This window comes from Chitinophaga polysaccharea (assembly GCF_007829335.1).
In the GTDB taxonomy this organism is placed as follows: Bacteria; Bacteroidota; Bacteroidia; order Chitinophagales; family Chitinophagaceae; genus Chitinophaga; species Chitinophaga polysaccharea_B.
Genome location: NZ_VIWO01000001.1, coordinates 403,701 through 461,371, shown reverse-complemented (window position 1 = coordinate 461,371; position 57,671 = coordinate 403,701). Strand labels below are relative to the sequence as shown.

The window sequence follows — 57,671 nt, the reverse complement described above, 5'->3', positions numbered from 1 at the left end:
CCCAAACGCGAGGGAGGATTTGTCCGAAAAACAATAATATGAGGCAGATAGCGGAAATACGTACCACCAGTGAAACTACCGGCAATGTTTGCAGGTCTTCCATTTGGGTTACGAGGTAGTTGGTGATCATAATAAAGGCGATCATCAGCAATACTCCGGCTATTTGCAGGGAGGCCAGGAGCGATTTGGGCTTTTCCAGCAGTTTGGTAATGAGCTTGCCGGAAGCGTTTTGCCGGGTTTTAAGTACGTTCAGGTCCTTATAATTCAAGGAAAAGAAAGCTACCTCTGCTCCGGATACGATAAAGGTAAGCAGCAGTAGAACAAATATAACAAGCAGGAACACCACCACGTTAGGGGTGCCAATAGGTGTGCTGGCTTGTAAAAGATAGGATACGTTGCTTGCCGAAAGGATGCCCAAAATGTTCAACTTTGATGTAAACAATCAAAAATAAGGGGAAAGTAATTCACGGAATTGCTTTCCCTGCACGCAAATATAAGTAATGTCCCTATATGGGATTACGTACATTAAAAACTTAATATTTTTTTGCAACTAAAACGGCAGATCATCTGCGGGTTCATTCAGGGAGGGGGGAATTTCCATTCCAGGGAAATTGTCGCCCGCACCGGAACCGCTGCTGCTATGGTGAGGTATGGGGTGATCTTGGTTGTTGAGGTCCATGCGTTTATCCAGCATAACCAGGTTATCTCCTACAACTTCGGTAGCAAATTTTTTATTGCCTTCTTTGTCTTCCCAGCTGCGGGTACGCAAACGACCTTCGATGTAAACCAGGCTGCCCTTGTGCAGGTATTTCTGCGCTAATTCGGCCAGTCCACGCCATAGCACTACCGTATGCCATTCTGTTTGTGATATGAGCTTGCCTGCTCTGTCTTTAAATGTTTCAGTAGTGGCCAGCGAAAATTTGGCTACTGCGATATTCCCTTCCAGAAACTGTACATCCGGATCTCTGCCCAAATTGCCTATCAGGATTACTTTATTAACACCTCTCATAGTTGTAGGTTTTTTTTTAGTCTATTGTTAAAGAGTTCTTCTTCGATAAATAAACAACCTTCTTAAAGTTAATATTTTTTTCCAATCGATACCTAAAAATTTCTTACTGGCAGCGGATGGAGCCGGATTTTATTATTATGGGCTATTGTAGAAGTGATTGAATGTTTAATGTATATTTTTTATCTCTATGCGTGTTGGTTAAAATAATTGGAGGTGGTGGCTTTCCAGGAAAGCAGTAATGGTTTTGGGAAACGCATATTTGTGCAGGCTGTTTCGTGGTACCAGCGTATAGTCCGGCAGATCGGGCCGTTGCTTTACCGACAGGCTGATGAACTGACTATGAATAGTTTGATGGGTGAGTTGTTGTTTAAGCGGGGCAGACACCCCTTCCAATTCGAAAGGTATGTTGCCTAATATGGTTTTAAAGGTGGGTGACGATTGAATGGTAGCAGCATCTGAAGGGCCAGGAGTTTCAATAAGGATGAACTCGTGCAAATTCTGCCAGATATCATTACCAGTTCTTTTCCGGATAAAAATATCATTCCCGTAATGAAGCAGGAGGTAATTAAAATATCTTTTTTTGATCTGTAATTTTTTTGTTTTTACCGGGAGAAGAGAAATTAATTGCTGATGGTGTGCTACGCATTTTTTGCGAAGGGGGCAATCATCGCAGCTGGGCTGCTGTGGCTTGCATACAACTGCTCCAAAGTCCATGATGCTCTGGTTGTATTCGGCGGAATGTGTTTTGGGGAGCAGTTCCTGTGCCAGGGTATCAAATTGTTTTTTGCCGGCGGTGCTGTCGATCGGTGTATCTATGCCGAAGTAGCGGGCCAGCACTCTGAACACATTACCATCCAGTACGGCGTAGGGGAGATGGAAGGCAAAGGAGGCGATGGCAGCGGCGGTATAGGGGCCAATGCCTTTGAGTGCTTTGATTTGATCGTATTGATCAGGGAATTTTCCTTCGTGGATGTTGGTAATTTGGCGGGCGGCCGCGAGCATATTTTTACAGCGGGCGTAGTAGCCGAGGCCCTGCCAGAGGCGGAATACTTCCTCATCGGGAGCGGCGGCCAGTTTTTTAACAGTGGGGTAGTGTTGAATAAACCGTTCATAGTACGGCCAGCCTTGTTCCACGCGGGTTTGCTGGAGAATAATTTCCGATAGCCAGATCTTATATGGATTTTTTTCACCTTTCCAGGGCATGCTGCGGGTATTGGTGTCCCGGTTCCATTCCAGTAATTTTTCGGTAAAAAAATGACGGTCTGATATCATTTATATATTATTTTAATAAAATTATTTAGTATATTGATATGGCAAATGCTGTACAAAACCCTATAAGGTACAACAGATACCCATTTCCGGGCCTGCAAATAAATATAAATTATCGCCAATACCATTTATAAGAAAAAATGATAAAATTTATTTGCTTAAAATTCAGCAATTAGAATTTTTAAATTAACTTTGAGAGTAAAGTAATCCTCTCGCTTTCATATGAGAAAAGCTGATTTAATAAACAACATTGCTGAAAAAACCGGCATCCCCAAAGTAGATGTGTTAGTCACTCTTGAGGCCATGTTCAAAGAGGTGAAAGAAGCACTTGCTAACGGAGAACATATTTATATCCGTGGCTTTGGTAGCTTTATCACAAAGAAAAGGGCCGCCAAGATTGGGCGTAACATCAAGAAGAACGTGGCTGTGGAGATCCCCGAGCATTTTATTCCGGCATTCAAACCTTCGAAAGAATTTGTTGCTGAGGTAAAGAAGCTCAAAAGTTCTTAGTTTTGCAGCCTAATATTTTAGGCGATGCAAAAATCACAAGTTCTTCTGGTGGGTGCTGCGGTAGCACTATTGGTGATATTATTCGCCTTTGGCCGTACTGTGCCCCGGTCAGAAAAGAAACCTATGTCATCTGCTGCCCCTATGCAGGGTGGTCAGGATGTGGAACCTATTGCCTTCTCTGAACTGCTGGCTATAGCAAAGGGGAAAATTCCTGCTGACAAACTTTTACAGGTTAATACGATTGAAACCAATGTTGTTCGTGGGGATGTAAAAACCCAGAAGATTGCTGCATACCAGCAATTGTACAGCACATGGGACAGTTTGAATCAGCTCCCCGTAGCCGCATATTATCTTGGCGAAGCCGCTAAGTTGGAAAATTCCGAAAAAAGCCTCACCTTTGCAGCCAATTTATTTTTAGCCCACTTGCAACACGCAGAAGATCCGCGTATTGCAAAATGGGAGGCCGGGCAGGCAATTGCTTTGTTTGATCAGGCCATACAGCTGAACCCAGCTAACGACACGCTGAAAATATCACAGGCCATGGTATATATGAATACCGGTGAACCTATGACAGGAGTAGCCAAGCTGAGGGAAGTCGTTGCTGCTCATCCTGATAACATAGATGCACAGGTTACATTAGCTAATCTGGCCATTACATCAGGTCAGTACGACAAAGCTATCGAAAGACTGGAAGGGGTACTGAAAGCGCATCCCGATAATGCAAAAGTGTTATTTGTATTGGCGGAATCGTATAGAAGTAAAGGAGATAAGCAAAAAGCCATTGAATTGTTTGAAAAAAGCAAGCAATTCATGAATGATCCGGAACTGAAGAAGGAAGTAGATAGCTACATTAAGAGCATTAAATAATATTATTTTTCAATCATTTAAAAACGTATCAGCGTATGCCTTGCGGTAAGAAAAGAAAAAGACATAAAATTGCCACTCACAAGCGTAAAAAAAGACTGAGAAAGAACCGGCATAAAAGTAAGAAGAAATAATTACTCCAGTTTCCCGCCATTTATACTAATCAGGTATTTTCCCGGCGCGGTGGTCGGATAAAAATTTTCATATATCCTGCATGATTCTAGCATTTACTTCTTAAATTGCTATAGTCATGCAGGTTGTTTCCATAGATCCCGCAATTGAACTCTCCGGACATTGCCTGCAGTGATCGCTGAACCCTTAAGCAATCCATCATCACGAACGTGAAGAAATACGCTAACTTTATGGTGAGCTATTGTTTTGGTATGCAGTAAGCTGTTCTTAATAGCCGTGTGCATAACATAAAGGTGAAGTTTTAAAGGTTAAAATTTTGGACGCTTGAATAAGGAACTTATTATAAATGCGGCTCCCACAGGGGTGGAAATTGCGTTACTGGAAGATAAGAAGCTAGTTGAATTACATCACGAAAGTGGCAATCCTAACTTCGCAGTAGGCGATTTGTACCTGGGTAAAGTAAAAAAGCTGATACCCGGCTTAAATGCTGCATTTGTCGACGTAGGCTTCGAAAAAGATGCCTTTTTACATTATACGGATCTAAGCCCCTATATCCGCTCTATTCTTAAATTTACCGCCATGGCCATCAGCGATAAAACGCCCGATGGTTTTGACTTCACTAAATTTAAAAATGAACCGGAAATAGTAAAGACCGGTAAGATTACGGACGTACTGGGCGGAAAACCCAATATCCTCGTACAAATTCTGAAAGAACCCATTTCTTCTAAAGGCCCACGTCTTAGCTGCGAAATCTCTTTACCCGGAAGATTTATCGTGTTAACACCCTTTAATGATATTGTTGCGGTTTCAAAGAAAATCCACTCTTCCGAAGAAAGAAAAAGGCTGCAGAAAATAGTGGAAGCGATCAAAACGCCCAACTTTGGCGTAATTGTCCGCACCGCCGCTGAAGGAAAGAAAACAGCAGAATTACACGAAGACCTGACTACCCTCGTTCAAACCTGGAAAAATATCCAGGCTAATCTCAATGGCGGCCAGGCTCCGCAGAAGATTCTCAGTGAACAAACCAAAACAACCAGTATTCTCCGCGATCTGCTCAACGAGAGCTTTAACCGTATCGTAGTCAACGATAAAAACATATATACAGACGCTAAAACATATATCCAGAAAATTGCTCCGGAAAAGTCTGATATCGTTAACTACTATAATAACGGATCGCCCATTTTCGACAATTTCGGCATTACCCGGCAGGTGAAAGCCTCCTTCGGTAAAACCGTTAACCTCGATAGCGGCGTATACCTCATTATTGAAGCCACTGAAGCCCTGCACGTAGTAGACGTAAACAGCGGCTATAAGAGCTCCAGTAATAACCAGGAACAAAATGCCCTCGCCTCCAACCTGGAAGCCGCCGCAGAAATTGCCCGGCAACTGAGACTGAGAGACCTCGGCGGTATCATTATCATTGATTTCATTGATATGAAACTGCCAGAAAACAAAAAAGCCATCTTTGAAGCCATGGAAAAATTCATGGCGCAAGACCGGGCTAAACATACCATCTTACCCATATCGAAATTTGGCCTCATGCAGATTACCCGCCAGCGGGTAAAACCTGAGATCACGATATCTGTTGCGGAAGATTGCCCTACCTGCCGGGGAACAGGTAAAATCGGTGCCTCCATGCTGATTCTTGAAGACATTGAAAAAAATCTGCAATACCTGCTGAATCACCAGCATAAAGGACTCACCATCCGCGTACATCCTATACTACATGCTTACCTGACTAAGGGATTCCTGGGATCCAAACAATGGAAATGGTACTTCCAGTATAAAAAATGGATCAAATTAAAAGCAGATGCTAACTACCATCTTACTGAATATCGCTTTTTCGACGCCAACGATGAAGAAATAAAATTGTAAGGAAAAGGAACCTATAAAGCTATTAAACGAATCACCCCCGCAACCGCGGGGGTGATTCGTTTAATAGCTTTATCATTTTGTATACTGCGCCTCTAAAACCATATATTTCATACATTTACCCTATTATCCCCATTGATATTATTGTCATGATTGTTTTAAAGTAAATAAAATATACATCCATTACGCATATGACTATACGTTTCTACGCCTCACTGGTTTTATTGTCCCTGATTATTTTCGCTGCCTGCCAGCAGCAGAACGGTACCCGCAAGAAAACAAAAACCAGGGATACCACCCACTATACCAGGCAGGACTATATTGATCAGACGATTGACAGCAACTATGTAAACCAGTTTCTGACAGCCAATACTTCCTATGATGCCTATGATGAATATATCCGTAATTTTTATCGCAAACGCGATTTTCATTATGCCTGGATCGATAAAAACGGTTTAACAGAGCAAGCGGGTAACTTCATCAATATGATGAAAAATGACGCTGCTTATGGAATTAAAGACAGTAGCCTGATGACGCCCGACCTGCAGCAGCTGACGGATACCATGCTGGTAAGCGATTCGGGGTTGAAGCCCGGCGATACGGCCATTCCGCGTATAGAAATGATGCTCACCGCACAATTTTTTGCCTATGGTAATAAGGTATGGGGTGGATTGACTGCCGATTCTACCAAGGACCTGGAATGGTTTATTCCACGTAAGAAGATTGATATGGAAAGCCTGCTGGACTCGATGGTGGCCAAGAAGAATAATGCCTTTGAAGACGATGAGCCGGTAAACAGCCAGTATATTCTACTGCGTCAACAGCTGAAAAAACTGGCTAAAATAGCTACAGGTAATAAATGGGATTCTATCCGGACAAGCGCTAAAAGCTTTAAAAAGGGTGATTCAGCAGCAGTAATTGCCCAGGTAAAATACAGGCTGGAAGCCTTTGGCGATTTGCCCGGAACGGATAGCAGCCAACGCTTTACTGCTGCGCTGGACACAGCAGTTCGGGGTTTCCAGGACCGGATGGGAATAAAAGTAGATGGCCTTATCAATAAGAATGTACTCGATGCGCTGAATGTGCCGGTAGAAGAGCGTATCCGGAAAATATTGCTGAACATGGAGCGTTTACGCTGGGTGCCTATAGAGCCAACTACAGACTATATCCTGGTAAACATTCCGCAGTTTAAAATGCATGCATATGAAAAAGGCAAATTGGCCTGGAGTGCAAATGTAGTTGTGGGTAAGCCGGGGGCCAATACTGTGATATTTACCAAAGAACTGCGTTATATCGTGTTTAGCCCCTACTGGAATGTACCTCCGGGTATCTTGTCCAAAGAAGTATTACCGGGTTTAAAACGTGGCGCTGGCAGCTACCTGGCCAGGCAGAATATGGAAATAGTGGGCGCCAGCGGCAAGGTGGTGGCTCCCGGATCCATCAATTTCAGCAAGTATTCCGGCGGAAATTTCCCTTATGTGGTACGTCAGAAGCCAGGTGGCAAAAACTCCCTGGGTAAGGTGAAATTCCTGTTTCCCAATGAGTATAATATTTACCTGCATGATACCCCTGCACGTTATTTGTTTGGAGAAAACAAGCGTTCTTTCAGCCACGGCTGCATCAGGGTTTCAGAGCCCAAACATCTGGCAGAATGGTTACTGCGCGATGATTCTTCCTGGACCTCCCAGAAGATAGACGACTTAATGAATGCCGGAAAAGAAAAATTTGTGACGGTGAAAGATAAGGTGCCGGTATTTATTGTTTACTTCACTGCCTTCGTAGATCACAATGGCCAGCTGAATTTCAGGGATGATGTATATGGCCACGACCAGAAGCTGGCGGCTACCTTATTTGGCAAATAGCGCTGAAAGCATAAAGTGAAAAACAAAAAGCTATTATAGGGGATGGGCTTTGCAGATATTAGAAATTTGCATTGATCATTCGCTATAATAGCTTTTTGCTTTTCGCTTTATTAGTCTACCGCTATTACAGATATTTCCACATTTACGCCTTTAGGCAGGGCTGCTACCTGAACGGTTTCCCGGGCTGGAAAGTCGCTGGTAAAATAGCTGCCATATGCTTCATTCACCTGTGGGAAAGTTTGCATATCTGTTAAGAAGATAGTGGTTTTAACTACGTTTTGAAAACTCATACCGGCGGCAGTAAGTACTGCTTCCAGGTTTTTCATCGCCTGATGCGTTTCATCTGAGATGCCTGAAGTAACCAGGTTACCTGAAGCTGGTTCCAGCGGAATTTGTCCGGATACATAGAGGGTATTTCCCACTTTTACAGACTGGTTATAAGGCCCGATAGGAGCGGGCGCATTGGGAGTATTAATAATTTGCTTTTCCATAGAAACGAAAGTAAATAATAAATAAGAACGTACAAATGTCTGTAGGGACAGATGTACGTTAATTAATGATTCTTTATTAGGTTTGCCGAAATTTAACGCATGAATATCCTGGTAATAGCAGATGCGCAACGGTTTGAAGAATTGCAGCAGAAGGGAATAGCCAAGCATCATGAAATACAGTGGAAAACGAGCCTGGAAGAGGTTTTATCGTTGAAAGTATTCGACCTGGTGCTGGATCTTACTTTCGATGACCGGCCTGAGCATGCCGCGGTATATGCAAAGAACCCGGCGGTGCCGGTACTGGCAGGAATGGTAAAAACCTCGCTGGCTGAAATTATGAACCAGTATGCGTTTGAGCAAGGTTTTAATATTATGGGCTGTAATTTTCTGCCTGGTTTTGTGGGCATGCCGGTAACAGAAGTGTCGGTAATGGACGAAGGGCAACAGGAAACAATAGATGATATTATGCACGAGTTGGGCTGGGAATACGCCCTGGTAGCGGACGCTATCGGAATGGTTACTCCCAGGGTAATATGTATGATGATTAATGAAGCCTACCTGGCGCTGGAAGAGGGTATTGCTTCCCGGGAAGATATCGATATCTCCATGCGCTTAGGCACCAATTATCCGTATGGGCCTTTTGAGTGGAGCGAGCGGATTGGGATCAGGCATGTATATGAAGTATTAAAAGCAGTGCACGATGTTACCGGCGATGACCGTTATGCCGTAGCGGGGGCGCTGCAAACAGCATACGAAGCGATTTAATTTTTTCCATGGCACTCATATTAAATATAGATACCGCTACTACTATTGGTTCGGTAAGCCTTTCCCGCGATGGGCAAGAGGTACAGACACTGGTAAACGAAAAGCAACAGGATCATGCTGCTGCAATGATCTTATTTGTACAACAGATATTAAAGGACCAGGGGATTAGTGCAAAGGATCTGGATGCTGTGGCGGTGAGCGCGGGTCCGGGTTCGTATACGGGTTTACGTGTGGGTGTGGCTACGGCCAAAGGATTATGCTATGCGTGGAATAAGCCGCTGCTGGCGGTTTCCACGCTACAGATGATGGCGCAGGGATTATTGGCAGAAGTAAAAGATACTGCTGCCTGGTATTGTCCGATGCTGGATGCCCGCAGACAGGAGGTATTCATGGCGATCTATGATGCCCAGCTACAGGAGGTGATGGCACCACAGGCGATGATCCTGGAGCCTCATTTATTAGAAGCATCATTGGCCGAAAAGAAGATTTATTTCTTTGGAGATGGTAGCCCCAAATGGGAATTGATGTTATCTTCTCCTAAAAATGCTATTTTTGCAAAATATGTGATAAATGCCGCGCATATGGCGTTGCTTTCAGCGCAGGCGTTCGAGAAAAAACAGTTCGTTGATCTGGCTTATTTCAGTCCTTTTTACCTGAAACCCTTCTTTTCTCCCCAGAAACCCTAACACATATGTTTGATTTGTCATAGAACAGTCAAATTACATCTAATTTGCAAGTATCCGGGGGTTATATATGATAAAATAAGGTATGGAAATTTTTTTTATTGTGATAGATATTATATTTTTGTATAAATCGATAACCGCAATTGTTGTCTAACTGTTTGCGAGTACTGTCCGTTGATCCCTTTCATTTCATCATTTTTTTAAAACTATTATGCGATGGAAAAAACATTATTAACTACCTCTTCTAATACTCTTATTATTTCTAGAGGTACCAATGAAAAAGACCAGATCAAATTGGATTACATTGCCGTTAAGAAAGCCGCTATGGTTTTGCGTGCTATCAACCATAAGCTGCGCCAGCAGATGATTAAACTGCTGGAAGACCACAAGAAAATGACTGTGACAGAGATCTATGTGAAATTGCGTCTGGAACAATCAGTAGCGTCACAGCACCTGGCCATTTTAAGGCGTGCAGGCATTGTAATTACAGAAAGAGATGGTAAGTTTATTCACTACACCATCAACAAGCAACGTATTGCTGAAGTGGCGAAGTTCGTGGAAGAACTTGTTGGTTAAAAGTATTGGTCCGTATCACATACGGAAAACATTATATAAAAAAGTAGCCTTTATGGCTACTTTTTTATTTTGGTATAGATTTTATCCATAAGCGGAGCGCCGGAGAAGTTGTAAATTTGTCAAAATCAAAAACCATGTTCGTAAAACAATTGTACACCAACTGTTTGTCAGAAGCTGCTTACTTCATTGCATCTGAAGGAGTAGCGGTTGTGATAGACCCGTTACGAGATATCGAGGTTTATCTTGATCTGGCAAAAGAACACAACGCAACCATTCAATACATTTTTGAAACGCATTTTCATGCGGACTTTGTTTCAGGACACCTGGAACTCGCTGCCGCCACGGGCGCAAAAATCGTTTATGGTCCTGGCGCAGTAACCAACTTCGAAACATATGTCGCCAACGACAACGAAGTTTTCAACATTGGAGCAGTAACAATGAAAGTACTGCATACACCCGGTCACACCCTGGAATCTTCCTGCTACCTGCTGTCTGATGAAAAGCAACAGCCTTATGCGGTATTCACCGGAGATACCTTATTCGTAGGGGATGTAGGTCGCCCGGATCTGTTTAGCGGTAATTTAACCAAAGAAGAGCTGGCCGATTACCTGTTTGATTCTCTCAACAATAAAATCAAAACTTTGCCGGATAACGTGATCGTATACCCGGCGCATGGCCCCGGATCTGCCTGCGGTAAAAACCTGGGACCAAACACTTTCAGCACCATTGGTGATGAAAAAGCGACCAACTATGCATTACTGGCAACAGACAAGCAGGAATTTATTGACCAGGTGACCAGTGGTTTAAGTACGCCTCCTTCTTATTTCCCGATTAACGCGAAGATCAACAAAGAGGGTTATGATGCGCTGAAAGCCGTGATGGAAAAGGCGATGCAGCCACTTGATCCCACTGCATTTAAAGCGAAAGCAAAAGCTGGCGCCCTGATCCTGGATACCCGCCCGGCTAAGGAATTTGGTGATGGATTTGTACCTGGCGCCATCAGCATTGGCTTGGAAGGCCGTTTCGCTGAATGGGCTGGTAGCCTGTTACCATTTGACCAGGATATTATCCTGGTAGCGCCTATCGGCCAGGAAGAAGAAACTGTGGTAAGAATGGCGAGAGTAGGCTTCGACAATGTAGTAGGTTACCTGGAAGGTGGTTATCCTGCCTGGGCTGCCTCCGGAGAAGCTATCGACATGATCATCACTGTAGAAGCAGATGAACTGGCCATGGATATTCCGCACGATCCCAACCTGGTGATCATAGACGTACGCAAACCCATTGAATTTGCAGATGGTCATATCAAAAATGCTATCAATATTTCCCTGGGCGACATGGTTGATCCTGGCAAGATTGCTGATTTTGAAGATAGCCATAACCTGTACGTGCATTGCCAGGGTGGTTACCGCAGTATCATTGCCTGCTCTATCATGAAAAGAGAAGGTATCCACAACCTGCGTAACGTAGAAGGCGGTTTCGCTAAAATGAAAGACCAGAAAGGATTACAGGTAGTGCAGGAAAAAACAGTACTCAACTAATCGTTATATATCATTAAATGCCGGAGCGGTGGCCACCAGGTTGCCGCTCCTCTTTTTTGGCTATTCCCCGTGTATTTGTTAACTTCTGGAATAAAATGTTGGGGAATGATTAACAAAAGCCTGATAGCCTCTTTATGTTTGGGCGTATGTTTGTTCGCCTGTCAGCCATCCGATTCGGCCCTTAAAAAAGAAGTAAACGAAAAACTGAGCCTGGTGCCGGGGATCACCGCGGATGTAAAAAACGGGATAGTTATCCTGAGTGGGGAAGTGAGCGACGAAGTTGCCAAATCCGCTGCGGAAGATGCGCTCCGGGGCGTAAAAGGTATTAAGTCGGTACAGGACAACATCACCGTGAAAGCACCACTGCCCGCAGCACCGCCGCCGCAAACAGCTGTTATCGTTGACCCGGATCAGTTGCTGAAAAAGAAATTAGATTCCGTGTACGTCGCCAATGGATTTACCGATATCACCGTCACTGTTTCGGCGGGAGAAATAACGTTGGACGGTACTGCGAAAAGAAAGCAACTACGCAAAATAGTGCAGCTGGCAAAGCAGGCTGCCAATAAGAAAGTTGTTAACCATGTGAAAGGGAAATAAGCGACCTTTTTAGTTACCATTCTTCGGCCCGGGGTAGGTATGTTTCCAGCGCCGGTGGCTCCATACCCATACTTCAGGCTGTTCATGAATATTCTTCTCCAGGTAGCGGACAAACGCTTCGGTAATTTTTCCTTCTGGTTCCTGTTGTGGATTTTCGAAAGCCAGTGTTAACGTAGCATTGTAATAACCTCTTTTTACTTTACGGATATCTACAAATACCACAGGGATATTGCTTCTTTTGGCGCCCATTTCTGGTCCTTTATAGAAAGGCGTCATCTTGTTGAGGAAAGGATACCAATAGCAGCTGCGGGGATTACCTGGATTCTGATCGGCCACGAGGGCAATCAGGTATTGCTTGTTGAGCCAGGCTTTCATGCTGTTGCCCATATCATTGGCAGGAATGAGAATGGTGCCGAATTTTTCCCGGAAATGGCGGAACATGCGGTCTGCCGGTTTGCTGGTTAAGGGCATATATACTACCAGGAAAGGAAAGTTAACGCCCTGCATGCAAAGCAGGTTGGCCCATTCCCAGTTGAAGTTATGTCCCAGGTGCAGCTGACAGCTTTTACCTTCTGCATATAATTTATGCAGCACGCTAAGATCACAGCGGAAGCGCTTTTGCAGCTGTGTTTTGCTCATGGTCAGCAGCTTGATGGTTTCCACCATCATGTCGGTAAGATTATGATAATACTTTTTGGCGATCGCAGTAATTTCTTCTTTCGACTTATCCGGGAATGCCTGGGCTAGATTTGCCATCACTACTTTTTTGCGATAGCCGATGATATGATACACTAACACATACAGCGCATCACTGATAAAGTATAGTACCGGAAGTGGTAATATGGAAAGACTATAGCAAAAAGCCAGTAGCAGATAATACATATGCCTGATTGTTGTAAATCCGACGCAAAGGTAATGAAATACAGCTGTTTAGCTTACAGCACGATGTTTTGAACCAGCTCGCATTTAAACGGATAATCGGTATTGTAGTGAAGTCCCCTGCTTTCTTTACGGAAGGCAGCGCCTTTTACGATCAGGTAGCCCACAGTAATCAGGTTCCGCAATTCGCATAGTTGCGGGGATAAGGTGGTTTTTTCGTAGAGGTCTTCCGTTTCCTCGTGCAGGATATCGAGGCGGCGGGAGGCTCTTTGCAAGCGCACATCTGTTCTTACAATCCCTACGTAATCGCTCATGATCTGCTTGAGCTCTTTCAGGCTTTGCGTGATGAGGATCATTTCTTTGGGCGCCGTTGTGCCGGTAGCTACCCAGTCGGGGACATTCTCTTTAAAATCAATCAAGTCTATCTTGCTGGTAGCATCCATAAAGCAACGATGCGCAAATACCATGGCTTCGAGCAGGGAGTTGGAAGCGAGGCGGTTGGCGCCATGAAGGCCGGTGCTGGCGCATTCGCCACAGGCGTACAGGTTACGGATAGAGGTAAGTCCCCATTCGTTGGTTTTGATACCTCCGCAACTATAGTGTGCAGCGGGTGCTACCGGGATCATTTGGGTACTGATGTCAATACCTGCTGCTTTACAGGTTTCGTAGATATTGGGGAAATGGTGAATGAATTTCTCCATATCCATATGCCGGCAGTCGAGGTACACATGTTCCGTACCGGTAATTTTCATTTCGCTATCGATAGCCCTGGCCACAATATCGCGGGGAGCGAGCGACAGACGGGGATCATATTTATGCATGAAATCTTCCCCGTGAATATTCCTTAAAATGCCACCATCGCCCCGTACTGCTTCTGTGATCAGGAAGGAGGGGCTTACGCCTGGCTCGTAAAGGGCGGTAGGGTGAAACTGGATAAACTCCATGTTTTCGATACGGCCCTTAGCGCGGTATACCATGGCCACGCCATCGCCAGTGGCGATATTGGGGTTGGTAGTGGTGCGATAGACCTGCCCGTTACCACCTGTAGCGAGTAACGTTACCTTAGACAGTATTTTTTCTATTTGATTGGTAGCAAGATTGAGTACGTATACGCCATAGCATTCAATATCAGGCGTAGATTTGGTGACCAGATAGCCCAGGTGATGTTGGGTGATGAGGTCTACTACAAAGCAATGGGTGACCAGTTCAATGTTGGGCCGGGCATGAATGGCTTCGAGCAGGGCACGCTCTATTTCTTTGCCGGTAACATCTTTGTGGTGGATAACCCTGAAAACAGAGTGCCCGCCTTCACGGCCCAGGGAAAAATCGCCTGCTGCGTTTTTGTCGAAGTTGGCGCCCCATTCAATAATTTCATTGACCCTTTCCGGGCCTTCAGTCACAACTATTTTTACTGTCTGTTCGTTACAGAGCCCGTCACCGGCAATGAGTGTGTCCTCAATATGTTTTTCGAAACTATCATTTTCCAGGTCGTTCACTACCGCCACGCCGCCCTGGGCGTACTTGGTATTGGTTTCATCCTCCCTGCTTTTGGTAATGATAGTTATCTTTTTATCCGGGCATTGCTGTGAGACTTTGAGCGCATAAGTGAGCCCTGCAATCCCTGAACCGATGACAAGAAAATCTGTTTGTTGCATAGTAAGACAAAAGTAATCAATAGGAATTAAAAATTACGATTTAGCAACATGGAGGATAGGGGAGGCATTATGGTGCTATCAATCCCTCGGGACTTACCTGCAACGGACGGTTTTTTCCGGCGAAATACTCTGTGCTGCCAATTACCAGCCCCCATTGTGCAATGCCATAGGTAAGCATTACCAGGATGTCGCCGCCCCATAGGGGATGAACGAATTTACCCACCGCAATGAGCGAGTCGGAGAACATAAATAACAGCGCGCCAATGAGGCAATACCAGGCAGCCGGCTGACGCCGGAAATGAAAGGCATGCAGCACACTCTGCACCATTACGGAAATGGTGAGGGCGTAAATAATAACTGGAATGGCTAAGTTACCCAGGTGAGGAGCCAGGTATAAAATGAAGAAAATGATGATCGCCGCATGGAGGAAAATGAGCGGATATTTACAGGACGGAACCGGGGGATTGCTGTAGCGTATTTTCAGAAAGAAAATAATATACATTACATGCGCCAACAGGAAGCTTCCCAGCCCGGGTAAAAAAAGACTGCTAAATAGTAACAGGTCATCGCCTATGGAAGAGAAAAAGAGTGCCAGTAGCAACGGAATGCGATAATCACGAGGGATTTTCACCGGCACGTATAACACGTATACAATCAGTAACAGCATCAACAATGGTTTACTGAGAAAACGCAGTGATGCATAATCCGTTGCAATGAACAGGATATCAACCAGTAACACCAAAAAATAGATAATGAAGCTTCCCGTACGAAACATAAATAACAAAGTTACCTGTTACTAAATGTAAGCAATATCGGGCTAAGTATTGAGTAAAATATAAAACGTAGTACCGTTGCCGTTAGCGCCCGGACTGATAGCTTTTAGCTGGCCACCATGCATTTGTATGATTTGTTGAGATAAGCTCAGGCCAATACCCGATCCTTTCTTTTTGGTAGTGAAGAAGGGAATAAAGATTTTATTCATGGCATCTTCATCAATGCCGGGGCCATTGTCGGTGATTTCTATGCAGATCTGCTGGATGTTATTTTGGTATAATTTCAGGCTGATATTCGCATTGGGTGTGTGTTCCAGCGCGTCCATGGCATTTTTAACAAGATTGATCAATACCATTTGCAGCTGCGATACATCGGCGTGCAGCTCCAGGTTTTCCGCGTCTATTTTTACATTAAACTGGATACCTGCCTGTTTCATGTCTGCCTGGAAAAGGCTGCCCACGGAGGTGATCAATGTTTTTACGTTTACGCTGGTAAATTGTGGTTGTGGGAGTGTGGTATAATCGCGGTAGGCGTTCACAAAGTTCATGATGCCCTTGCTACGGCTTTCAACGGTTTGCAGGGCTTCCCGTAAGTCTGAGATGCCCTCCTGGTGTTGCGCGCCAGGGGCAATGTCCAGGTCGACGATTTCCTGCATGGTGCTAATTAAGGATACAATTGGCGTCACAGAGTTCATGATTTCATGACGCAATATCTTCGTCAGGTTTTGCCAGGCTTCCAGTTCTTTTTTCTGCAGTTCTGAATGGATGTTTTGTATAGAGATGAGCTTTACCAGCCGCCCTTGTAACCGTACGGTAGCCGCGTGTATCGACAGCTGTTGTTCCTGCCTGGTGGCATACAGGGTTTTATTGCCGGAGGGCAGTTCCATCAGGAGTTCTGCCAGGCCGGGGTGTACGGTTTTCAGTTCATGGATATTCCTGAGCCGGTAGATGCCCATCAGCCGGAAGGCGGCAGGGTTGATCAGTTCTATTTTTCCTTCAGTATCGAAAGATAATACGCCGATACTGATGTGTTGTACAATGGTGTCGATGTATTTGAGATTGGCCTCTTTTTCCGCCCTGGTTTGACGGAACGCTTCCAGCACCTCGTTAAATTGGTGATTGAGCATGCTGAAGCTTTTGCCCAGCTTGTTGTCGGCGCTGAAGCGGATAGAAAAATCCTCGTACCGGATGGATTCCAGGAACAGGGTCAATTTCCGGTTAATCCTGTTCAGGTAATAGTAAATGCCATATAACTGCAGTAACACCAGGGGTGTCAGCAAAAAAGACAGTGGCTGCATATTGTGCATATACAGCCAGATGGCCCCTGCTATGGAAATTGCCAGCAGGATAACCCTTAACCCGATATTGATGCTGAAGCGATTCATGTGGCGCGGCGGCTACAGATTATATTTTTCAAGTCTTCTATAGAGTGCGGCCCTGCTTAGTCCCAGTTCCCTGGCGGCTTCTGTGATGTTGCCGTTACATTTTTTCATGGCCTGGGAAATGATATTTCGTTCCATTTCTTCCAGGTTGTAGCCGGTATCCATGGCCTGGTCGGCGTTATTGTTATTTTTTACAAACACATCTTTTGGTTGTAATGTTTTTCCCTGGGAGAGAATAACGGCTCTTTCAATGGCATGTTGTAGTTCACGGATATTACCCGGCCAGTCGTATCGCTGTAGTTGGGTAACCAGTGAGTCATGCATACTATTTACCGGGCGTTTGTATTTGTCGCGGTACAGTTGCATAAAATGTTCTGCCAACGGAATAATATCTTCCACGCGTTCTCTCAGTGGGGGGAGGTGTATTTCGATGGTGTTGATACGGTAGAGCAAATCCTGTCTGAACAGGTGCTGGGCTGCCAGATGCTGTATGTTGCGGTTGGTAGCGCAGATGAGTCTAACGTCTATGGGTATATTTTTATTGGAACCCACTTTGGTAACAGACCGGTTTTGTAAAACGGTCAGCAGCTTGGCCTGGAAGGGGATAGAGATATTCCCGATTTCATCGAGAAAGATAGTACCTCCGTTGGCTTCTTCGAAGCGGCCGTTGCGGTCTTCGCGGGCGTCGGTGAAGGCACCTTTTACGTGGCCAAACAATTCGCTTTCAAAGAGGGTTTCGCTGATGGCACCCAGGTCTACGCTAACGAAGGGTTTATTATTGCGATTGGATTGTGCGTGTATTTGCCGGGCCAGCATATCTTTACCGGTGCCATTTTCCCCGAGGATAAGGATATTGGCGTCGGTGGCGGCTACCCTGGATACGGTATCAAACACGGCCAGCATAGCGGGGCTTTTGCCGATAATCTGGTTGCCGGGATGATGAAGGGCGGCAGCCGGTTTATCTTGTCCAGCTACTCTTTTATTGTAGGCGTTCTGAATGGTGGCCAGTAACTTTTCATTTTCCCATGGCTTGAGTACAAAGTCGACGGCCCCGGCTTTAATAGCCCTTACGGCCATTTCCACATCGCCATAGGCGGTAAACAGTACCACTGCCGTTTCTGGTTTGATATCCAGTATCCGGTCCAGCCACTCAAAGCCTTCTTTCCCGCTGCTTAGGTCGCGGGTGAAGTTCATATCAAGCAGAATTACATCGTAGTCAAAATTGGATACGAGGTAGGGGATTTTTTGCGGATTCTTCTCAAAATCAACCTGTTCAAAATGTCTTTTCAATAACAGGCGGGCGGCACGTAAAACATCTACATCATCATCTACAATTAAAATCTTAGCTGGTTGCATGGTAATCATATGCGTAAGTGAATAGGTGACAATATTAAACAAAGATTCATTCAAAGCCACAGCTAATTTCATGAACTTTTAAAAGTGTCCGATTATGGACACCCCTTGTCCGACAAAGGACGTTTTTTTTAGAGCGTATTCCATGAATCCATTGCTGGTAGAGCGTTTTGCGCTTTGGCATGTGGATTGACTTTCTGGGTTCAGCAAACTTTTCGCTAAAATAACATGGACAGAAAAATAGAAAAGAAGTTTTGGAATAAAAAGCGCATCATGATGATTGGTGGTGGAGCAGCAGTAGCTATGTTGCTACTATATACGCTGATTTTCGCCGACCACCGCGCTACCCTCAATGTAGAAAAAGACAAGATCACTATCTCAGCAGTTAAAAAAGGCACTTTTGACGTATATATTGCGGTTACTGCGGTAGTAATGCCATTGAAGACCATCCGCCTGGATGCCATTGAAGGCGGGTATGTAAGCCGTAAATACCTGGATGGAGGTAGCATGGTAAAGGAAGGGGACTCTATTTTACGGCTAGATAACCAGCATATGATGATGGACTTTGTTAACCACGAAACAGAGATCTACCGTTTACGTAATGAACTGCAGAATACCCGGCTAAATATCCGTCAACAGGAATTTACCATGCAGCAAACAATTTCCGATATAGACGCGAAAATCGCTGCTGCACAGGATTTATATGATCGTAACAAACAGCTGGTAGAAGAAAAGATAGTCGCCCGACAGGAGTTTAATAAGAATAAATTTGAGCTGGAAGGCTTACTGCGCCAGAAAGATATCCAGTTACAATCACAGAAATACCAGCAAGACAATGCCAAGATGCAGATTACGCAGCTGGAAGGGACCCTGGCCCGTACCCAGCACAACCTGGAGCTGATGAGAGAAAACCTGAACAGCCTGATTGTAAGGGCTCCTGTATCAGGACAGTTGTCTTCTATCGACGTTGAAGTGGGGTCTAGCATTACCGCCGGCCAGAACATTGGCCAGATCGATGACCTGAATGGGTTTAAGCTGCGCGCGGATATCGATGAACATTATGTTTCCCAGGTATTTGCCGGTTTGAAAGCTTCGTTCGAATTTGATGGAAAAACCTATGATATGGTGGTTACCAAAGTATATCCGGAAGTAAAAAGTGGTCGTTTTCAGGCTGATATGAATTTTGAAAAAAATACACCTGAAGGGATCCGTCGTGGACAATCCTCTCCTATCCGCCTGGTGCTGGGTAAGTCTGCCGAAGCTACGCTGTTACCGCTGGGTGGTTTCTTCTCCGATACCGGTGGTAACTGGGTATACGTGGTAGATAAAAGCGGTAAGCGTGCCGTAAAACGGAATATTTCACTTGGCAGAAAAAATCCTTTGTATTTTGAGGTATTGGAAGGATTACAACCCGGCGACCAGGTAATCACTTCATCCTACGAAAACTTTGGAAATAAAGACGTTTTATCTTTTTAAGCATCATCCATTTTACATAAACTAGTATTAAAAACAAACTACAGGTATGATACGTACTGTTAACTTACAGAAGTTGTTTACAACAGAAGAGGTAGAAACCACTGCCCTCAATGGTATTAACATGGAAATACAAGATGGAGAATTTGTTGCCATCATGGGTCCATCCGGATGTGGTAAGTCTACTTTATTGAATATTTTAGGTTTATTAGATAACCCGAGTGATGGTGAATACCACTTCTGGGATAAGGAAGTAGCGCGTATGAGTGAACGGCAAAGGGCGCAGCTTCGTAAAGGCTCTATTGGCTTTGTATTCCAGAGCTTTAACCTGATCGATGAGTTAACGGTTTACGAAAATGTGGAGTTGCCACTATTATACCTGAAAGTGCCGGCAGCAGAAAGAAAAGGGAAAGTAGAAGAAGTGCTGGAGCGTATGAATATTATGCATCGCCGTAATCACTTCCCGCAACAGCTGTCTGGTGGTCAACAACAAAGGGTGGCTATAGCCCGTGCGGTAGTAGCTAAACCTAACCTGATACTGGCGGATGAGCCTACAGGTAACCTGGATTCCTCTAACGGGGAAGAGGTAATGAAACTGTTACAGGAGCTGAATAACGCGGGTACTACGTTGATCATGGTAACACACTCGCCCTATGACGCTGGATTTGCTCACCGCATTATTAACCTGTTTGACGGAAGAGTAGTAACAGAAAATATCAAGGAGCAATTTCACGTGTGATTTTTTCGCCATTCTAAAACCACATTACAATGCTTCGGAGTTATTTCAAAATCGCTGTCCGCCACTTGCAGCGCCACAAATTTATTACAGCCATCAATGTTGCCGGATTAACCGTTGGCATGGCTTGCTGTATGTTGATTGTGCTGTATGTACGTGATGAGCTGAGTTTTGATACATTCCATCACCATCCCGAAAATATTTACCGGGTTACTACGGAAACCACCCGTTCCAGCGTTGGTACCACGGATTATGATGCCACTACGCAGTTTCCGCTGGCGCCTAATCTGAAAAAAGATATCAGTAGTATCAGGGAGGCTGTGCGTATTAATGCTCCGGGAAGTTTATTGGTTACCGTTGGAGATAAGAAGATCTGGGATGAAAATGCAGGCTATGCAGATGCGGGTTTTTTCCAGGTTTTTAACTATCCGTTGGTAGAGGGTAACGCAACCACTGTACTGAAGGAACCCTATAGTATTGTACTCACCCAATCGGCGGCCAGGAAGTACTTTGGAAATGAGTCGCCTATGGGCAAACCCATGAAGGTGGCTAATTTCATTTGTACAGTTACGGGTGTGGCGAAGGATATGCCGGACAATACCGATCTGAAAATGGACATGGTGATGTCCTTTACCACCCTGGTAGCGGAATCCAATAAGGCCGGCAACGACATAGAGCATCAATGGTTTATGTTCAGTAATACGGTCACCTATGTACAACTGGCAGATCATACAGATCCTGCCAAGCTGGCGCCTGAGTTGAAGAGTTTTGTAAACCATTACCTCAGTGGCTTGCTGGCCAAAATAGGAATTAGATTTTCCCTGCACTTACAACCGCTGAAAAATGTACATCTGCACCCGCGTGGCGATATGGGAACTGTGGACAAAATGCCGCTGATCTGGTTATATATTGTTATCGCCGCTTTCCTGGTGTTAATTGCCTGTATCAACTTTATGAACCTGACTACTGCCCGCGCGCATGAAAGGGCCAAAGAAGTAGGATTACGAAAGGCATTGGGCGCAGAGAGAAAGAGTCTTATTTATCAGTTTCTCACAGAATCATTACTTATTACAGCTATATCTTTCCTGCTGGCATTGCTGGCAGCGGCAATACTGATGCCCACCTTTAACAGCGTTACCGGTAAAAGCCTGTCGTTGTTCAATGCCGCCGATTCGGTAGTATACATGGCCCTGGTATTGTTGGTGTTGGTGGTAGGTTTGATTGCCGGCAGTTATCCGGCATTGTACCTTTCGGGACTTATCCCGGTAAAGGTGCTGAAAGGAAATTTCATTGCCTCCGGATCCAGGATATTAATCAGGAGGAGCCTGGTGGTAGCACAGTTTGCCATAGCGGTAGCCCTGATTATAGCCACGGTAGTGGTATACTCACAGCTACGTTTCTGGCAGAAAAAGAACCTGGGCTTCGATAAGGAGCAATTGGTGAACGTATACCTGTCAGATGCCGATCTATCCAAAGCTGACCTGCTGAAATCATCTTTTCTACGCTTGTCTGGAGTACAGGCGGCTTCCAGGCATAATATCCTCATGGGTAATGGCGTGTTTAACAATAACCCTGTTGTGCATGAAGGAGGCAACGACAAAGAAGCTTTTCTGGCGGGAATCATCCAGTCTGATTTCGATCTCCTTAAAACTACTGGTATAAAACTGGCGGCTGGCCGTGATTTTAACCCGGCAATGGCTACAGATTCCACCGATGCTTTTATTATAAATATGGCTGCTGCCCGGCGGCTGGGCTTTAAAGGGGATGTGGTTGGCAAAAGAATTGAATGGAGGCCCGGTTATACCTCGCGGCATGGCACTATTATAGGAGTGGTGGAGGATTTCAATTTTCGCAACCTGCGCACGCCGGTAGACCCCATTATTTACATGGTAAAACCAACGGAGTCTCCTATTATTACCCTGCGCCTGGCTTCTGGCGACCAGCAAACAGTACTGAAACATGTGGACGAAGTATGGAGCAGTATGATCCCTGACGAACCCTTGAACTATACTTTCGTTGAAAAAGATATACAGGCGCAATATGCCAGCGAGCATGTATTGGGAAGGCTGTTTGGTATTTTTTCCGGCCTGGCTATCTTCATTGCCTGTATGGGATTACTGGGTTTATCTATGCTTATTTCCCGCCAGCGTACTAAAGAAATTGGTATACGGAAAGTGTTGGGGGCCTCAGTGGCCAATATCTCCCTGTTGTTATCGAAAGATTTTCTCACCCTGGTATTAACCGGTATCTGCATAGCCTCACCTATTGCGTGGTATGGTATGGAGAAATGGCTGCAGCATTTTGCTTTCAGAATATACCTGGAATGGTGGGTATTTGCCTGCACTGCTATTACAGTAATATTGATTGCCTGGTGTACGGTGAGCCTCCAGTCGGTAAGCGCTGCATTAATGAATCCAGTAAAATCACTTAGATCTGAATAATCATGATGAAGAACTATTTCCGTGTAGCCTGGAGAAACCTGACGAGAAGCCGATTTTTTGCCGCTCTCAATATTGCAGGGCTGGCCTTTGGCATGGCGGTAAGTATGTTTCTGTTTTGCTGGGTGTTGGATGAGTATAGCTTCGACAAGTTTCACAAGAAGGGGAAGGATATTTATTTACTGGCGGTAAATGCCGACTGGGGAGGCGTTCGTACCCTCACCACCACGCCGGTTGTGCTGGGAGATGACCTGAGGCATACCTTCCCTGAAGTAACAGCCAATGTGCAGGTAAGGGAGTCGTACGATAACCTGTTGTACAGAACGGGAACAAATAAAATAAAGGGCAAGCATGTCATATACGCCACTGGTAACCTGTTTACCGAGTTTGATTTCCCGCTGGTGTCGGGAGATAAGAATACGGTGCTTTCCCAACCTAATGCTATCGTAATTTCGGAAGCTGTTGCCGGTCGATATTTTGCCAAAGAAGACCCGATAGGGAAGATGATCACCCTTGAAGATGGCCGGAGTTTACAGATTACCGGCGTAGCTAAAGATGCGCCAACTAATTCATCCATCCGGTTCGATTATGTGCTGCCGATGGCATTGACTATACAGGCAGATCCGTGGCTGCTAAAGCCTGGCAGTTATTCCATTAACAATTATATGGTACTGAAGCCCGGAGCGGATGCCGCACAGTTAACGGCGAAGATGCAGCAGTACTATAGAGGCAAAAATAAAGATAATACAAACCAGCTTTGGTTACAACCTTTTGAAGATACTTACCTGTATGGTAAATACGACAATGGAAAAGTAAGCGGCGGACGTATCGAATATGTACGCTTGTTCCTGATTACAGCGTTGATTGTACTGGCTATTGCCTGTATCAACTTTATGAATCTCTCTACTGCGCAGGCTTCCAGACGGGCCCGTGAAGTAGGGGTGCGTAAATCTATGGGTGCTACCAGGATTTCCCTGATCCTGCAATTTACCGGCGAGGCGATATTGATGTGTGTCATTGCGGCGCTTTCGGCGGCAGTGGTGGTGTGGCTGCTGATGCCTGTCTTCAATAACTTTACAGGCAAACATATCACGTTTACCCTGCCGGTTACCGGCCAATACCTGTTGTTATTGTTGTTGGTCATTGTGGTTACCGGGTTGCTGGCCGGTAGTTATCCTGCCTTTGTTTTATCCCGCTTTTTACCGGTAAAAGTGCTGAAGGGAGATGTAAGTACCGGCGGCGGCGCTACGCTGTTCCGTAAAAACCTGGTGGTATTGCAGTTTGTGCTCTCTTTTATATTCATTGTGAGCAGCCTGGTGATTTACAACCAGATGCAATATATCTACCACCGAAATATAGGTGTAGCACGGGAAAATATTTTGTATGTACCCCTGGAAGAAAATTTCCTGGGAAAACAGAAAGTGATTGAACAATCCCTGGCGCAATTACCCCAGGTACAATCATTTACCTACAGCAGTTTCCTGCCTATCACCATTGGTGGTACCAGTGCTGACCTGAGTTGGGAAGGTAAACCTGAAAAGCTGGTACTGGGCACCGCACCGCTCCAGGTAGGATATGATTACCTGACTACCATGGGAATGAGTATGAAAGAAGGCCGGTTTTTCTCGAAGGATTTTCCGACCGACAGCAACACCTATGTTATCAATGAAACTGCCGCCCGTATTATGAATATGACAAATCCAATAGGTCGGAAAATTTCCTTCTGGAATGGTGAAGGAAAGATCATAGGCGTAGTGAAGGATTTTCATTTCAGTTCTATGCATGAGAATATTAAGCCGCTGGTGATGATGCTGACTCCTGTTAATAGCTTCTTGATGGTAAGGTTAGCCAAGGGAGATGTGACCACGCAGGTAGCATCGATAGAAAAAATCTTTGACATGATGAATCCTGGCTACCCGGTAGAATATCATTTCATGGATGAAGCATTCGACAATATGTATCAATCGGAAACCATGCTGAGAAAGCTGGCCCAGGTATTTGCTGTCGTAGCGGTATTGATTTCCTGCCTTGGTTTGTTTGGGTTATCTGTTTTCACTGCGGAGCAACGTAAGAAGGAGATTGGCATACGCAAGGTATTGGGAGCCTCTGTCATGAGTGTAACCACCTTGCTTTCCAGGGAATTCCTTTTACTCGTATTGTTAGGCATTTTGCTGGCGGCGCCAGTCAGCTGGTACCTGATGAATACCTGGTTATCGGGGTTTGCTTATCATACGGATTTGTCGGTCTGGATTTTTATTGCGGCAGGGGTAGTGGCTGTATTAATTGCAATGGCGACGGTGAGCTATCAATCGGTGAAAGCAGCATTGGCTAATCCGGTACATTCTTTAAAGGCGGAATAATTGAGCGTATATGTTTAAGCGTTATATCATTATCACATTACGGAACCTGAAGAAACAGCGGTTGTTTACCTTCATTAATATTGCCGGACTGGCAGTAAGTATGGCCGTATGCCTGATAGTACTGATATCTACACGGGCCAACCTGTCTTACGATAATTTTCATCCTGATATCTCGCGTATCTGGCGGGTAACTACCAGGGTGGTAACTCCGGATGGCCGTAAGTTTCATATGGCCAGTACGCCATTGCCCATGGCAGAAGCACTGAAAAACAATTATACCGGCATTGAACAAACCGTTCCCTTATACAATGCTCTTTTTGGGGAGGGAAAAACAGATCAAAAGAAATTGAATGTCAGAGGCACTTTTACTACTTCAGCCTTTTTCAGTGTATTCGGCTTTAAGCTGGCAGCCGGTAATCCCGAAACGGCGCTTTCGGCGCCTAATAACATTGTGCTGAGTGCAGAAACGGCACAGCGTTTTTTTGGTACTGCAGATCCTATCGGCAAAGTAATCCGGTTTGATAAGCTGGGAAGCTATATTGTAAGCGGCGTATTACAGCCTGCGCCCTCGCTTTCCCATATTGATTTCGATGCCTTGGGTTCCTTGTCTTCCGTTCCGGGGCTGGAACAGTCCAAAGCGCTGGAAAGCCGTACGCAGAACTGGGATGTTGTGCAGGGAAGTTATACCTATGTGAAAATGCGCCCGGGAGAAGGAAAGTCAGTACTGGAGGCTGCCATTGCTGATATCGGCCATCGATACGATGAGCTGCCGGGGAAAGGAAAAGGAAGCCTTGCCTTTGAACCGCAGGCATTGTCGAAGATTACGCCTTCGCGCGAATTATATGATGACTTCGGTGGTGGCCCTCCATGGGGTAAAATGCTGGCGGAATTGGGAGTAGCACTGGGACTGTTGATATGTGCCTGCTTTAACTACACAAATTTATCCATTGTACGTTCCTTACAACGGGCAAAAGAAGTAGGGGTACGTAAGGTAAACGGGGCTCATCGCTGGCAGATCTTCATACAATTTATTGTGGAATCTGTATTCATGTGCTTATTGTCGCTCATACTGGCGGTTATCCTGCTGTTGGTAATGCAATCCACTCACTTCAATGCATTGCCAGTACCGGATGTAAACCTTTTGGATTGGCGTCTGCTGCTCTGGTTCCTGGCGTTTAGTATCGTTACAGGCGCCGTAGCGGGAACCATCCCTGCCTGGGCATTATCCGCTTTCCAGCCGGCAAAAGTGCTCAAGAACCTGGTAGATATAAAATTGTTTGGTGGTCTTGGATTGAGGAAATCACTGATAGTGGTTCAGTTTACCTTATCCATTGCGGCCATGCTTTTCCTGGTAACTGTGTACCGTCAGTTTAGCTATAAGGCTACAATGGATATGGGCTTCTACAGAAAAGATATATTGAATGTACCGTTGGCAGATGTAGATTTTCAACGGATGAAGGAGCGGATGGAGCAATTAAAGGGGGTGAGTATGGTTACCGCCAGCTCCGGCACCCTCGGAATGCCCCGCCACTGCCGTTTCTTTGAGCTGAAGACCAATGAAAGCAAGGATAAAATTCAGTTTGGATACTATGCCGCAGATGCCGATTTTATTAAGGTGATGCACCTGAAACTGGTGGCCGGTACTACTTTCCCGGCTGCTGCCTCCAGGGATAAGGAACAGTACCTGATTGTGAATGAGCGGGCATTGCAGGTAATGGGTGTTAAGTCTGCCCCTGATGCAATCGGTAAAACATTGTGGATGAACGATTCAACTGCTATGAGTATTATAGGAGTAGTGCAGGATTTTAACTACCAGCCTATGGAAGTGAATATAGGTCCCATGGCGCTCCGGTTCCGGCCGGCAGAATTTGGCCAGCTTCAAATGGCTATGGTAGCGGGTGATAAGGAACAGGAAATAGCTGGAGTTAAAAGTGTATGGCAGGAGCTGCATCCCGGTGAAACATTTTCGGCTGAATGGATGGATGAGCAGCTGGCTAGTCGCAATGGACAGGAGGTAATATCTATGTTGGGCTTCCTGGTATTTATTTCTACCCTTATTTCCGCCCTGGGCTTGTTGGGCATAGTAGCATATACTTCTTTTACCCGCAGGAAGGAAATCAGTATCCGCAAGGTATTGGGGGCTACTGCACCCGGCCTGCTGGTGCTGTTGTCTAAAAACTATATGCGGTTAATTATAATTGCCGGTTGTATAGCCTTGCCCATAGGATACCTGGGAAGTATGTTCTTCCTGCAGATATTCGCTTACCGGGTAAGTATAGGCATCCTGCCAATGCTGGGAGGTTTCCTGACACTCGCGCTGCTGGCCCTGATCACTATTTTTTCACAAACCTGGCGGGCAGTAGGCATTAACCCGGCAGATAACCTGAGAAACGATTAAGCGATATGCTATTATTCAACTACATAAAACGGGCAGGGCCTAAAGTGTTGGAGCCTGTAGTAATACAAATTACCACTACACTATTGTGTGTGGCTGGCGCTGCGCTGGCTGCTATCGGTGTACAAACCCTAAAGACAGCCATCAGTAACCCGGTAATATCATTAAAAAAAGAATAACAAGTGAACAGCAAATCAGAGAGCGTGTCTACGCACCCTGCTTTTTTTTATTCATTCTTAAAGATACCAGCATGTTAATTAGTTATTTAAAAATCGCCTGGCGGAATTTGCGTAAACAGAAAGTGTTTGCAGCGGTTAATATCGCAGGCATGAGTACAGCCCTCTGCGCGGCTTTGCTGTTATCGGTTACCGCCTACCGGGAATGGACTTTCGATAATTTTCATGAAAATAGTGCTCATATCTACCAGATCGTGAGCGAAGAAAATAATGGCGGTAGCATAAGAACAACTTCCAGTATATCAGTGCCATTGTCGGCAGCCATCCAGAAAGAGATACCCGGCGTAAAAGCTACTACCTTTATGGCTGGATATAACCTGCCGGTAAGATATGGCGATAAGCATTTTTACCTTAGTACGGAGAAGGTAAATGCCAGTTTCCTTCAGATGTTTACCTTTCCCCTGGTAAAAGGCAATAAACAAACTGCGTTGCAACAACTCAACGAAGTAGTACTCACGGAAAACTCCGCTGCTGCAATATTTAAGCAAGAAGATCCCATTGGCAAAGCCATTGAACTGAATCTCTCTGGTAAATGGCAGCCTTTCATTGTAAGCGCGGTAGCGGCTAATTTGCCCGATAACTCGGGCATAAGCTTCGATCTGCTTACCCGGTTTGAAAATGAACCAGATTACGCTACCTATAAAAGCGACTGGAACTCTTCTAATTTTCCACTGTTTGTTCAGTTGGACCCCGGCGTTAGTAAGGCTTCCCTGGAAAAAAATATTGTCCCCCTGTTACATAAATATTATAAGCGGAAGATAGAAGATATGCAAAAAGACGCTGGCGCCAGCGCTAAAGGAAAGGAAGTGTTTTTGATGAAAGCACTGCCCATGACGAGCTTTCACCTGGATGAACGCAGCAATTTTTACAGCGGACTGAATAAATTTTATCCCTGGCTGATGATTATTCTGGCAGTGCTTATTATCAGCATTGCCGGTATCAACTTCATCAACCTTTCCATAGCCCGTTCTTTTGGGCGCAGCGGCGAAATAGGACTGCGCAAATCTCTAGGGGCCATGGACCGCCAGCTGCTACTGCAGTTCTGGGCAGAGTCTTTCCTGCTATGTTTCTTTTCATTCGTGCTTAGTATAGGAATGATGCTGGCATTACTTCCTTATTACAACCAGACTTTTGGGCATAATATCTCTTTACATATTTTCCAGAATATTTGGGTGTTGTTGGGTGTGATGGTAGGATTCTTCCTGGTTACTTTACTGGCTGGAGGGTTACCTGCGTGGAAGGTGGCACGGCTCAATATCGTAGAAGTGCTGAAAGGTAAGCTGGGAATGGGAAAGAGCAGTACACTGCGTAATGGCCTTATCATCATCCAGTTTGTGGTGGCTGTAGTGCTTATCAGCTGTACTTCTATTATATGGCAACAACTAAATTTCATACAGTCTGCTCCGTTAGGCTATAATGCCACGCAGGTCATCAGTATCCCGCTGGATAATGCTACTCCTGCAAATATAGCCGCTATGCGGAGTCGTCTGGCAGAGCTGCCGGAGGTTAAAAGTGTTACGGCCAGTATGCTCAACCTGGGAATGGGAAAAGACGGCTCATCTGGTAACTGGACCCGCGGGTTTGGATACCAGAATAAACAGATTACTACACAGTGCCTGGTGGTAGATTATGACTATATTAAAACACTGGATTTGAAGATGTTGTCTGGCCGCGATTTTTCAAGAGATTATGGTACCGATAGTACCGCTGTGGTAATCAATGAAAAGATGGCTAAGCTACTGGATGTAGCAGATCCGGTAGGGACTCAGTTTTCTATGGATGAAGGTAAACCACTGCATGTGATTGGTGTAGTAAAAGATTACCATTATGAGTCGCTGCGTAAAGGGATAGAGCCGCTGGTAATGATTATTAATGAGCCCACAGCGCTGAATTATATTTTTGTAAAGGTAGAAACCCCCAATTCTGTTAGGTCCATCAGTAAGATCAGTGCTATCTGGAAAGATATTAACCCGCTGGCAGAAAATGCGGCTTCCTTCCTGGATGAAAATACCCAGCGTATGTATCGGCAGGAGCAGCGCTTCTCCCGCATATTTATGACAGGTGCAGTACTGGCAGTCATTATCTCTTGTATGGGGTTATTTGCCATTGCCGTAATGGTGATGGCCCAACGTCAGAAGGAAATAGGGATCCGTAAAGTGTTGGGCGCTTCTGTAAGCGGTATTGTACTGTTATTGTCGAAAGATTTCCTCCGGCTTGTTTTGATCGCTGTTTTGATTGCTGCGCCGGCAGCCTGGTATTTTATGGACCGCTGGCTGGAACGTTTCCAGTTTCATGTCAATATTCATTGGTGGATATTTATGCTGACTGGTTTGCTGGCGGTGTGTATTGCATTTATCACGGTAAGCATGCAGTCGGTAAAAGCCGCATTGGCCAACCCGGTAAAAAGTTTACGATCCGAATAAAATCAGGCCATTACTTTTAATTATATTGCTTCGCCGAAATGCAGCAATATCAATTTTTATCTAAAAAATTAACAGATCATGATACAATTGCAGAAAATTTCCAGGCATTACCCGGTAGGATTCGGAAAGAATTATATTTTGAAAGATGTTGACCTCACTATTAACGAAGGAGAGTTTGTGTCTATCATGGGGCCTTCCGGTTCTGGAAAATCTACATTGCTGCATATCCTGGGATTGCTGGAGGAGCCTTCCGAAGGACAGTACCTTTTTGAAGGCGAAAGGGTAGATAAGATGAATGAGAAGAAACGGACCCAGTTACACCGTGGCGCTATCGGGTTTGTTTTCCAGGCTTATCATCTTATCGATGAATTAACGGTATATGAGAACATTGAAACCCCCTTACTATATAAAAACATACCCTCTTCTGAGAGAAAGAGCCGGGTAGCAGACGTATTGGATCGCTTTAATATGGTAGCCAAGAAAGACCTGTTCCCCAATCAATTGTCTGGCGGACAACAACAACTGGTGGGTATTGCCAGGGCTATAGTAGCCGAACCCCGGGTGATCCTGGCCGATGAGCCTACCGGCAACCTGCATTCCGACCAGGCAAAGGTGATTATGCAGCTGTTCAAACACCTGAATGAACAAGATAAAATCACCATTGTACAGGTAACCCATTCCGATGTGAATGCCACCTACGGCAACCGCATTATCCAGCTCCGGGATGGCAATATTTTGCCATAAACCGGCAGCTTTTAAGAATTATGTAAAAAAAAGACTATGTTGTACACTCAATTAGTCAGGTATACAGCCATACCTACTAAATTTTTGCCTTCTATCAAGAAGGGTGGAAAAGTAATCTCACAATTATTATATTTTTGGAATGTTATGAGAACATCCCGAATAGCAGGAGTAATCCTGATCTTATTGTTTGCTAACATATCAGCCGCTGTAGCACAGGATACGTGGAGTTTACAACGCTGTGTGGATTATGCCCTGCAACACAACCTGACTATTAAACAGCAGGAGGTACAAAAGCGCTTATCCGACCTTACCCTGCAGCAAAGCCGCTTACAAATGATCCCCGGCTTTAGCGGACAGGCACAGGGAGGATACTCAGATGGTAGGACCCCTAGTTTGGGAAATAACCAGTACGTGAACCAAACAGTGTTTTCCGGTAGTGGAAGCCTGAACATGCAAAGCAACCTTTTTAGCTGGTTTTATCAGCAAAGAACGATTGCCGCCAACCGGTTGGATGTACAGGCCAATAGTTTCCTGCTGGAAAAAGCCAGAAATGATGCCGCCTTCAACGTGGCTACGGCCTTCCTCCAAATTTTATTGAATATCCAGACGGTAAAAGTTAATGAGGAAAACGTAAAGCTCACCAACTCTAACCTGGAAAATACCAAGAAACTCGTAATCGCCGGCTCTGTTCCGGAAAGCAACCAGGCCGACCTGGAGGCCCAGCTGGCGCAGGACAGTACCAACCTGGTAACCGCCCAGAATAACGTGATCTTGTCTATCCTCCAGATCAAGGCGTACCTTAATCTAGGATTCGAGATTCCGTTTGAACCGGAAGTCCCGGAAAATATTACGTCTTTACCGCTGGCCCCCCTGCAGGAAATGGCGCCGGAAATGGTGTATAGTGCAGCATTAACAACCTACCCGCTGGTAAAAGCAGATGAGCTGAAGATCCGCAGTGCAGCGAAGGCTTACCAGGCCACCAAATCGCAATTGTATCCTAATCTCAGCCTGGGAGGTACGTTATATACCACTTACGCCAACAACTATTACGATCAGACCGGGAAGCTGTTGCCATTTAAAGACCAGATTGATAATACCTATAGGAAATCAATAGGATTAACATTGAATGTTCCGATTTTCAATGGCTGGCAGCAGCGTACCACCGTAGCGAAAGCAAAAGTGAATGTGTATAACCTGGAACTGACCCGTGACCTGGATCACCAGAAGCTGAAACAGGACATTTATACGGCGCATGCCAATGCAGTAGCCGCCTTACAGAAATTTAATGCGGCTGTTACCGGGGTGATGGCCGCACAAAAAGCCTATGATTTTGCTACCAAACGGTTCAATCTCGGGCTGATGAACACCATCGACTATATTACAACACAAAGTAAATTGTACAAAGCACAGGTAGATAAAGTAACCGCGCAATACGATTATATATTTAAAATGAAGTTACTGGAATTCTACAGGGATCAGAAAATATCGCTGTAGCGATGCCGGGAAATTAAATTGCTTTATGAAGAAAAAGACACTTTATTGGCTCATAGGCATACTTGGTTCACTCGTTATTTTACTCATGGTACTGAAAGCGTCCGGAGTGATTGGTAAGGAAGAAGGGATTAAAGTTGCTGTTGAAAAGGCTGCCAACAGGAACATCATTGAAGTGGTGACTGCCAGCGGAAAAATTTACCCCGAAATAGAGGTAAAAGTAAGCTCCGATGTATCCGGCGAAATCACCGATCTCCTCGTACTGGAAGGGGATTCCGTTAAGAAAGGCCAGGTACTGGCACGCATATACGCAGATATCTACGGATCAATGGTAGATAAGGCCGCCGCTTCCGTAAGTCAGCAACAAGCCCAGCTGGCTAATACCACCGCGGCTTTAAATTCTTATAAAGCCAAACTGGCCCAGAGTAAAGCAGCCTACGAAAGGAACAAAGAACTGCTTAGCCAGAAAGTGATCTCAAGATCAGAATTTGAAACCGCAGAAGCTACTTACCTGGCTACCCAGGCCGACTATAACGCAGCCCTGCAGCAAATCAACGGTAATAAATTTGCGATCCAAAGCGCCAAGGCCGATCTGAATGAAGCCAACAAAAACCTGGGTCGTACCACGATCTCAGCGCCTATGAGCGGAATTATTTCCCTGCTCTCTGTAAAGAAAGGCGAACGCGTAGTGGGTACAGCACAAATGACGGGTACCGAAATGTTGCGTATCGCTAACATGAGCACCATGGAAGTACAGGTAGATGTAGGCGAAAACGATATCCCGAAAGTAAAATATGGTGATACCGCCATTATTGAGGTAGATGCTTATAACAACCGCCAGTTTAAAGGAATCGTCACACAAATTGCCAGCTCCAGCAAGGGGGCAGCCACTGCTACTGTTACCACCGCCTCTTCGGCAGAACAGGTAACCAGCTATATCGTACATATCCGTATCCTGCCGGAAAGCTACCAGGATCTGATCGTGTCGGGTAGCAAAACATTTCCGTTCCGCCCGGGCATGAGCGCCAGCGTAAACATCCAAACCAGGCATGTCAACAACGTACTGGCTATTCCTATCAACTCCGTATCTACCCGTGATTCATCCAATGCCCACGGGGATAAGGATAAAAAGAAGCAGGATGATACTACGCCCGGTTCTTCAGCCAACACCAAGGTGGCGGTCAACGAAGTGGTGTTTGTATTGCAGAAAGATGGTACAGTGAAAATGGTAACGGTAAAAACAGGTGTGCAGGATGACGCCTGGATTCAGATCCTTTCAGGGATTAATGAAGGCGACCAGGTGATCAGCGCGCCTTATACTGCGATTTCCAGGACCCTGGAAAATGGTAAAAAAGTGAAGATAGTGCCTAAGTCTGAGCTATTTGAAGGCCAGAGTAAGTAGGGCTAAAATACATCATACACGTCTTTGTTGAGGCGAATGATCCGGAAAAACCGCCCGGGTCATTCGCCTCAATAGCTTTGTGCTTTCCGCATTCTCCTTATATTGCACAAAAAAAGCAACGTGAGCAAGAGCATTGGCATTATTGGCAGCGGAAGCTGGGCTACCGCACTGGCAAAAATTCTGACAGACAACGGGCACCCTATACATTGGTGGATAAGGAATGATGAAACCATCCGCCATATGCAGCTGCGCCATCATAATAAGCATTATCTCACCTCTGTATACTTCGATACCAGCCTGTTATCACTCAGTAGCGATCTGTCAGCCATGGTAGCTGCCTGTGATGAATTAGTGCTGGCGGTGCCTTCGGCTTTCCTGGAAGATGTATTAAGCCTGTTGCCCCCGGATGCACTGCGCAATAAGAAAATCATATCTGCCATTAAAGGACTGGTGCCCAGCAACAATGACCTGATTGGACAATATCTCTACAAACAGTTTGAGTTACCGGCTAATCAATATTTTACCATTACAGGCCCTTGCCATGCGGAAGAAGTGGCCAACGAAAAATTATCCTATCTCACTTTTTCAGGTGCTTCAATGGAAGATACCCAGGCAATTGCCGACAAATTTACCGGCAGTTTCCTGCAAACAATCGTCAACACAGATGTGGTAGGCGTGCAGCTGGCGGCGGTATTAAAGAATATTTACGCCCTGGGCGCCGGCATTGCCCATGGACTGGAATATGGCGATAACTTCCTGAGTGTATTTATCGCCAACTGTTTCCGGGAAATGCAAAGCTTCCTGGAAAAATATGAAGAGCAAAAAGCGGTGGTAGCCGGAACATCCCAGATGGTGCATAATTACAGCGCCAGTGCTTATCTGGGTGATCTGCTGGTTACCTGCTATTCGTTGCATAGCCGTAACCGTACTTTCGGTAATATGATTGGAAAAGGCTACAGCGTAAAGGCTGCCCAGCTGGAACTGAATATGGTGGCGGAAGGTTATTATGCCAGTAAGTGTATGTATGAAATGAACAGACAGATAGGCGCTTATATGCCGGTAGCACAGGCAGTATATGCCATTTTATGGCAACAGGTACATCCTTCAGAAGCATTCCTGTCGCTGGAGAAAGGGTTTATCTGATCCAGGTTGTTCTTGTTCCGCCCCCTTGTTCCGTGGGGCGGAACAGAAATGGGACTAAAAATCGTCGTAATCCTCGTAGTTATCTTCCCCAATTTTTATAATAGCCCGCACATTGGGAAAGTACTGTTTGATCAACGTGGCTATACGCGTAGAAAGATATTCGTTTAGTACCGGCCCCTCGTAGTATTCTATCTCATTGGTTTCATCTGAAATAATGTATTCCGTGATGTTGCGGTCTATAATAGCCTGAAATCTGCGTTGCTTCGGCAACTTCCTCAAATTGATTTTGGTAGGTACCCCATCTACATTAAATGTACATGCAATGTTTCTCATATCGCCTTGGGTTTAAATGAAAAAAGGAATGGTAGACCTGTGTAATTTAATGGTAGCCCGGAATGCTTACTGCAGCTAAAATAAGCTGAAATGGACAAGTGGGCATTTTTGTTGCTGATATATTGGTTAAATGATGTCATTTGTGCTAAATATAGGCGATTAACGATTGAATTATATTACAATTGTAATTAATTGTGTTTATATAGACTGTTAATTAAATGTAAATACCCATTTGTGCTATCTCCAGAATGGCTAAAAATGGGGAGAAAAGTGTGGAATTAATTCTACGGTCCTGATAGTTAGAATGGCGGAAACCGCGTGGGGACGGCATTGGATTGATATTTGGAACATCCAATGTCCCGATCCGGGAGGAAAACAGGCAATTTGATAACTGGTTTAGCTAAAAATTGTTACCATGAAGAGAACCTTGCTTTTTGTTACTTCTTACCCACCACGCGAGTGTGGCATTGCTACGTTTGCACAGGACCTGGTAAATGCAATGAATAAAAATTTCGCTGGCAACCTGCAGATTGAAATAGCGGCGCTTGAAGAAGCCGGCAACGCAGCCAATGTAATACAGCCGCCCGTTAGCTACACTGTTAATCCCTTTGATATTGACAACTGTATCGATTTTGCCCAGCAAATTAATGAGAATGATAACATAGACCTGGTATGTTTTGAGCATGAATTTGGGCTATATGGTGGCGAATATGGACATAACCTCCTGGCCATGCTTTCCCTGCTCGATAAGCCTTTTATTGTACGCTTTCATACCGTATTACCTTATCCCGACCTTAAATGTATGAAGGTGGTAAGCCTTATCAGCGAACTGGCGGCAAAGGTAATTGTAATGACCCGCTCCTCGGCTGAACTGCTGTGCCGCGTATATCGCGTACCCTCCGATAAAATTGCGCACGTACCACATGGCACCCATGCACATATTGTAGAGGACATCCCGTCGCTGAAAAAACAGTATCAGCTGGAGGGTAAAATGGTACTAAGTACCTTTGGGCTGCTCAGTGAAAACAAAGGCATTGAAACAGGTATCCGGGCTATGAAGGAAATTGTAAAGCAATATCCGGATGCCATTTACCTGGTGCTGGGAAAAACGCACCCGGTAGTTTGCGCCAGGGAAGGAGAAGCCTATCGGAATTCCCTGGAACTGCTGGTAAAAGAATTGAACCTGGAAAATAACGTGAGATTCGTAAATGCGTATCTCTCTCTCAAAACCTTGCTCGATTACCTGTCATTAACGGATATTTACCTGTTTACTTCTAAAGACCCCCACCAGGCGGTAAGCGGTACTTTTGTATACGCCATGAGCGCCGGTTGTGCGGTTATTTCCACCTCTTTTGTACAAGCCACTGAAATGCTGGAAGATGGCGCCGGCTGCCTGGTAGATTTTAATAACCCGGAACAGCTGGCGTCTGCCGCCTTGCAGTTGCTGGGCAACCCAGAGCTGCGCCAGCAAATGAGCCAATCGGCCATCGAAAAAACACGCAGCTCAATATGGGAAAATGTAGCCCTTACCCATATGAGCATCATCAGCGAGATCCTGGCAGAAGACAAAATATTGCCTAACCTGCCCCCTCCATACCTAGATCATATTGATCGCATGACAGACGAATTTGGAATGCTCCAGTTTTCCAAACACGATGTGCCCGATCCGGAGTATGGCTACACGCTGGACGATAATGCCCGGGCACTCATCGCCATGTGCATGTATAGCACGGAATTAAGACCCACCACTTTTGTGAATTCATTATGCCGCAAATACATCGATTTTATAGGCTATTGCCAGAAACCCTCGGGGAAATTCCAGAACTATGTTGATATCCAAGGCCAGTTTTCTCCCATGAACGGGGAAGTAAACCTGGAAGATTCCAATGGCCGGGCAGTCTGGGCCCTGGGATATACCATGGCCTATCACCAACACCTCCCATTTGAAACTGTCCAGGAAGTGCTGTCACGGTTCCGTCAATGCTTCCATTGGATACCAGAGGTGCATTCGCCCAGGGCTATCGCTTTTATCATTAAGGGTTTATACTATTTCCTGCAATACAAGCCCGGTGGAAGAGCGGCCGAATTGCTGAAAAATCTGGCGTCCAAACTATACAGCTATTACCAGGGAGAAGCCGATGATGCCTGGCATTGGTATGAATCCTCACTTACCTATGGCAACGCTGTATTGCCGGAAGCGATGATGATGGCTTACCATGTAACCGGAGTAGATGCCTGGCGTAAAACTGCAGAAGACAGTCTTACCTTCCTTTGCAGCAAAACCTTTACGGACAGCCATATGAAAGTGATCAGCAACAAAACCTGGTATCATCGCGATACGCAGCAGCCCCCGGAAGAAGGTGGAGAGCAATCCATAGAAGTGGCTTATACTATGCTGGCATTGAATACATTTTATAATATCACAAAAAACAATTCATACCTGGAAAAAATGCGTCTGGCATTCAGTTGGTACCTGGGAAATAATCATCTGAAACAACTTGTATGTAATCCACTAACTTACGGTTGTTATGATGGCCTGGAAAAAAACAATATTAACCAGAACCAGGGCGCCGAATCTACCGTTTGTTACCTGATCGCCAGACTTTTAATGGAACAGTGGAATAAACATAAATATGTTACAACGCGACAAAAGAACCTGGAGCCCGCCCGACTCGGGTTCAACTGATAATACAATGAAATATCCTAATATTCTGATTATTGATGACGAGCCGGATATATGTAGATTGTTGCAGCTTACCCTCGTCCGCCATGGATATACGGTCAGGTATGTACATGAACTGGGGGAAGGATTGCAATCGATCTTTAAACATCAGCCGGATCTCCTTTTCCTCGATATACACCTCCCGGATGGTTCGGGACTGGAGGCATTGCCTATCATTAAAGAAAAATGCCCATCATTACCCGTTATTACCATCAGTGCGTACGACAATGCTATGGAAAAGCAAACAGCTTTGAATGCCGGCGCTACTTTTTTCCTCGCTAAACCTTTTAGCGTAAAACATGTTGATGAATTAATAGACAATATTAAATGCTGATGAAATGCCACTTATTTTTAATTAGTAATTTTATCTAGCTATTCTGTTGCCAATTACCACATATTAAAGAAGTATGAAAAATATCCTGATTATAGATGATGAAATTAATATCTGTACCCTCCTGAGCAAATTTCTCGGGAAACATGGATTTGATGTGGATACTACCATGACCGGCAGCGCCGCATTGAAAATGATGAAGGAGAAAGCCTATGACCTGGTACTTTGTGATTACCGGCTCAAAGACACAGATGGTGCCCAGTTGCTACAAGATATTCACCAGATCAATCCTGCTACTATCGTTATCATTATCACCGGTTATACCGATGTACGAGTAGCCGTGGAAATGGTAAAAAACGGCGCCTATGACTATCTTTCCAAGCCACTGTACCCCGATGAAATTTTAAATCTGGTACACAAAGCTTTTGCGCATAAAGAAGCAGAACAGGAAAGACAAGCCGTAAGGCCCGTAGAATCAGGGTCGGAACCAGAAATGCGGGAAACCTTGCTTTCCCGCAACCAAAGCGATAAAAATGATAAATACGTGTATGGCGAAAGCCTGGGCGCCAAAGAGCTATTTCGTCAGATTAAGCTGGTGGCGCCTACCGATTATAGTGTAATCATCTTTGGCGAAACAGGTACAGGCAAGGAGTCGGTAGCTCACCTGATCCACCATCATAGCAAAAGAAGCCTGCAACCCTTTGTAGCACTGGATTGCGGAAGCCTGTCGAAAGAACTGGCCGCCAGTGAACTTTTTGGTCACGAAAAAGGTTCCTTTACCGGTGCTATCAATACCAAGATAGGTGCATTCGAACAAGCACAGGGCGGTACTTTATTCCTCGACGAAATTTCCAACCTGTCTTACGATATCCAGGTAGCCCTGCTCCGGGTATTACAGGAGAAATTGATCCGCCGGGTAGGTAGCCTGAAAGAGATTCCCATCGATGTACGTATCATCGTAGCCTCCAATGAAAAGCTCTCTGAGTCTGTACAACGGGGCAAATTCAGAGAAGACCTTTTTCATCGCCTCAACGAGTTTACTATTTACATTCCACCATTGAGAGAACGTCGCGAAGACTTGCCACTCTTTACTTCTGCCTTCGTAAACCAGGTGGAAAGGGAACTGGATAAATCTTGTGGTAAGATCTCTGCAGAAGTGTGGGATTGCTTCAAACAATACAACTGGCCAGGTAATATCCGTGAACTGAAAAATGTGATCAGGAGGGCCTGTCTGCTAACTCCTGAAATGGAAGATATTACCATGTCGGCATTGCCGCTTGAAATGAAAGAAGCATTTACCCAAACACCGGAAGAAGTGCAGATATCCGGTGAACTGGCGCTGCTTTCCAATGATAATGACCTGAAAACAGTTGCGTTGCAAGCAGAGTACAACAAGATTATTAATGTGCTGAAGGAAGTGAAGTACAATAAAACCAAAGCTGCCCAGGTGTTGAACATCGATCGTAAAACACTGTACAATAAATTACGCTTGTTGAATATTAACTACTAAGCACAATATATACCACAGAGGCGAGTAGTCCGGATAGTTTTAATAACTGTACGGATTATTCGCTTTTTTTATTTGTTTTGAGGTTTTCTGCTCCTTCGAAAAGCGGCATTGTAATGGAAAACGCGGTTCCTTTACCTGGCTCACTTTCCACGTTGATGGTTCCCTGGTGATTGAGCAATATATTTTGAGTGCTGGTAAGTCCCAGACCGGTACCTTTGGCTTTGTTGGTATAAAACGGGTCAAACAACCTGCCCAACTTGTCTGACGGGATACCAATTCCATTATCAGCAATCTGTAACCTGGCCCTGTTTTCAGGTGTTCGTGTAGTAGTAACCGTTAGTATTCCTTTTCGTGATGTCATTGCCTCTATGGCATTGATAATGATGTTAAGGAATGCAATCACCACTTTTTCTTCATCTGCATTGATAATAATATCCGGAGATACCAGCTTTCGATCTACCTGTATGTCGTTGAGCTGCAACCGGTCCTGCGACAGTAACAATGCTTTTTCTATCAATTCATTAATGCCATGGGGATCCGTATGTAATTCTATCATTCGCGTGCTGTGTAGTAGTTCAGTAATCAATTGATTAATCCGCGTACAGTTGCGCTCTATGATATCTGTGTATAGCAAGGCATCATCGCTGGCTACAATGGGATCTTCTTCCTTAAACTGGCTTACTGCCAGCAGGATGTTGGTAAGCGGGTTTCTTACTTCGTGTGCAATCACCCTGGCAATACGCCCGGTAATGACAAACTTTTCCCGGTGTTGTTTTTCCTGTTCTTCTCTTTTTTTCTCCGTGATGTCTTGTATAACACAGAGGAATATCTGTGCTGCTTCATCTAGCATTACCGCATTGATGTGTACCGTCATTTTTTTTGTGGTAGCGGTTTTAAATTCATATTCCGGGCTAGAGGTATGCCCATCGTGGCAGATATTATTTAAGAACAATTCACTTTCGTCGATAGAGAGGAAGAGGTCCCGGAGGTGTAACTGTAATATCTGTTCCCGGCTATATCCAAATGCTTTTAATGCAGCAGGGTTAGCATCAATAATATTCCTGTCGCAATCCGCCAGTATAATCAGGTCGTGGGCTTTTTCGAAAATGCCGTAGTATTTTTTTTCACTCTCTTCAATGGTACGGCGGTGATTATATTCGTCCAGGGCATAACGGATAGACCGTTCCAGCAGGTCGGCGGTAATTTCTCCTTTTACCAGGTAGTCGTAAGCGCCTGCCAGCATGGCTTCCCGGTCAATACGGTAGTCGCCTTTACCAGTAAGCATAATTACAGGCAACTGGTTAGGCATTTCCTGTACGCGGCGTAATACGTCAATCCCAGTATTGGGTCCCAGGCGATAATCGACCAGGTACACATCGTGGTCATCACTTTCAAGGGCGGCGATTCCTTTCTGATAGGACGGCGCCCATTCAATCTCATACTGGTTGGGGGAGATATCTTGTAATAGTTGTGTGACCAGGAAGAAATCGTCCTCATCATCATCTATCATTAAAATTCGGATTGGGCGCTCACTCATCGGCGTAGATTAGCGTGTTTGCAATTAAAGATAAATTTACCCGCAATAAAGATGCTAGGCTTTTGGGTCGGGGTGTGCTTGCTTTTGTTTCAATGGAAGTGTTACAACGAAGGTGGCGCCTTCATTGGGAATGCCATAAGCCTGGATAAACCCGTTATGACTATCTACAATCTTTTTACAAATGGCCAGCCCTATGCCGGTTCCGGTATATTCGCTGATACCGTGCAGGCGCTGGAAGATGAGGAAAATACGTTCGGCATAGGCCTGGTCAAAGCCAATACCGTTATCTTCCAGGCTGATACGGCAAAAAGTGTCTTCCCATTGACTTTCTTTTGCCATACCTAATTCTTTACCGGTTAAGAGCTGGTGGTGTATCTGTATCTCCAGCCGCCTATCGGGGCTGGCAAACTTGATAGAATTGGCCAACAGGTTTTGAAACAGCTGATGAAAAGAGGTATCACTCCCTTCAATCACCGGTAGCTGGTCGTATTTTACCAGGGCATTCTTTTCTTCCAACGTCACTTCCAGGTCGCTCAGCACTTCTTGCAATAGCTGGTTCATATCTACCTGGGTAATACTTTCAGGAGTAATACGCCCGGCCCTGGAAAAAATCAATAAATCATTAATCAGGACCCGCATGCGGGCAACAGCCGATACCATGCGCTCTATCAGCTGGCTGGCATCGGGAGGCAGCTGTTCTTTATATTTCATCTGGAGCCGGTCGCTGAACGTTGAAATCTTCCGCAGAGGCTCCTGGAGATCATGCGAGGCCACATAAGCAAATTGTTCGAGCTCCTGGTTGGTTTTATTCAGGAGAGAAATATTCTGCTGTAAATCCCGTTGGTACGACTTCATCCTGCTTTCTATATACAGTTGCAACCTGAACTCCCGGGTAAGCGTGATATAAGAATAGATGCCAATTATAATGGCTACCAGAGACGATATAAAGATCATGGGTACCCACATGACCGCGAAAAAGTGGAACAGCTCAGATTTCTCTTGTACCAAACCTTCTTCAATTCTGATCATGTCTCTTACTTTGCTATCGATGAGGTCCATTGACCGTTCGCCCTCTTTTACAGAGGAGAGCTGATTCAGCTGCGCCGATTTTTCTCCACCTAATTTTAGTTGCTGATATTTAATCACCAGCAGCCGCCGAAGGGTATCCAAATGCCGCTGCTGTAGAGGATTGTCGGCAGTTATTTTTCTTAATAGCTGGTATTCTCTTTCAATCCTGTTACTGCGTTCCGCCATACTGGGGTCCAGGAAGGTACTGTCTTTAGTGAGATTATAGCCCCTGATAGCTGCTTCTGCTTCCTTCAATTGACGGGTAATTACCTCCAGCCTTTTAGATACTTCTATAGCATGATTAAGCCGCCCGGCATTATCCAGCAGATTTTTAGCCACGAGGTAGGAAAATACCGAGGCTGCTATAATAACAGTAAATGCAATAAAAAAGCCGAGTCGTATCTTTTTGTGTACTGAAAAATGCATCTGACTTTAAGGGATGTTGAGAAAGCATTTGAAGTTACTATTTATACATGGAATTCAGGATTAAAATATACTTTTTACCTCAATCCCGTACTGAGCAACATATTCCACAGAGTGGTTTATAATTCTACGAGCTCAGCAAACTTACATCGCCGCCGCTTAATGCAGAGGTGGGAATATCCGTTATCCTTCAATAACAGCGTGTTTGAGTCATCCGGATGCGTATGTGCCGGTAAACTGTGCATAGCTGGAATGAACTTTGGGCCGTCTTCCATATCGTTACATTCACCAAAAAAATCAAATTATGAATAAGCCGGAAAGAAATAAAGAACCAATACCAGATCCAGAAACACCTGGCAAACAACAGCCCGGAAAAGAAGAGCCTACCCCGGTACAACCGCCACCGGTACAACCACCGCCGGATAAGCCAGAACTGGATCCCATTCCAGAGGAATTGCCCGGGCGGGAAAACCCACATAAGCCGGCAGACCCGCAAGGGCAAGCCTTTGACAAACAATCGCCAATAATATAACCATTTTCTTAAATTAAAAAACTGTTACAATGCCTACTAGTAAATCAGCCGGTAACGGCAATACCAGAAAAAGTACCAGTGACAAAATGGAACATTCAAAATTCCATGAACTATTCCTGGAAGAGTTGGAAGATATCTACTGGGCCGAAAAAAATTTGGTGAAAGCATTACCTAAAATGCAAAATGCAGCTTCGTCAGACGATTTGCGTAATTGTATAGCTGATCACCTGGAGCAAACAAAAGGGCATGTAACCCGGTTAGAACAGGTATTTGAGCTGTTAGGTAAAAAAGCCCGGGCAAAGAAATGTGAAGCCATGGAAGGCCTGATCGCAGAAGCACAGGAACTGCTGGGAGACACCGAGGAAGATACCGCTGTTAGAGATGCGGGAATTATTATCTCCTCCCAGAAAGTTGAACACTATGAGATAGCTGCCTATGGTAGCTTGTGTACCCTGGCCAATACCATGGGACATACAGATGTAGCTAAAATACTGGAACAAACATTACAGGAAGAAAAAAATGCCGATAGCTTACTTACTGAAATAGCCGAATCTACGGTAAATGAAGCAGCATTGGCCGAGTAATAAAGTGTGTTAAACGGAACATTACCAGGGCTCCCTCAAGTAGGGGAGCCTTTGTTGTGATGGCAACAACGGGGAATATCTGCGACAGGTTGGCGAATACTTGTAAATAAATACCCCTCCACCGTAAGCAGAGGGGTACAATAAGTAATGTGCTTCGCATTTTCCCAAAGAAAACTCTAAAGGCTAAGCCCGCTATGCAAACAGGAGCTGTTCTTCCCGGTCTTCCACCTTTATTTTCTTGATAAACTCGTCAAATCCGGCTTCTTCATGTGAACTGTAGGCACCATAAGCATCCAGTACATATCCCTTTTCTCCGTCCTGATCTTCCAGCACATACAGTACAGAGGAATCAGAAGGGTCAGATTCTCCTTCAAAGCGGTAGGTTTTAATGATGGTCAGATCTTCCGGATTATAAATTTTTTGTGCTTCCGTATTCTGCAACCTACCGTGATCACTCATCTTCAGTTCATGGTCAAATCCGCGCTCATGTAATCTTTCCAGTACCCTGGATAAAGTTGTCATTTCACCTGGTTTTTCCATAAGAAAAGGTTTTAGTTAACCTCAAAAAACCAAAAGTTATGCCGCGATGTTTTAAACATAGTGGTACTATTTGTGTTTACTTTTTTTACATATCAAAACCTTTATACTATGCGTGCAATATGGTCAGGATCCATAGGATTCGGGTTAGTAAATATTCCCATAAAACTATACAGCGCCACCCAGGACAGCCGGTTAGACCTCGATATGCTCGACAGCAAAACACTCGCTCATATCAGGTTTTTGCGTGTAAACGAAAACACAGGCAAAGAAGTGCCCTGGGACCAGATTGTGAAGGGATATCTCTATAAAGATGAATATGTGGTGTTGGAAGAAGAAGATTTTGAAGCCGCCAGCCCCAAGAAAAATAAGATTATAGAAATAGAATCGTTTGTAGAAGAAACGGATATAGATGATATCTATTTCGAATCTGCCTACTTTGTAGAGCCCGCAAAAGGAGGGGAAAAGGCATATGCCCTGCTCCAGCAATCGCTGGAAAAAAGTGGTAAAGCAGGGCTGAGCCGGTTTGTACTGCGTTCCCAGGAACACCTGGCCGTAATCAGGCCCCGCGAAAATTACCTGTTGCTCCAGCAATTGCGCTTTGAAGAAGAAGTAAGATCATCGGCAGATCTTTCTCTTCCATCCAGCGTAAAATTATCTAAAAGAGAGCTAGACATGGCAATGGAACTGGTAAAACAATACACGGCCAAATTTGATATCACACAGTATAAAGATGAATATAAAGCAGAACTGCTCAAAATAATAAAAGCCAAAGCCAGCGGCAAAAAGCCGGTAGTAAAGAAAATGCGCGTGGTACATACCAAGAGCGATGATTTGTTTGATCAGCTGAAGGCCAGCCTTAGCAAGCCCGCCACTAAAAAACGCGCCTCATGAGCCTTGTAAAATATAAGCAAAAACGGAATTTCTCCGAGACTACCGAACCCGAATCCGGCAAAAAGGGAAAAGTTACCTCGCATATTTTCGTGGTACAACGCCACCATGCATCCAGGCTGCATTACGACTTTCGCCTGGAGGTAGATGGCGTGCTTAAAAGCTGGGCCGTGCCCAAAGGCCCTTCTATGAACCCGGCCGACAAAAGACTGGCCATGGAAGTAGAGGACCACCCTTATGATTATAAAGACTTTGAAGGCACTATTCCTGCCGGTAACTACGGCGCAGGCACCGTTTATATCTGGGATAAAGGCACCTTTGAGCTACTCCACCCCAATGGTAACAGCTTTGACAAAGAAGCACTCCGCGAAATAAAATCCGGCGATCTGAAAATCGTAATGAAGGGAAAGAAACTAAAAGGAGAATTCGCGCTGGTAAAAATGAAAGGTAAAGAAGATAATGCCTGGCTGTTGCTGAAACACAAAGATAAATACGCCGTGCCGGAGTATAACAGTGAAGACTATACGCCAGAAAAAATAAAAGCCCAGGGCATAAAGGAAAAAACTGCCATGAAACAGGCTGCGAAAAAAAAGCCTGTTATACGGGCAAAACCAACGCCCGCTGCTGCGCCGGCCAAACCAAAGAAAATAACCGGTGGCCACCCGGTAAAGAAACGTTACAAGCCCATGCTGGCTACCCTGGTAAATGATGCCTTCGATGGGGAAGAGTGGTTGTTTGAAACAAAATGGGATGGCTACCGCGCTATCGCCGCAGTGGAAAATAACAAAGTGAATTTATACTCCAGGAATGACAAATCTTTTTTAAAAGACTATCCACCCGTAGTGGCCGCCGTGGAAAAAATTTCGCATACGGCCGTACTGGATGGGGAAATTATGGTGCTGGACAGTAAGAACCGGGCCGACTTTCAAACTTTACAGCACTATACCACTACCGGAAAAGGGCGCCTCGTATACATGGTGTTCGATCTTCTGCATCTCGACGGGCATGAGCTGCAACACCTATCCTTGTTGGAACGGAAAAGTTTGTTGAAAGACCTGCTGTCAACACTCAACGATGATACCGTTCGCTTTTCGGAGCATGTGCTGAAAAATGGGATTAAGTTTTTTGAGAAAGCCCGGAAACTCCAATGGGAGGGCATCATCGCCAAGAAAGCAGACAGCGTCTACGAAGAGGGCAGGAGGGGCATGTCGTGGCTGAAAATAAAAATAGTCAATGAACAGGAAGCCCTGATCTGTGGTTATACCGCCCCGCGGGGCAGCCGCAAGAAAATAGGGGCGCTGGTATTGGGTATCTATGAAAACAAAAAGCTGAAGTACATAGGCCATTGCGGAGGCGGCCTCAATGAAACCACTATCGGCGAACTATACAACCGCCTGCAGCCACTCGTTACTAAAACCTCTCCCTTTGCGGAAAAGGTGGCCACCAATATGCCTGTTACCTGGGTGAAACCTGTGCTGGTGTGCGAAATAAAGTTCCAGGAATGGACCAGCGACAAAATTATGCGGCAACCTATTTTCCTGGGACTGCGGGAAGATAAGCCTGCAAAGGAAGTACAGCCGGAAATAGCAAAACCGTTGACCATGACAACAACTGAAAACCAGCGTATCCTTACGTTAAACAGTAAAAAGGTAACATTAACCAACCAGTCGAAATTGTACTGGACAAAAGAAAAAATTACAAAAGGGCAGCTGATCGACTATTACCTGTCTGTGGCTAAATACATACTGCCTCATCTGAAAGACAGGCCGGAGTCGCTGCATCGCTTCCCTAATGGTATCGACAAACCCTCCTTTTACCAGAAAGACCTGGACCTGGAACAAACGCCCGACTGGATCAAGAGCGTTCCCCTGCACTCAGGTTCCACTGGTAAAGACGTGGATTACCTGGTATGCAACAACGAAGCATCGCTGGCTTATATGATCAACCTGGGCTGCATTGAAATCAACCCCTGGTTGTCGCGTTTAAACAGCCTGGAGAATCCTGATTTTATTGTACTGGACCTTGATCCAGAGCATATAGATTTTCGTTATGTAGTGGAGACGGCGGTACATATTAAAGCCGCACTGGACCGGTTTAAGGTACAGGCTTTCTGCAAAACTTCGGGGTCCACCGGCTTACACATTTATATTCCCACGGGCGCCAAGGTGAGTTACGATACGAGCCGCCTTTTCGGGGAGTATATTGCCAGGCATGTAAATGCAGAACTCCCCCGCACCACCAGTGTTATCCGGGCAAAAGCATCCCGGGATAAGCGGGTATATATCGACTACCTCCAGAACAGCCGTGGGCAAACCGTGGCGGCGCCTTATTCCGTAAGGCCCAAACCTGGTGCTACCGTATCTATGCCGATAGATTGGAAGGAGCTGAACGACGACCTGCGCATGAGCGATTTTGATATCCACAATTCACTGGACCGGCTACACGAAACCGGCGACCTGTGGCAGGACATCAATAAGGTAAAAAATGATTTGCGTAAAATTATCCGGGAGATGGAAGGATAGTAGCCGATTTTATGCCTGCACAAAACAACCCGTTCCCGGAGGCAAAGGAACTATTATCTTTGCAGGGCTATGTCTAAAGGCCATATTTTAATCATTGACGACGAAGACCAGCTGCGCAAGCTGTTAAGCAGGCTGCTGGCCCTGGAAGGATATACCCTTCACGAAGCTCCCAACCTAAGGGCGGCTATGAAAATCCTGGAGAAGGAAGAAATACATGTTATTCTTTCCGATGTAAAGTTGCCCGATGGCAACGGAGTAGAGCAGGTACAACAGGTACATGCCAAATATCCTGAAATAGAAACGATTGTACTGACAGCCTATGGCAACATTGCCGATGGCGTACAGGCCATTAAAAACGGCGCATTCGATTATATTACCAAGGGAGATGATAACAACCGCATTCTCCCTCTGGTGAGTAAAGCGATGGACAAGGCACATCTGCAATTCCGTATCCGTGACCTGGAGAAGAAAATAGGCGGAAAATACAGCTTTGGCAATATACTCGGCGATTCGCCGGAAATCCGCACTGCTATTGCCCTGGCAGAAAAAGTAGCGCCTTCGGATATGACAGTGATGCTACTGGGAGAAACCGGTGCTGGTAAAGAAGTATTTGCCCATGCCATTCACCAGGGAAGCCAACGTAAGCAACAACCCTTTGTAGCAGTGAATTGCAGCGCTTTCGGAAAAGACATCCTGGAAAGTGAGTTGTTTGGCCATGTGGCTGGTGCCTTTACCGGTGCCGTAAAAGACAAGAAAGGATTTTTCGAGGAAGCCCGGGGAGGTACTATTTTCTTGGATGAAATAGGGGAAATGCCTATTGAACTACAGGCGAAAATGCTGCGTGTGCTGGAAACCCAGGAGTTTTATAAAGTGGGGGAATCTAAACCCACTAAAACTAATGTGCGTATCATAGCAGCTACGAACCGTAACCTGGAGCAGGAAATTGCTGCAGGGCATTTCCGGGCCGACCTGTTCTACCGGTTATCCGCCTTTCTGATTTCGCTGCCATCCCTCAATGAGCGCCGCAAAGATATTCCACTACTGGCCAATTGGTTCCTGCAACAGATAGCACCCAAAATAAACAGGCGGATTACGGGTATGACACCAGCTTTCCTGCAGGCGTTGCAGCAGCACAGTTGGAAAGGAAATATACGGGAATTGCGTAATGTGATTGAGCGGGCCGCCATTTTAACGGATACGGATATACTGGATACACCGGTACTTCCCCTGGATTTTCAACAGGGCGGCTCTGAAGAAAACACCTCTCTCCGGCTGGCCGACATGGAAAAGAAACATATTATCCGGGTGCTGGCGCACGCCAAAGGCAATAAAACCAAGGCTGCAGAACTGATGGAGATAGGATTAACTACGCTCTATAACAAGATAAAAGAATATAATATTACTGCCTCATAGCAGCCATCCCAGTAACAGGCACGCCAGTACGATAAAGGGAGAAGGTAGCCTGGTAAGGCATAATAACCCCAGCGTACTGGCCATGATCAACAGATTGTACCAGTTGATCGGTATAGCAAAGAACAGGATAAAGGTGGCTGCCCACATAATCCCTACCACTACGGCATTAATACCTTCCAGGGCGCGGTAAATCACCACATATTTTTTGAGGTTGTTCCAGATAGGAAAGAAGAACAATACCAATAGCAAGCTCGGCAGGAAAATGGCAATAGGCGCCAGCATACAGCCCAGGAACTGGTAACCCATACCCAGGTTACGCATGGCCATCCCGCCCACATAAGCAGATATGGAGAAGGTAGGACCGGGGAGTGCGCGCATGATACCGGCGCCGGTCAGCAACTCCTCCGCAGAAAGATATTGCGATTTGGCGCGGGTTACATACTGTTCCAGCATCATCGCTATCAGGATATCGCCTCCACCAAATACCAGGCTGCCGAAACGGTAAAAGTTTTCGAAAAGGTTGAACGGGCGACGGGTAATCCACTCGTGGGTACGCGCCATTTCAGATAAAGCTCCCGCCAGTATGAATACAGAAGCAAACAGCCAGATATTTCCCCACTGTATTTTCCGGGGCTTTTCCGCATTCCCGGGAATACGTTTATTACTGAAATTGGATACAATACCGCCCAATATGATCAGTGCGGGGAAGGTCCAGGGCGACTTCAGGTAAAATGCGGTAAACATGGATACCACCATGATGGCACCGGTAGCCAGGCTGTTGATACTGATACGAAAAGCCCGGATACCGCCATAGGCAAGGAAACCCACGGCCATCGGCTGTACATACTTGAAAATATCTGTTCTAAGGGCATTCTTACCAAAATACTGTAACAAGAAACTCAGGGATCCCATGATCAGGCAAGCCGGAGAAATCCATATCAGCAGCGTAATAACGGCCAGGATCACCCCTCCGCGTTTATAGCCAATCAGGGTAAGGGTTTGGGAAGAGGAGGCACCGGGTAACAACTGACAGAAAGCATTATACTCCATCAACTCTTGCTCGGTAACATCCTTACGTTGCTGTACAAACGTTTTCATCATCATCGCCAGATGGCCCTGCGGGCCTCCATAGGCGGTAATGCTATGTAATAGCACAGCTTTTAAGAAAGGAATATGACGTAGAAGCACAGCGTTTTTTAGTGAATTCCGATTGCACGAAACAATAAGGTAATCAAATATCCCGACAAAATACAACCACGTTGCCAATATTGGTAACCCTCAAAAATAATAAAGGCACAATACTTGTAATATTGGCCCCATTATAACGAATATGGCCTTTTGTCCGTTGTGATAGTTTCGATACTAGCCTGGTTAATATCCCACCAATGTCTGAGATGTTCGGACCTAAAGAATAACCATATTGAGGAACCATTAGAGAATGACTTGCTTATACGCAGGATATTTATAAAGTCCCGGAACGATGAGTTGCCGGGACTTTGACTTTTATAGCTCCTTATTTTTTAAGACCTATTTCACGTAAGCGTTCATCCAGGTATTCACCTGCGGTGATCGGTTCATAAGCCAGCGGGTTGTTGGCTGTAACACAGCTTTCCAGTGCATCCAGCTTCATGGCAGACTTAGGATGCAGGAAGAAGGGAATAGAGTAACGGGAAGTATTCCACATTTCCCGGGGAGGGTTTACCACCCGGTGCGTGGTCGACTTCAAACGATTGTTGGTTAAGCGTTGTAACATGTCTCCAACATTTACCACAATCTGTTCTGGCAGTGAGGTTACCGGTACCCAGTTGTTCTGCTTGTCAAGAATTTGCAGTCCGTCGGCAGAAGCACCCACCAACAGGGTAATCAGGTTGATGTCTTCATGTTGTTCCGCCCTGATGGCCGATTTAGGCTCCTGGGTAATAGGAGGGTAGTGAATGGCTCTCAGGATGGAATTACCATTATGGATTTTATTATCGAAATAATGCTCGTCCAGGCCCAGGAACAAGGCAATGGCCTGTAACAGGTACTTGCCGGATTGCTCAAATCCGCGATATGCTTTGAAAAAGGTAGGTGTAAATGCAGGTACTTCCGCCACCTGTACATTATCCGGGTATTCGGCCCCGATAGGGTCGTTATCTTCTACGGTTTGTCCAAACTGGAAAAACTCTTTCAGGTCCGGGGCTTCGTATCCCTTGGCATGTTCTTTCCCAAACGAAGTATAACCCCGCTGGCCGGCCAATTCCGGGATCTCGTATTGGTGTTTGGTATCAAAAGGGAGCTTAAAAAATTCCTGTACGTACTTGTAGAGGTCAGCAATCAGTTCGTCAGGAATCCCATGATTCTTTACTGCTACAAAACCAACATCTTCATAAGCCTTACCTAACTGCTGCACAAATGCTGCTTTTCGCCCTGCATCTCCGGATGTGAAGTCTGCAAGATCCACTGAGGGGATTGAGTGGGTGGTCGCCATATCTTATATTATTGTTTTGGAGCGATAAAGGTAGCGAAAATAGCACTATGGACAGTAGAAAAGCTGTTGGCTTACCGGCCAGATCCCCCTGGCCGGCGGCCATTACCTGAAATATTGTTCCTCCTCATGGGTGATGTCTACTACAGCGTACCGGGCTATCTTATTGATCAGCATTTCATCCATGATATCGACCACATTTTTATAGTTCGACCTTTTATCTGCTTTGATCAGTACCATCAGGTCATTTTTATGAAACGCGTTCATCACGGCCGCCTTTTTATCAATAATCACATCCCTGATGCCGGCATGATTCGCATAGCTGGCGTAGTGTACCTGTGGCGGCTGGGCAGGATCGTTGCCCATGCCTTCATACCAGGCAATTCGGTTGTCGGGTCCCAGTATCACAGTCAATGCCTTCTTTGCCGGCAGCGACATTGGCTCTCCATCTTCCCGGGGCATTACTAAGTCCATGGTCTTGGGCTTAGCCATGGTGGTGGTGAGCATAAAGAATGTAATTAACAGGAAGCCCAGGTCTACCATGGGGGTCATATCCACACGGGTCGACTTTTTATTGCTGCGGGGGCCACGGCCTCCTTTAGGAGCGGCAGTATTCATTTCAGCCATAACTAACGGTTTAGGATATACGAAAATGGTTGAAAGCGCTTTCAGCTATTAGATGCCGCCGTCTGTTTTTTCCATAAATGCCAAAAAAGAAAGGGCGTTCAATCTGAACGCCCTTTCCTGGAAAAATCTATAATGATTTGTTTAAAACTCCGCACTCTTCGGTGTTCTCGGGAATGCAATCACATCGCGGATGTTAGACATACCGGTTACAAACAGCATCAGGCGCTCAAAGCCGAGGCCAAAGCCGGCGTGAGGAGCTGTTCCAAAGCGGCGGGTATCCAGATACCAGCTCAATTCTTCTACCGGAACATGCATTTCTTCCATACGCTTTACCAACTTGTCGTAGTTCTCTTCACGCTGTGAACCGCCCACCATTTCACCGATGCCAGGGAACAGGATATCCATTGCCCTTACGGTTTTATTGTCATCGTTGAGTTTCATGTAGAAAGACTTGATCTCTTTAGGATAATCAGTTAAGATAACCGGTTTCTTAAAGTGTTTTTCTACCAGGTAGCGTTCGTGCTCACTCTGCAGGTCAGCGCCCCAGCCTTCAATCAGGTACTGGAACTTCTTATTCTTATTGTGTTTGCTGTTTTTCAGGATGTCGATCGCTTCTGTATAGGTAATGCGTACAAACTCGTTGTGTAATACAAACTCCAGTTTTTCTATCAGGCCCATTTCGCTACGTTCCTGCTGGGGTTTTTGCTTATCTTCTTCCACCAGGCGGTTAGCCAGGAAATCGAGGTCATCGCGGTTGTTATCCAGTACATAGCCTATTACCGACTTGATAAAAGCTTCTGCCAGGTCCATGTTATCTTCCAGCTCATAGAAAGCCATTTCCGGTTCTATCATCCAGAACTCCGCCAGGTGACGGGCGGTGTTGGAGTTTTCAGCACGGAAAGTTGGGCCGAAGGTGTAGATGTCACCAAAAGCCATAGCGCCCAATTCGCCTTCCAGCTGCCCGGAAACAGTGAGGTTGGTAGATTTACCAAAGAAATCTTCTTTGAAATCAATATCCCCACTGTCGGTACGTGGTGGATTTTTCATGTCCAGCGTGGTTACCCGGAACATTTCACCAGCGCCTTCCGCATCGGATGCGGTAATAATGGGCGTATGCAGGTATACAAAGCCCCGTTCATTGAAGAAGCGGTGTACTGCAAATGCCAGGGCGTGGCGTACGCGGAAAATAGCGCCAAACGTGTTGGTGCGGAAACGCAGGTGCGCAATTTCACGGAGATATTCCAGGCTGGGCTTGTTTTTCAGCTGCAGTGGATACTTTTCCGGATCGCAATCACCCAGTATTTCCAGGGTACTAGCTTTCAGCTCCACTTTCTGCCCCTTACCAAGGGAAGGAATGATTTCGCCGGTAGCGCTGATAGCCGCGCCGGTGGTAATACGCTTGATCAGCGCAGCATCCGTATTTTCGGCATTTATTACGATCTGTAAATTATTATTGGTAGAGCCATCGTTCAAAGCTATAAATTGATTGTTGCGGAATGAACGCACCCAACCCTTAACTGTAACTTCGTAATGCGCCTTGTCATCGGACAAGATCTGCTTGACTTTTACCCTTTGGCTCATATATATTTAATTTTTAGGATTGCAAAAATAAGCGTAAATCTTCATAGTATATAGCACCGGCAACTGCCTTTTTTCCTTTCGCCGGGTGCCAACAAAATGTTAAAAATAGCAGTGGAACAGGGCCAGGCCCAGACTGTTGGCTCCGAATGCCGGGCCGGTGGCCAGTTTCGCCTGCACAAGAACAGAATAGGGGCTACTTTGGGGCATTTGATGCTTAAAATTTTTTGGATAATAGTAAAAGTTGTTTTAATCTTGCGGTATATTCTGCCTGATTAAGTTCATTTTCCATCTTCATCAGCAGTTCCTAAACTCAATCATTCCCTATCAAATTTAATAAGCTAATTAAATTTATTGACTCAAAACAATTATTTGTAATTGGTGTATGTTGGTATGCAGTGGTACCCGCCTCACAACACTTCTAAAATTTGACAACACAGATGATGTACGACATCTTACAACTGAACGACATGCTCGTTCCTGAGCTGCTTGATATTGCAGAGAAACTGGACGTTCCCAACGCAAAAAAACTGAACAAACAGGACCTTATCTACAAAATTCTTGATAAACAAGCAGTATTAGCCTCAGAAGATAACCAAGCCAACGGAGACGAGAAAAAAGCACGGAAACGCAAACCTGTAAAGAAAGACGAAGCTAGCCACCCGGCTGAAGAACCTGCTCACGCTGAAGAAAAACCAGCTGCGAAAAAAGCAGCAGCAAAGAAAAGCACCGGAACAAAAACCAAAGAACACGACGAACACGAAGCCCCTGCTGCCGCTTCAGCCAAGCCTAAAGTGAAAGATTTCGAAATAGACTTGGATAGCATTCCTTCCCTTACTTTCGACGACGATGATGATATCATTATTCCTTCTTTTACAGAAGATGAAGAGCCGGAAGAAGCAGAAGAGGAAGAAGTAGTGGTAATACCGCCAGTAGAAGATGAACTGGATGATGATGACTTTGTAGTACCGGGAGAAATTCCAGTAACACCTGTGGCGCAAAAGAACCGTTTCCCAAACAAGAAAGAACCCGTTTTCAACATAGAGTTCGACGGCGTTATCGTGAGTGAAGGCGTACTGGAAATGATGCCGGATGGCTATGGTTTCCTCCGTTCTTCTGACTATAACTATCTCAGCTCCCCGGATGATATTTATGTATCTCCTTCTCAAATAAAACTCTTCGGCCTGAAAACCGGGGATACCGTGAAAGGCTCTGTACGCCCACCCAAAGAAGGGGAGAAGTACTTTGCTTTACTGAAAGTGGAAACAATTAATAACAAGTCGCCGGAAGAAGTACGCGACCGCGTACCATTCGACTACCTGACACCCCTATTTCCATTCGAAAAACTCAGGTTAACTACCACTTCCAATAACTACTCTACCCGTATCATGGATATGTTTACGCCTATTGGTAAAGGACAACGTGGACTGATCGTTGCCCAACCCAAAGTAGGTAAAACCATGTTACTGAAGGAAGTAGCCAACGCAATCGCTACCAACCATCCGGAAATATACCTGATGGTAGTACTGATTGATGAGCGCCCGGAAGAGGTAACAGATATGGAACGCAGTGTAAAGGCAGAAGTAATTGCATCTACTTTTGACGAGCCTGCAGAAAAACACGTAAAAGTATCTGCCATCGCATTACAGAAAGCAAAACGCCTGGTAGAATGCGGACATGATGTAGTGATCCTGCTCGACTCTATTACCCGTCTGGCAAGGGCCCACAATACCGTGGCTCCTGCTTCCGGTAAAGTATTGAGTGGTGGTGTGGAAGCCAACGCCATGCAGAAACCAAAACAATTCTTCGGTGCTGCCCGTAAAATTGAACACGGTGGTTCATTAACTATCCTGGCTACCGCCCTGATTGATACCGGTTCTAAAATGGATGAGGTGATCTTTGAAGAGTTTAAAGGTACCGGTAACATGGAACTGTTGCTGGATCGTAAACTGGCTAACAAACGTATCTTCCCGGCTATCGATGTTTCTGCATCGTCTACCCGTCGTGATGACCTGCTGCTGGATAAAGATTCTCTCAAACGTATCCACATTCTCCGTAACCATCTCGGTGATATGAACACGGATGAGTCTATGCACTTCATGCTGCAACATATGCGTGGTACTAAAAACAACGAAGAATTCCTGATTTCTATGAACAGCTAGAACAGGACTACGATAAAAAGAAGGCCCGTTACGATCATCGTAACGGGCCTTTTACTTTTAGTATTGATTATATTGTTTTTTCTGTTGCCCCGGCGCAAATTGTTTCGCCGATTTGGTACCGTAAATTTTCTTCTGTTGCCCTGGCGGTAACCCGTGTGGATTGCCTGTTTCTGTATATACAGGCGTTACACAACTATAGCAAAATACAACCAGCAGCCCACATAAAAGAAGTGCTATTTTTTTCATGACAGATATAGTTAATGAGTGATCTGCTTATCATGCAAAAATCCCGCCACAGTAATACTATGGCGGGATTATCCAATCTATCTAACCTTATAACTATCTTACATAAAACATCATCAGATGCTTATTAGAATATCCAGTTTACACCAACTTGAAATTCTTTAGGGAAATCGAAGCTGAACGCGCTGGTGTTATTTTTAGCACCGGTTGCTTCTGTCTTTCTCTGATCATAAGCATAGCTCAGACCACCGAAAGCGCCTTCCAGCATGAAGTGTTTGCTCACGAAGTAAGTGATACCAGGCAATACTTTAACGGAGAAACCATTGTAAGTATAGGTTTTATTACCGTCAGTTTTGTCTGTACCAAAGTGGTAACCTGCATTACCTTCAGCGAAGAATGCAAATTTGCTTTGACCAATCATGTGGTAGTTACGTACGAACAGGCCTGGAGTTACGCTGGTAGTGGTGGTTTTTAAGCCGTTCACTTTTTTGGTACCGAATTCAGTGTTGGCAAATACACCTACTACCCAGTTAGAGTTCAGTGCCATACCTACTTTAGGGCTGATACCGAAGGTGGTGTTGGTGGTTTTGTTATCAGTACCTTTTTGTTTGTCAGTGGTAGTGGAAACATTCAGATTACCTCCTAAAATAAAATCGCCTTTCGATAACTGAGCCTTTGCTACTTGTGTGCCGAACAGTGCTACTGCGGCCATTACAATCAACTTTTTCATCTGTCGTTAAATTTAAATATTCATTAAAACTATTCCTGTGTCTTGATTCTTCTACATACTTGCTAGCAATCCTTGTTGATGTTTGGTCGATATCTTAATCCATTAAAAAATATATTCAACACCTGTCGTTCACGGCTCATAAAGCACTTCAGGCCATCCTTATCATGAGGATCAAAACCTGCTGCCTGCCACTTGCACCATATTACCCATAAACCAAATAATACGTTTACCAGTAACTGCGCCGTTAGTTCAGGATCCGTCCCTTCATGCAATTCCCCATTTTCCACGCCTTTCGCAATGGTGGCGGAAAGGAAAGAAATTTCTACCTGCTGTAATAACTCTATCGTTTGACGCATCAAACTGGATGGAACATCTTTAATCCATTCATTTACACCAAATAGAAAATGATA

49 protein-coding genes (2 of these 49 cut by a window edge) are annotated in these 57,671 nt (G+C 45.2%); 29 read left to right on the top strand and 20 right to left on the bottom strand.

Translation table 11 applies throughout. From position 1 onward, the window contains the following. The 3 genes from gldE to mutY form a co-directional block, all read right to left on the bottom strand. Positions 1-418, bottom strand: the beginning of a protein-coding gene (gene gldE / locus FHW36_RS01940) for a gliding motility-associated protein GldE (protein ID WP_246121041.1). It extends 920 nt beyond the left edge of the window; 418 of the gene's 1,338 nt are visible here — the first part of the coding sequence; it begins with the start codon at positions 416-418; its stop codon lies off the left edge, out of view. Between the two features lie 132 nt (positions 419-550). Then, on the bottom strand, positions 551-1,009 hold the full coding sequence (locus FHW36_RS01935) for a single-stranded DNA-binding protein (protein ID WP_145661406.1): 459 nt from the start codon (positions 1,007-1,009) through the stop codon (positions 551-553). Positions 1,010-1,207: 198 nt separating this feature from the next. Continuing rightward, on the bottom strand, positions 1,208-2,281 hold the full coding sequence (gene mutY / locus FHW36_RS01930) for an A/G-specific adenine glycosylase (RefSeq protein WP_145661403.1): 1,074 nt from the start codon (positions 2,279-2,281) through the stop codon (positions 1,208-1,210). 219 nt (positions 2,282-2,500) lie between these two features. Here mutY and FHW36_RS01925 point away from each other — a divergent pair, with 219 nt between their 5' ends. The 4 genes from FHW36_RS01925 (at position 2,501) to FHW36_RS01910 (ending at position 7,518) form a co-directional block, all read left to right on the top strand. Next, entirely contained in the window at positions 2,501-2,788 is a 288-nt protein-coding gene (locus tag FHW36_RS01925; protein WP_073084475.1) for an HU family DNA-binding protein, read from the top strand. 24 nt (positions 2,789-2,812) lie between these two features. Next, entirely contained in the window at positions 2,813-3,655 is an 843-nt protein-coding gene (locus FHW36_RS01920) for a tetratricopeptide repeat protein (protein ID WP_145661400.1), read from the top strand. 453 nt (positions 3,656-4,108) lie between these two features. Beyond that, complete coding sequence (locus FHW36_RS01915) at positions 4,109-5,659, top strand: Rne/Rng family ribonuclease (protein WP_145661398.1); 1,551 nt, start codon at positions 4,109-4,111, stop codon at positions 5,657-5,659. Between the two features lie 188 nt (positions 5,660-5,847). Next, positions 5,848-7,518, top strand: a complete 1,671-nt coding sequence (locus tag FHW36_RS01910) for a L,D-transpeptidase family protein (protein WP_145661395.1) — start codon at positions 5,848-5,850, stop codon at positions 7,516-7,518. Positions 7,519-7,628: 110 nt separating this feature from the next. On the opposite strand, the gene FHW36_RS01905 is transcribed toward FHW36_RS01910, so the two are convergent. Further along, the gene (locus tag FHW36_RS01905; RefSeq protein ID WP_145661392.1) at positions 7,629-8,009 is read right to left on the bottom strand and encodes a RidA family protein; all 381 of its coding nucleotides are present in this window, start codon (positions 8,007-8,009) and stop codon (positions 7,629-7,631) included. A 99-nt stretch (positions 8,010-8,108) separates the two neighbouring features. On the opposite strand from FHW36_RS01905, the gene FHW36_RS01900 reads away from it, so the two are divergent. From FHW36_RS01900 to FHW36_RS01880, 5 genes are all read left to right on the top strand, one after another. Next, on the top strand, positions 8,109-8,774 hold the full coding sequence (locus FHW36_RS01900; RefSeq protein ID WP_145661389.1) for a 3-hydroxyacyl-CoA dehydrogenase family protein: 666 nt from the start codon (positions 8,109-8,111) through the stop codon (positions 8,772-8,774). An 8-nt stretch (positions 8,775-8,782) separates the two neighbouring features. Continuing rightward, the gene (tsaB, locus tag FHW36_RS01895; protein WP_145661386.1) at positions 8,783-9,460 is read left to right on the top strand and encodes a tRNA (adenosine(37)-N6)-threonylcarbamoyltransferase complex dimerization subunit type 1 TsaB; all 678 of its coding nucleotides are present in this window, start codon (positions 8,783-8,785) and stop codon (positions 9,458-9,460) included. 213 nt (positions 9,461-9,673) lie between these two features. Further along, on the top strand, positions 9,674-10,033 hold the full coding sequence (locus FHW36_RS01890; RefSeq protein WP_012788619.1) for an ArsR/SmtB family transcription factor: 360 nt from the start codon (positions 9,674-9,676) through the stop codon (positions 10,031-10,033). A gap of 134 nt (positions 10,034-10,167) precedes the next feature. Beyond that, on the top strand, positions 10,168-11,571 hold the full coding sequence (locus FHW36_RS01885; RefSeq protein ID WP_145661383.1) for an MBL fold metallo-hydrolase: 1,404 nt from the start codon (positions 10,168-10,170) through the stop codon (positions 11,569-11,571). A 105-nt stretch (positions 11,572-11,676) separates the two neighbouring features. After that, the gene (locus tag FHW36_RS01880) at positions 11,677-12,168 is read left to right on the top strand and encodes a BON domain-containing protein (protein WP_145661380.1); all 492 of its coding nucleotides are present in this window, start codon (positions 11,677-11,679) and stop codon (positions 12,166-12,168) included. A gap of 9 nt (positions 12,169-12,177) precedes the next feature. On the opposite strand, the gene FHW36_RS01875 is transcribed toward FHW36_RS01880, so the two are convergent. The 5 genes from FHW36_RS01875 to FHW36_RS01855 all read right to left on the bottom strand — a co-directional run bounded on the left by FHW36_RS01875 (position 12,178) and on the right by FHW36_RS01855 (position 18,285). Then, positions 12,178-13,050 carry a lysophospholipid acyltransferase family protein gene (locus FHW36_RS01875; protein WP_145661377.1) on the bottom strand — a complete coding sequence of 291 codons (873 nt, stop codon included), beginning with the start codon at positions 13,048-13,050 and terminating at the stop codon, positions 12,178-12,180. A gap of 53 nt (positions 13,051-13,103) precedes the next feature. Further along, positions 13,104-14,702 carry an L-aspartate oxidase gene (gene nadB / locus FHW36_RS01870; RefSeq protein WP_145661374.1) on the bottom strand — a complete coding sequence of 533 codons (1,599 nt, stop codon included), beginning with the start codon at positions 14,700-14,702 and terminating at the stop codon, positions 13,104-13,106. Positions 14,703-14,769: 67 nt separating this feature from the next. Next, complete coding sequence (locus FHW36_RS01865) at positions 14,770-15,477, bottom strand: lysoplasmalogenase (protein WP_145661371.1); 708 nt, start codon at positions 15,475-15,477, stop codon at positions 14,770-14,772. A gap of 42 nt (positions 15,478-15,519) precedes the next feature. Next, on the bottom strand, positions 15,520-16,860 hold the full coding sequence (locus FHW36_RS01860) for a sensor histidine kinase (protein ID WP_145661368.1): 1,341 nt from the start codon (positions 16,858-16,860) through the stop codon (positions 15,520-15,522). A 12-nt stretch (positions 16,861-16,872) separates the two neighbouring features. Then, complete coding sequence (locus FHW36_RS01855; RefSeq protein WP_246121040.1) at positions 16,873-18,285, bottom strand: sigma-54-dependent transcriptional regulator; 1,413 nt, start codon at positions 18,283-18,285, stop codon at positions 16,873-16,875. Between the two features lie 153 nt (positions 18,286-18,438). Between FHW36_RS01855 and FHW36_RS01850 the strand changes: the two genes are divergently transcribed. The 11 genes from FHW36_RS01850 (at position 18,439) to FHW36_RS01805 (ending at position 35,051) form a co-directional block, all read left to right on the top strand. Further along, complete coding sequence (locus tag FHW36_RS01850; protein WP_145661365.1) at positions 18,439-19,686, top strand: efflux RND transporter periplasmic adaptor subunit; 1,248 nt, start codon at positions 18,439-18,441, stop codon at positions 19,684-19,686. A gap of 46 nt (positions 19,687-19,732) precedes the next feature. After that, positions 19,733-20,422 carry an ABC transporter ATP-binding protein gene (locus FHW36_RS01845; protein WP_145661362.1) on the top strand — a complete coding sequence of 230 codons (690 nt, stop codon included), beginning with the start codon at positions 19,733-19,735 and terminating at the stop codon, positions 20,420-20,422. 29 nt (positions 20,423-20,451) lie between these two features. Beyond that, positions 20,452-22,860, top strand: a complete 2,409-nt coding sequence (locus tag FHW36_RS01840) for an ABC transporter permease (RefSeq protein ID WP_145661359.1) — start codon at positions 20,452-20,454, stop codon at positions 22,858-22,860. Positions 22,861-22,862: 2 nt separating this feature from the next. Then, positions 22,863-25,217, top strand: a complete 2,355-nt coding sequence (locus FHW36_RS01835; protein WP_145661355.1) for an ABC transporter permease — start codon at positions 22,863-22,865, stop codon at positions 25,215-25,217. A 10-nt stretch (positions 25,218-25,227) separates the two neighbouring features. Continuing rightward, positions 25,228-27,615: an ABC transporter permease gene (locus FHW36_RS01830; RefSeq protein ID WP_145661353.1), complete on the top strand. Its 2,388-nt coding sequence runs from the start codon at positions 25,228-25,230 to the stop codon at positions 27,613-27,615. Positions 27,616-27,620: 5 nt separating this feature from the next. Continuing rightward, entirely contained in the window at positions 27,621-27,791 is a 171-nt protein-coding gene (locus tag FHW36_RS30390) for a hypothetical protein (protein ID WP_186452272.1), read from the top strand. A gap of 149 nt (positions 27,792-27,940) precedes the next feature. Beyond that, the gene (locus FHW36_RS01825; protein WP_186452271.1) at positions 27,941-30,271 is read left to right on the top strand and encodes an ABC transporter permease; all 2,331 of its coding nucleotides are present in this window, start codon (positions 27,941-27,943) and stop codon (positions 30,269-30,271) included. Positions 30,272-30,349: 78 nt separating this feature from the next. Then, entirely contained in the window at positions 30,350-31,015 is a 666-nt protein-coding gene (locus FHW36_RS01820) for an ABC transporter ATP-binding protein (protein ID WP_145661347.1), read from the top strand. A gap of 144 nt (positions 31,016-31,159) precedes the next feature. Then, entirely contained in the window at positions 31,160-32,509 is a 1,350-nt protein-coding gene (locus FHW36_RS01815; RefSeq protein WP_186452270.1) for a TolC family protein, read from the top strand. Between the two features lie 25 nt (positions 32,510-32,534). Continuing rightward, positions 32,535-33,908 (top strand): efflux RND transporter periplasmic adaptor subunit, encoded by a 1,374-nt coding sequence (locus tag FHW36_RS01810; protein ID WP_145661341.1) that lies wholly within the window; start codon positions 32,535-32,537, stop codon positions 33,906-33,908. Positions 33,909-34,028: 120 nt separating this feature from the next. Then, complete coding sequence (locus tag FHW36_RS01805) at positions 34,029-35,051, top strand: NAD(P)H-dependent glycerol-3-phosphate dehydrogenase (protein WP_145661339.1); 1,023 nt, start codon at positions 34,029-34,031, stop codon at positions 35,049-35,051. A 54-nt stretch (positions 35,052-35,105) separates the two neighbouring features. On the opposite strand, the gene FHW36_RS01800 is transcribed toward FHW36_RS01805, so the two are convergent. Then, positions 35,106-35,384: a hypothetical protein gene (locus FHW36_RS01800; RefSeq protein ID WP_145661336.1), complete on the bottom strand. Its 279-nt coding sequence runs from the start codon at positions 35,382-35,384 to the stop codon at positions 35,106-35,108. Between the two features lie 415 nt (positions 35,385-35,799). On the opposite strand from FHW36_RS01800, the gene FHW36_RS01795 reads away from it, so the two are divergent. The 3 genes from FHW36_RS01795 (at position 35,800) to FHW36_RS01785 (ending at position 39,947) form a co-directional block, all read left to right on the top strand. Beyond that, complete coding sequence (locus FHW36_RS01795; protein WP_145661332.1) at positions 35,800-38,070, top strand: glycosyltransferase; 2,271 nt, start codon at positions 35,800-35,802, stop codon at positions 38,068-38,070. Positions 38,071-38,077: 7 nt separating this feature from the next. After that, positions 38,078-38,440, top strand: coding sequence for a response regulator transcription factor (locus tag FHW36_RS01790; protein WP_246121039.1), 363 nt, complete (start codon positions 38,078-38,080; stop codon positions 38,438-38,440). Positions 38,441-38,513: 73 nt separating this feature from the next. After that, positions 38,514-39,947 carry a sigma-54-dependent transcriptional regulator gene (locus FHW36_RS01785; RefSeq protein ID WP_145661327.1) on the top strand — a complete coding sequence of 478 codons (1,434 nt, stop codon included), beginning with the start codon at positions 38,514-38,516 and terminating at the stop codon, positions 39,945-39,947. 55 nt (positions 39,948-40,002) lie between these two features. Here the strand turns inward: FHW36_RS01785 and FHW36_RS01780 are convergent, their stop codons facing one another. Together FHW36_RS01780 and FHW36_RS01775 are read right to left on the bottom strand one after the other, a co-directional pair. Beyond that, positions 40,003-41,457, bottom strand: coding sequence for a hybrid sensor histidine kinase/response regulator (locus FHW36_RS01780; protein WP_186452269.1), 1,455 nt, complete (start codon positions 41,455-41,457; stop codon positions 40,003-40,005). 81 nt (positions 41,458-41,538) lie between these two features. Further along, positions 41,539-42,978, bottom strand: coding sequence for a sensor histidine kinase (locus tag FHW36_RS01775; RefSeq protein WP_145661321.1), 1,440 nt, complete (start codon positions 42,976-42,978; stop codon positions 41,539-41,541). Positions 42,979-43,279: 301 nt separating this feature from the next. On the opposite strand from FHW36_RS01775, the gene FHW36_RS01770 reads away from it, so the two are divergent. Together FHW36_RS01770 and FHW36_RS01765 are read left to right on the top strand one after the other, a co-directional pair. Continuing rightward, positions 43,280-43,507 carry a hypothetical protein gene (locus FHW36_RS01770; RefSeq protein WP_145661318.1) on the top strand — a complete coding sequence of 76 codons (228 nt, stop codon included), beginning with the start codon at positions 43,280-43,282 and terminating at the stop codon, positions 43,505-43,507. A 29-nt stretch (positions 43,508-43,536) separates the two neighbouring features. Beyond that, a complete protein-coding gene (locus FHW36_RS01765; RefSeq protein ID WP_145661315.1) occupies positions 43,537-44,091 on the top strand; it encodes a YciE/YciF ferroxidase family protein in 555 nt (184 codons plus the stop codon). Between the two features lie 192 nt (positions 44,092-44,283). On the opposite strand, the gene FHW36_RS01760 is transcribed toward FHW36_RS01765, so the two are convergent. Further along, positions 44,284-44,631 (bottom strand): hypothetical protein, encoded by a 348-nt coding sequence (locus FHW36_RS01760; protein ID WP_145661312.1) that lies wholly within the window; start codon positions 44,629-44,631, stop codon positions 44,284-44,286. 108 nt (positions 44,632-44,739) lie between these two features. On the opposite strand from FHW36_RS01760, the gene ku reads away from it, so the two are divergent. From ku to FHW36_RS01745, 3 genes are all read left to right on the top strand, one after another. Beyond that, on the top strand, positions 44,740-45,522 hold the full coding sequence (gene ku, locus FHW36_RS01755) for a non-homologous end joining protein Ku (RefSeq protein ID WP_145661309.1): 783 nt from the start codon (positions 44,740-44,742) through the stop codon (positions 45,520-45,522). Then, positions 45,519-48,041, top strand: coding sequence for a DNA ligase D (gene ligD / locus FHW36_RS01750; RefSeq protein WP_145661306.1), 2,523 nt, complete (start codon positions 45,519-45,521; stop codon positions 48,039-48,041). Before ku ends, ligD begins: the two co-directional genes overlap by 4 nt. A gap of 69 nt (positions 48,042-48,110) precedes the next feature. Then, positions 48,111-49,454 (top strand): sigma-54-dependent transcriptional regulator, encoded by a 1,344-nt coding sequence (locus FHW36_RS01745; RefSeq protein WP_145661303.1) that lies wholly within the window; start codon positions 48,111-48,113, stop codon positions 49,452-49,454. On the opposite strand, the gene chrA is transcribed toward FHW36_RS01745, so the two are convergent. The 4 genes from chrA to asnS all read right to left on the bottom strand — a co-directional run bounded on the left by chrA (position 49,449) and on the right by asnS (position 54,129). Next, complete coding sequence (chrA, locus tag FHW36_RS01740; RefSeq protein WP_145661300.1) at positions 49,449-50,642, bottom strand: chromate efflux transporter; 1,194 nt, start codon at positions 50,640-50,642, stop codon at positions 49,449-49,451. The genes FHW36_RS01745 and chrA overlap by 6 nt on opposite strands. A gap of 325 nt (positions 50,643-50,967) precedes the next feature. Further along, positions 50,968-51,924, bottom strand: a complete 957-nt coding sequence (locus FHW36_RS01735; RefSeq protein ID WP_145661298.1) for an isopenicillin N synthase family dioxygenase — start codon at positions 51,922-51,924, stop codon at positions 50,968-50,970. 102 nt (positions 51,925-52,026) lie between these two features. Beyond that, positions 52,027-52,548, bottom strand: a complete 522-nt coding sequence (locus FHW36_RS01730) for an ExbD/TolR family protein (protein WP_145661296.1) — start codon at positions 52,546-52,548, stop codon at positions 52,027-52,029. A 141-nt stretch (positions 52,549-52,689) separates the two neighbouring features. Next, the gene (asnS, locus tag FHW36_RS01725) at positions 52,690-54,129 is read right to left on the bottom strand and encodes an asparagine--tRNA ligase (protein WP_145661293.1); all 1,440 of its coding nucleotides are present in this window, start codon (positions 54,127-54,129) and stop codon (positions 52,690-52,692) included. A gap of 440 nt (positions 54,130-54,569) precedes the next feature. On the opposite strand from asnS, the gene rho reads away from it, so the two are divergent. Further along, positions 54,570-56,288, top strand: coding sequence for a transcription termination factor Rho (rho, locus tag FHW36_RS01720; protein ID WP_145665213.1), 1,719 nt, complete (start codon positions 54,570-54,572; stop codon positions 56,286-56,288). 57 nt (positions 56,289-56,345) lie between these two features. On the opposite strand, the gene FHW36_RS01715 is transcribed toward rho, so the two are convergent. The 3 genes from FHW36_RS01715 to FHW36_RS01705 form a co-directional block, all read right to left on the bottom strand. Beyond that, positions 56,346-56,534: a hypothetical protein gene (locus FHW36_RS01715; RefSeq protein WP_222428976.1), complete on the bottom strand. Its 189-nt coding sequence runs from the start codon at positions 56,532-56,534 to the stop codon at positions 56,346-56,348. A 124-nt stretch (positions 56,535-56,658) separates the two neighbouring features. Next, positions 56,659-57,261, bottom strand: a complete 603-nt coding sequence (locus tag FHW36_RS01710; protein ID WP_145661288.1) for an outer membrane beta-barrel protein — start codon at positions 57,259-57,261, stop codon at positions 56,659-56,661. Between the two features lie 62 nt (positions 57,262-57,323). Beyond that, positions 57,324-57,671, bottom strand: the 3' portion of a protein-coding gene (locus FHW36_RS01705) for a TetR/AcrR family transcriptional regulator (protein ID WP_145661286.1). Its footprint extends 288 nt past the window's final position; 348 of the gene's 636 nt are visible here — the last part of the coding sequence; the start codon falls outside the window, past its right edge; the stop codon is at positions 57,324-57,326.

Excerpts from the sequence above, each read along its gene's own strand:
- FHW36_RS01935 (WP_145661406.1), bottom strand. The coding sequence starts at position 1,009 with ATGAGAGGTGTTAATAAAGTAATCCTGATAGGCAATTTGGGCAGAGAT.
- mutY (WP_145661403.1), bottom strand. The coding sequence starts at position 2,281 with ATGATATCAGACCGTCATTTTTTTACCGAAAAATTACTGGAATGGAAC.
- FHW36_RS01925 (WP_073084475.1), top strand. The coding sequence starts at position 2,501 with ATGAGAAAAGCTGATTTAATAAACAACATTGCTGAAAAAACCGGCATC.
- FHW36_RS01920 (WP_145661400.1), top strand. The coding sequence starts at position 2,813 with ATGCAAAAATCACAAGTTCTTCTGGTGGGTGCTGCGGTAGCACTATTG.
- FHW36_RS01910 (WP_145661395.1), top strand. The coding sequence starts at position 5,848 with ATGACTATACGTTTCTACGCCTCACTGGTTTTATTGTCCCTGATTATT.
- FHW36_RS01905 (WP_145661392.1), bottom strand. The coding sequence starts at position 8,009 with ATGGAAAAGCAAATTATTAATACTCCCAATGCGCCCGCTCCTATCGGG.
- FHW36_RS01900 (WP_145661389.1), top strand. The coding sequence starts at position 8,109 with ATGAATATCCTGGTAATAGCAGATGCGCAACGGTTTGAAGAATTGCAG.
- tsaB (WP_145661386.1), top strand. The coding sequence starts at position 8,783 with ATGGCACTCATATTAAATATAGATACCGCTACTACTATTGGTTCGGTA.
- FHW36_RS01890 (WP_012788619.1), top strand. The coding sequence starts at position 9,674 with ATGGAAAAAACATTATTAACTACCTCTTCTAATACTCTTATTATTTCT.
- FHW36_RS01885 (WP_145661383.1), top strand. The coding sequence starts at position 10,168 with ATGTTCGTAAAACAATTGTACACCAACTGTTTGTCAGAAGCTGCTTAC.
- FHW36_RS01880 (WP_145661380.1), top strand. The coding sequence starts at position 11,677 with ATGATTAACAAAAGCCTGATAGCCTCTTTATGTTTGGGCGTATGTTTG.
- FHW36_RS01875 (WP_145661377.1), bottom strand. The coding sequence starts at position 13,050 with ATGTATTATCTGCTACTGGCTTTTTGCTATAGTCTTTCCATATTACCA.
- nadB (WP_145661374.1), bottom strand. The coding sequence starts at position 14,702 with ATGCAACAAACAGATTTTCTTGTCATCGGTTCAGGGATTGCAGGGCTC.
- FHW36_RS01865 (WP_145661371.1), bottom strand. The coding sequence starts at position 15,477 with ATGTTTCGTACGGGAAGCTTCATTATCTATTTTTTGGTGTTACTGGTT.
- FHW36_RS01860 (WP_145661368.1), bottom strand. The coding sequence starts at position 16,860 with ATGAATCGCTTCAGCATCAATATCGGGTTAAGGGTTATCCTGCTGGCA.
- FHW36_RS01855 (WP_246121040.1), bottom strand. The coding sequence starts at position 18,285 with ATGAAATTAGCTGTGGCTTTGAATGAATCTTTGTTTAATATTGTCACC.
- FHW36_RS01850 (WP_145661365.1), top strand. The coding sequence starts at position 18,439 with ATGGACAGAAAAATAGAAAAGAAGTTTTGGAATAAAAAGCGCATCATG.
- FHW36_RS01845 (WP_145661362.1), top strand. The coding sequence starts at position 19,733 with ATGATACGTACTGTTAACTTACAGAAGTTGTTTACAACAGAAGAGGTA.
- FHW36_RS01840 (WP_145661359.1), top strand. The coding sequence starts at position 20,452 with ATGCTTCGGAGTTATTTCAAAATCGCTGTCCGCCACTTGCAGCGCCAC.
- FHW36_RS01835 (WP_145661355.1), top strand. The coding sequence starts at position 22,863 with ATGATGAAGAACTATTTCCGTGTAGCCTGGAGAAACCTGACGAGAAGC.
- FHW36_RS01830 (WP_145661353.1), top strand. The coding sequence starts at position 25,228 with ATGTTTAAGCGTTATATCATTATCACATTACGGAACCTGAAGAAACAG.
- FHW36_RS30390 (WP_186452272.1), top strand. The coding sequence starts at position 27,621 with ATGCTATTATTCAACTACATAAAACGGGCAGGGCCTAAAGTGTTGGAG.
- FHW36_RS01825 (WP_186452271.1), top strand. The coding sequence starts at position 27,941 with ATGAGTACAGCCCTCTGCGCGGCTTTGCTGTTATCGGTTACCGCCTAC.
- FHW36_RS01820 (WP_145661347.1), top strand. The coding sequence starts at position 30,350 with ATGATACAATTGCAGAAAATTTCCAGGCATTACCCGGTAGGATTCGGA.
- FHW36_RS01815 (WP_186452270.1), top strand. The coding sequence starts at position 31,160 with ATGAGAACATCCCGAATAGCAGGAGTAATCCTGATCTTATTGTTTGCT.
- FHW36_RS01810 (WP_145661341.1), top strand. The coding sequence starts at position 32,535 with ATGAAGAAAAAGACACTTTATTGGCTCATAGGCATACTTGGTTCACTC.
- FHW36_RS01800 (WP_145661336.1), bottom strand. The coding sequence starts at position 35,384 with ATGAGAAACATTGCATGTACATTTAATGTAGATGGGGTACCTACCAAA.
- FHW36_RS01795 (WP_145661332.1), top strand. The coding sequence starts at position 35,800 with ATGAAGAGAACCTTGCTTTTTGTTACTTCTTACCCACCACGCGAGTGT.
- FHW36_RS01790 (WP_246121039.1), top strand. The coding sequence starts at position 38,078 with ATGAAATATCCTAATATTCTGATTATTGATGACGAGCCGGATATATGT.
- FHW36_RS01785 (WP_145661327.1), top strand. The coding sequence starts at position 38,514 with ATGAAAAATATCCTGATTATAGATGATGAAATTAATATCTGTACCCTC.
- FHW36_RS01780 (WP_186452269.1), bottom strand. The coding sequence starts at position 41,457 with ATGATAGATGATGATGAGGACGATTTCTTCCTGGTCACACAACTATTA.
- FHW36_RS01775 (WP_145661321.1), bottom strand. The coding sequence starts at position 42,978 with ATGCATTTTTCAGTACACAAAAAGATACGACTCGGCTTTTTTATTGCA.
- FHW36_RS01770 (WP_145661318.1), top strand. The coding sequence starts at position 43,280 with ATGAATAAGCCGGAAAGAAATAAAGAACCAATACCAGATCCAGAAACA.
- FHW36_RS01765 (WP_145661315.1), top strand. The coding sequence starts at position 43,537 with ATGCCTACTAGTAAATCAGCCGGTAACGGCAATACCAGAAAAAGTACC.
- FHW36_RS01760 (WP_145661312.1), bottom strand. The coding sequence starts at position 44,631 with ATGGAAAAACCAGGTGAAATGACAACTTTATCCAGGGTACTGGAAAGA.
- ku (WP_145661309.1), top strand. The coding sequence starts at position 44,740 with ATGCGTGCAATATGGTCAGGATCCATAGGATTCGGGTTAGTAAATATT.
- ligD (WP_145661306.1), top strand. The coding sequence starts at position 45,519 with ATGAGCCTTGTAAAATATAAGCAAAAACGGAATTTCTCCGAGACTACC.
- FHW36_RS01745 (WP_145661303.1), top strand. The coding sequence starts at position 48,111 with ATGTCTAAAGGCCATATTTTAATCATTGACGACGAAGACCAGCTGCGC.
- FHW36_RS01735 (WP_145661298.1), bottom strand. The coding sequence starts at position 51,924 with ATGGCGACCACCCACTCAATCCCCTCAGTGGATCTTGCAGACTTCACA.
- FHW36_RS01730 (WP_145661296.1), bottom strand. The coding sequence starts at position 52,548 with ATGGCTGAAATGAATACTGCCGCTCCTAAAGGAGGCCGTGGCCCCCGC.
- asnS (WP_145661293.1), bottom strand. The coding sequence starts at position 54,129 with ATGAGCCAAAGGGTAAAAGTCAAGCAGATCTTGTCCGATGACAAGGCG.
- rho (WP_145665213.1), top strand. The coding sequence starts at position 54,570 with ATGTACGACATCTTACAACTGAACGACATGCTCGTTCCTGAGCTGCTT.
- FHW36_RS01715 (WP_222428976.1), bottom strand. The coding sequence starts at position 56,534 with ATGAAAAAAATAGCACTTCTTTTATGTGGGCTGCTGGTTGTATTTTGC.
- FHW36_RS01710 (WP_145661288.1), bottom strand. The coding sequence starts at position 57,261 with ATGAAAAAGTTGATTGTAATGGCCGCAGTAGCACTGTTCGGCACACAA.